We start from the raw sequence: 57022 nt of genomic DNA, 5'->3' as shown, positions 1-57022 counted from the left end.
GCGCGCGAGATGCGCAGCATCCGGGCGGCCTCCGTGATCTGGCCGTTGCTGGCGGCGAGCGCTTGTTCGAGCGTGTGCTTCTCGAACTCGGCCTCGGCTTCGGCATAGGGCACGACCGTTCCGGCCGCGCGCTCGGGTGCTGCCGGCCTGATCTCGGCCCCGACGGGAAGGATGCGAACGAAATCGTCGCCGGTCAGCCGCCCGGAATCGCTGAGGATCAGCGCCCGTTCCAGGATGTTGCGGAGCTCGCGGACGTTGCCGGGCCAGTCGTAGCGCGCAAGGGCGGCGAGCGCGCTCGGCGTGATCCTGGTGCTGGCATAGTCGCCGGAGGCACCGATGTCCTCGAGCAGCCGGGCGCAGATGTCGGGAAGGTCATCGAGGCACTGGCGCAGCGGCGGCAGGTCGATCGCGAGCACGTTGAGGCGATAGTACAGGTCAGGGCGAAACGTGCCCTCGCTGACGCGTTTGCGCAAATCCACATTGGTAGCGGCGACGACGCGCACGTCTACCTTGGAGATCTTGTCCGAGCCGAGCGGCTCGACCTCGCGTTCCTGGAGCACGCGCAGCAGCTTGGCCTGCAACTGCAGCGGCATCTCGCCGATCTCGTCGAGGAACAGCGTGCCGCCGTCGGCGATGCGGAACTTGCCCTCACGCCCTCTGCGGTCGGCCCCGGTATAGGCGCCCGGCGCGGTGCCGAAGAACTCCGACTCGATCAGGGTGTCTGGTATCGCGGCGACATTGACGCTGACGAAAGGCTTCTCGGCGCGGGACGAGGCGTTGTGGATCGCCTGCGCCAGCATCTCCTTGCCCGTTCCGGTTTCGCCGGTCAGCAGCACCGTCACGCTCTGCCGCGCGGCGCGGCTGGCCAGCTCCTTGGCTTGCGCGATTCCCCGCGTGGTGCCGACGAAATCGGCGAAGGTGAAGCGCGCGGCGCGGGCGTTGGACAATTGCCGCCGCGCCAGCCGTAAATCGCTCTCGAGCTGCGCGACGCGGGCGAGCAGCGGCTTCAGGCTTTCGAGATGGTGGTAGAGCACGAAGCCGATCGCGCCGATCACCTTGCCGTCCTCGTCCTCGATCGGCATGCGGGTGACGACCAACTGCTCGCCGCCGAGTTCCATGATGTCGAGCAGGATCGGCTCGCCGGTCTCCGCCACCTTCCGCATCAGGCTGTTGGGGATGACCTCCTCGATCGGGCGGCCGATCGCCTCATGGGTCTGCTTGAGGCCGAGCGCCGTGAGATATTTCTCGTTGACGTAGACGACCCGCCCGCCGCGATCGATCGCAATCGCGCCCTCGCAGAGCTTCTCCAGCCGCTCGAACAGCGTCTCCATCGCGCGCGCACGGAGATAAGCGGGATCGCTGATGGAGAAGGCGGGCATGACGTACCTCGCGGGAAGTCTGCCTGTGTATTAGCAAAAGAGCAGCGATTTCAAAGGGGGATTTGGCCCACCAGGCCAACGACAGCAATGTTTGTTGCGCCGCTTGTCCTACCGCCGATACGCGCTTGCGCGCGAATAGCCCTGGCGGTTCTGCTGCGTGGGGCGGCTCGCCACGCTCGAGCGCGCCTCGCTGGAAGCTGGCGTAGCGAGCTTCAGCTCCTCCAGGAAGATCGGCCGCGAGAAGTAATAGCCCTGCGCGTAGCGGATCTTGGTTGCGGCCTGGAGGTACGCGAGCTCCTCGTAGGACTCGAGGCCCTCGGCAATCACGGTCATGCCGAGCGCTTCGCTCAAGGATTCGATCGCGCGCAAAATGCCCTGGCTGCGCGGGCGCTTATGGATGTCGGTGATGAAGGAGCGGTCGATCTTGATCTCGTCCGCGGTGATGTCGGCGAGCGCCGAGAGCGAGGAATAGCCGGTGCCGAAATCGTCGATCGAGATGCCGACGCCGAGCTTGCGGAACATCGGCAGGATCTCGTCCTGGAAATGATTCTTGGCGACGAAGGCATCTTCGGTCACCTCGATCATGAACCGCTGCGGAAAGCCGGTCGCGTTCAGCGCCTGCGCAAAGCTGCGCATGAATTCGGGGTTGCCGGCCTGCTTGGCGGCAACGTTGATGCTGATGGTCGCTTCCGCGCTGAAGGTCTCGTTGATCAGGTCGATCGACTTGACGATCTCGGCGAGCACGAGATGAGTCAGCTCGTCGATCAAGCCGAGCTCGCTGGCGAGGTTGATGAACGAGCCGGGCGCCTGGATCACGCCTTCATCGTCGCGCAGGCGCACCAAGGCCTCGATGCCCGTGACGGCGTGCGTCCTGATGTCGACCTTGGACTGGAACGTGCAGCAGAAGCGCTTTTCCAGAATGGCAAGCCGCAGCGATTGCTCGACCTTCATGCGCGCCAACGCCTCGCGCTCCATGCTGGCGTCGAAGAAGGCGGCAGAGCCCTTACCGCCGTTCTTGATGCGGTACATCGCGATGTCGGCATTCTGGCGCAGGGTCTCGAAGCTGCGGCCGTGATCGGGATAGAGGCTGATGCCGACGGATGTGGAAGCGAAGATTTCCGAATGGTCGATGAAGAACGGGGCGGTCAGCCGCTCCAGCGTCGATTGCATGAATTCGGCGATTTCCTCCTGGCTCTGGATCGGCGCGAGCAGCAGCAGGAATTCGTCGCCGGAGATGCGCGAGAGCATGTCGGAATCGCGCAAGTCACGTCCGAGCCGCTTCGACAGCTCGACCAGCAGCGCATCGCCGACGGCATGGCCGTAATAGTCGTTGATGTGCTTGAAATTGTCGATGTCGAGAAAGGCCAGCGCGAAGCGCTCACCGTCGCGATCGCGGGCGAGCAGACCGTTGGCGCGATGCTCGATCACGCGGCGGGAGGGCAGCCCGGTCAGCTCGTCGAAATAGGCCGAGCGAAACAGCTGGTCCTCGAAGTTCTTTTGCTCGGTGATATCGGAGGACGCCGAGATCAGCAGCTCGCGGCCAGCGACGCGGACCGGGCGGTGGGTCGTGAGCAGCACCTGGCGAGACGCGCCGTCGTGAAGCGCTTCCTCGGTGATGACGGCCTGGCCGGCGCTCAGCGCCCGTCGGCAGGCTTCGCGGCGCGGCGTCAGATCGGGAGAGGGGCGGCTGCCGTCGATGCCGAGCTGGGCGGCCGCGGCATCGTTAACCAGCAGAAGCTCGCCATGCGCGTCCTGCACGGTCAGGCCGGCCGGAAGCATTCTAACGATTTCCTTGAGAAATCCGAGTTCGCCTTCGCTCGCGCCGGAATGGTCGTTGTCGTTCATAGAAGGCATGAATTTTCTTGTTTCAGCGCGCGTTTGCAATGCACGCGATCTTGCTCGGTTCCCTCTTAAGTTTGGTTAAGGGCCCCGAAGAAATACGGGGGTGTTTTGGCTGAAATTTGCGGCGATGCGACGCGGGTCGACGATCGTCATTAACAGGGCGTCAATGCGCCGAGTGAAACTACGCGCGGTTCTCTTTCGCTTGTGTCGACGTCATGGCGGGACAAGCCGGGGCATGACGACAACTTGCGAGGGTCCCCAAGTGGTCGCGCCGCTAACCGTTCGGGGGGATGCGGCATTGCATGATGCAATGCAGGCCGGTGGCCAGATAGGAGAGCTCGGTCTTGCCGTCGAAGGCCGAGAGCGCCGACTTCAGCAATTTGGTGCCGAAGCCCGGAGCCGACACCTCACCGATGCTCGGTCCCTCGGTTTCGTCCCAGGTGATGGTGAGGCGATCGCCGGTGATGGTCCAGGACACCTGCAGCAATCCGCGCGGCGCAGAGAACGCGCCATACTTGCCCGCGTTGGTGGCGAGCTCGTGAAACATCAGCGACAGCGTCACCGCGAGCTTCGGCGGCAGGAACAGCCGCTCGCCGTTGAGCGTGAAGCGGACATGGCCGTAAGGCCCGAGCTCCGAGATCAGGAGATCGCGGATGTCGCAGCCCCCCTTGTCGATGCGCGAGATCAGATCGTCGGTTGCGGCCAGCGAACGCAGCCTCGGATCGATCCGGGACCAGACCTGCGGTTGGTCGTGCAGCACCTGGTGCAGCACGGCGTGCACCGTCGACAGCTTGTTCTTCAGCCGGTGCTGGAGTTCGTCGACCAGCAGCTTGCGATAGTCTTCCTCCTCAATCAGGCGCTTTGAAATCCGGCGCTGCTCGATCAGCAGCGTGCGATAGTGCTCGACGCCCCAGATGGTGAGCGCGCAAACCACCCAATAGAGCGTCAGCAGGGCAAACCGGGCGCGATCGGCGAAGGCGTCGCCGAAATTGACGATCACGCCGAGCACGCCGCCGACCAGAGCCGTCGCAATGCCGATCCTGAAGCCGCCGAAGGCGGCGGCAAAGAACACGGCGGGAAAGTAGGGGGTGAAATAGACGTCGGGCCGCACATGGGCGAGACCCCAGCGTGTCAGTGTCGCGACCAGCAGGCACGCGACCGCGAAGGCGATGCTCAGGCCGAGTGATGGCGGCGCCACACCCTGCCAGCCTTTGCGGAACTCGTCGATCAGCTTCCCCATGCCCAGCCCGGTCGCGACGCCCGTCTGAAGGTCGAGCGTTGGTGGCGGATGTTACGCATGCCGGAAGCGCAAGCAAAGCTTGCCTTCCCGCGGGCCGGCGGGAATAGTGGCCGTCGCGGCGCCATCATCTGTCAGTGTCCGCCATCTGAAAATCAAATCATTCGAAACGGGAACATTCCATGGGCAGGCTGGACGGCAAGGTTGCGGTCATCACCGGCGCGACGAGCGGAATTGGGTTGCGTACCGCGGAAGTCTTCGTTGCCGAAGGTGCCAAAATTGTGATCGCGGGTCGCCGCGTCCCGGAAGGCGAGGCGCTGGCGAAGCAGCTCGGAGCCAATTGCGTCTTCCGCCAGACCGATGTCACGGTCGAAGCGCAGATGCAGGCGCTGATCGCGCTCGCCGTGGACAAGTTCGGCAGGATCGACTGCCTTTTTAACAATGCCGGCGGTCCGGCGCAGACCGGCGGGATCGAAGGCCTGGAGGTCGAGCGGTTCGACGCGGCGATGGCGACGCTGGTGCGCAGCGTCATGCTTGGCATGAAGCACGCCGCGCCTCACATGAAGAGCCAAGGTTCCGGCAGCATCATCAACAATGGCAGCATCGCCGGCCGTCTCGCCGGGTTCTCGTCCTCGATGGTTTACAGCGCGGCCAAGGCGGCGGTGATCCATCTCACCAAATGCGTGGCGATGGAGCTCGGCGAATCGAATGTGCGCGTCAACGCGATCTCGCCCGGCGCGATCGCGACCGGCATTTTCGGCAAGGCGCTGGGGCTCTCGACCGACGCTGCCGAGAAGACCCCGGCGGTGATGCGCGAAGTCTACAAGACCGCGCAGCCGATCCCGCGCGCCGGTCTTCCCGACGACATCGCGCAGGCCGCGGTCTTCCTGGCCAGCGACGAATCCAGCTTCATCAACGGCCACGACCTCGTCGTCGACGGCGCCATGACCGGCGGCCGCAATTGGAGCCAGCAGCAGCAGGGCTATGTGGCCCTGCGCAAGGCGTTCGATCAGGGGGCGTAGAAGCTTCGGCGACGGTGCCGTAGGGTGGGCAAAGGCGCGCTCTTCGCGCGCCGTGCCCACGATCGGTGTTCGAGTCCGGGGAGGCATGGTGGGCACGCTTCGCTTTGCCCACCCTACGAGACTGCGCAAGGCGTTCGATTGGGGCGCGCAGCGGACAGGTCTCGTGCCCCGGACGCGGCGCGGCGCGAAGTGCCGCTCCGCAGAGCCGGGGCCCATCTATTCGCGACTTGCCCTGGGCTTTTTGGGTCCCGGCTCGCGCTACGCGCGTCCGGGACACGAGAGTTGAACGCCTAAACCGCCTTCAGCCTCACCCGCAACCCGTCCTTCGGCTTCGGGATCGGCCACATCTGCCAGTCCGGCTTATAGCCCGGTTCTAGCGACACCTCGATGTTCTGCAGGAAGTGCCGCGCAAAGCATTTCGCCTGCATATAGGCGAAGTGCAGGCCGAGGCACATATGCGCGCCGCCGCCGAACGGCACGAAGGCGAAGCGGTGGCGGTTGCGCTGGGCGTCCTCGGTGAAGCGCAGCGGATCGAAACGGTCAGGCTCGGGCCAGATCTCCTTCATGTGATGGGTGTAGAGCGGATTGATGCCGACCGCGGTGCCGGCCGGAATCGCAAAACCCTTGAAGCTGAAATCGCGCATCGCGCGGCGCGGCATCGAGGGCACTGGCGGCTTGAGTCGCAGCGCTTCCTTGAACGCCATCTCGGTCAGCGGCATCTTTTCGAGATCGTCGAAGCTGCTCGGCGCATCCGGGGCGAGCCCGAGCGCGAGCACTTCCGCCCGCAGCCTGTCCTGCCAGTCCGGATTGGCGGCGAGCTCGCCGATGAAGGAGGTCAGTGACGAGGTCAGCGTGTCGTGCGCCGCCATCATCAGGAAGCTCATATGGTCGATGATGTCCTGCTCCGAAAGCAGCGCGCCGTCCTCGTGGGTGGCGCGGCAGAGCTGCGAGAACAGATCGTCGCCGCCGTGATTGCCGCGCCGGAGCGGAATCTGCTCGCGGAAATAGGCGACGATTCGCTTGCGGCCCTTCACGCCGCGCGCCATCTGGGTGCCCGGCAGGGGACGGCGGACCGGCGCGACGGCAGCGGCGACCATGTCGACGAAGGCGCGGTTGATCTCATCGACCTCAGGCCCGATATCGGCGCCGAGGAACGAGGCCGCAGCGAGATCGAGCGTGAGCTGCTTCATCGCCGGATAGAGCAGCATCTCGCCTTGCTTGGTCTTCCATTGCGCAACGCGCGCGGAAATGCCGCGATCGAGATCGGACAGGTAGGATTTCATCGGCCCGGATTTGAACGCGACCGACAGCGCCTTGCGATGCAGCCGGTGCTCGTCGAAATCGAGCAGCATCAGCCCGCGCGGAAACAACAGGCCGAGCACCTTGTTCCAGCCATGCGTCGAGGAGAACAGTTTCTGCTGGTCGAACAGCACGAGCTCATTGGCTTCGGGCCCGAGCAGCACGATGTTGGTCTCGCCGAAGATGTGGGTGCGGTAGACCAGACCGTATTTGGCGCCGTTCCTCTCGATATGGCCCTTAGGGTCGGCCAGCACCTGAAACGTCTTGCCGATGATCGGCCAACCCTCGTCGCCGGGGATGTGGGTCAGCTCGTTGCGTTTGGGCGCGGTGAACTGAAGCGCAGAGGCGGCCACATTCTGCATCGACATGACGATTGCTCCAGTTGGAGGTCCCGGCCAGCATAGCACATCCGACTACGCCGATGCGGTGAACGTATCGCGCACAATATTGTCACCTACGGTCGTCCCGGCCTAGCGAGCAATTGCGCACGAGGCCGGACGACGAGTAGCTTCGCATCCTATTGCTTCGCCGCTTCCTTCTGCAGATCCGGCGCGTTGACGGCGGGAATGGCGACGCGTCCGGGGCCCGTGACCTTTAGCGCCTCCGCGGCCTTTTCGTTCTCCATGATCTTGGCCATCACCGCCTGTCCCGCGCGCTCGAATATCGCACGATTCTCGATCACGAATTTTTGCGACTTGCGCAGGCCGTCGATATAGCCGTTGATCTCCGGCACGACGTAGCGCGCCACCATGTCCCAGCTGCGGCGGGTGTTCTCCGGGTTGGCCCAGTCGTGCACGAAGCCGATGATGGCGCCGACGCCGCCGGACACCTGCATCACGTTCTTGATGGTTTTGACGAGATCGTCGGGTGTGCCGATGGTGGACGCCGCACCTTCGACGAAGGCGGTCTTGTCCACGGCCTCATCGGGCGAGGAGAACGCGGTGAGGCCCGGCCGCTGCAGCGTGCCGACATTATATTCGTTGTGCCAGCGCATCAGCCCGGCGCCGGCCTCGCGGCGCGCCTGCTCGCGGGTCTCGGCAATGTGGAAGGTCAACAGCACGCGCCAGTCGGCGCGGCTCACCGTGGTGCCGTGCTTCTTCGCAGCATCTTCCGCGAACTGCCATTGCTGCTGCAGCGACATCAGTCCCTGCGTCGTCATCGATCCCAGCGAGATGATGCCGATGCCGTACTTGCCGGCGAGCGTCATGCCCGACGGCGAGATCTGCGAAGCCACCACGAACGGCATCTCCTCCTGCAAGGGCAGGATCTGCAATGCGGCGTCGTTCATGGTGAACCAGTCGCTCTTGGCGGTGACGCGTTCGCCGTTGAAAAGACGGCGGATCACGCCGATGGCTTCGTCCTGGCGGTCGCGTTGCGTCATGGGGTCGATGCCGAGCGTGTGCGCGTCCGACGCCAGCGCGCCGGGCCCGGAGCCGAAGATGGCGCGGCCGCCGGTCATGTGGTCGAGCTGCACCATGCGCTGGGCGACGTTGAAGGGATGGTGATAGGGCAGCGACACCACGCCGGTGCCAAGCTTGATCCGCTTGGTGCGCTCGCCCGCCGCGGCCAAGAACATCTCGGGCGATGCGATCATCTCCCAGCCGGAGGAGTGATGCTCGCCACACCAGAACTCGTCGTAGCCGAGCGCGTCGAGTTGCTCGACCAGGTCGAGATCGCGCCGGAACTGGAGCATCGGATGCTCCCCGATCGGGTGATGCGGGGCAAGAAAGGCTCCGAACTTCAGGCGCGCCATGGCGGTCTCTCCGGCTTGATTTTCTGTTTGTTGAGGCGATGAGGCTACGTGCCTGACGGCACGAACGCAATCGCGCGATGTCCCGTGTTGCGGAATGCAGGCATGCGGCGTGGCGAGGTGCTTCCGCCTTTTCCCTGCTTGCGGCGAGAGGGCCGGGGTGAGGAGGAGCCTCAGCGGAGGCGGATGTCGTTCAGTGTCCCGATGGTGCCACGCCGTCATTGCGAGGAGCGTAGCGACGAAGCAATCCAGAGTGTCTCGGCGGAGAAACTCTGGATTGCTTCGCTGCGCTCGCGATGACGTGGCGAGAGGGCGTGACTCGATTGATATCGGACGCGTGGAGAGCGACGAGATCCGCGACCGAACGAAGAGGCGCCCCGCGCTGGTGCTCGCGATGATCGTCGTCGCCTACGGCACGACCGCACCGACCGGAAATGCGGCCGGAGTGGCCGCAATCAGCACGCGCAGCCTTTTTCGTCTCGCTCGCGCTGTTTGTGACATTCATCGTGATGTGCCGCATTTCTGGCGTGGAAGCGTCGCGCCTCTGCAGGAATTTGAAGCATTTGCGGTTGATATCTGCGGATTTTCGCGGGAAATCCCGCGAATTTCACCAGATTGACAGCGCACGGTCTTTTTATTTCGCAATGCAGCAACTATCTGGTTTGGCTGGACGTTGAACGTCGCCCACCAGGAATTTGCCGTGTCGCTAGCCCGAAATGTCGATCTGTTGAGACGTCTGCCCAAGCTGGACGGTCTGCGCTTTGCCGAGCTCGGCCGCAGCGCGGATTCCTCCAGCCCGCTGCAGGAGGTCACGGATTTCGGTGACAATCCCGGCGCCTTGCACATGTTCGCCTTCGTGCCGGCGCAGCTCCAGACGCCGCGTGCGCTGGTCGTCGTGCTGCATGGCTGCGGCCAGACCGCGGCCGGTTACGATCTCGGCGCGGGATGGTCGACGCTGGCGCAGCACTACGGCTTCGCGCTGGTGATGCCCGAGCAGCAGCGCATCAATAACGGCAACACCTGCTTCAACTGGTTCAATCCCGAAGACATGGTGCGCGACTCCGGCGAGGCGCGTTCGATCCGCGAGATGATCGCGCATATGGTTGAGGCGCATCGCATCGATCCGAGGCGCATCTTCATCACCGGCCTGTCCGCCGGCGGCGGCATGACGTCGGTGATGCTCGCGACCTATCCGGAGGTCTTTGCGGCCGGCGCAGTGATTGCCGGGCTTCCTTACGGCATCGCCTCGAATTTGCGCGAAGCGCTGGACGGCATGTTCCATTCGCCAACGCGTCCCGCGCGCGAGCTCGGCGATCTCGTGCGCAACGCTTCCGATCATCGCGGCCCCTGGCCGAAGATCTCGGTGTGGCACGGCAGCGCCGACCGCACCGTCAATCCCGGCAATGCCAACGAGATCGTCAAGCAATGGCTCGATCTGCATGGCCTGCCGGACGCACCGATGGCCGAGATCAATGTCGACGGCTATCCGCGCCAGGCCTGGTGGAACAAGGACGGCGAGACGCTGGTCGAGTCCTACGCCATCACGGACATGGCGCATGGCACGCCGCTCGGCCTTGCCGACAACGACCAGCGTTACGGCATGGAAGGCGCATTCCTGATCGAGGCTGGCATCTCCTCGTCATACCACATCGCAAAATTCTTCGGCCTCACCGGCTGGATTCCGGACGCCACGAAGAAAGCGGAGGCAAAGCCCGCGGTGCCAAAGCCGGCGCTGACACCCGCGCCGCATCTCGCCCGCTCGATCCGCACCGCCGTCGCCGAACAGCCCACTGACACCAAGCGCGAGGCCACCCGCAGCTTCGATCTCGGCCAGATCATCACGCGCGCACTGACCGCCGCGGGGCTGATGAAGTAAGTCTCAGCCGTCGAGTCCCCGTAACCACATCTTCCTGTGGTTATGGGTTCCGCCGGGACGACGGCTGAGTTTGGTGCGGCGGAGTCGCGCAAGTCGGAACGCCGCAATAAACTCCCGCTACATTTCCCCCGTGATGAACGGATTGGTCATCCGCTCCTGGCCGATGCTCGAACCTGCGCCGTGGCCGCAGATGAAGCCGACGTCGTCGCCGAGCGGCAGCAGTTTTGTCTTGATCGAGTCGATCAGCGTGGCGTGATTGCCGCCGGGCAGATCGGTGCGGCCGACCGAGCCGGCGAACAGCACGTCGCCGACATGAGCGAAACGCAAATCCTTGTTGAAGAACACCACGCTGCCCGGCGAGTGGCCGGGGCAATGCAGGATGTCGAAATGCAGCTCGCCGATCGAGACGCGCGCGCCCTCGTCGAGCCAGCGGTCCGGCGCAAAATTGCGCACCCCGGTCATGCCGAAGCGCGCGCCGCTCTCGACCACGTTGTCGAGCAGGAACTTGTCCGCCTGATGCGGGCCCTCGATCGGCACCTTCAGCGCATCGCGCAAATCCGCGGCGCCGCCGACATGGTCGATATGGCCGTGGGTCAGCCAGATCTTCTCAACGGTGACGCCGGTCTGCTTGATCGCATCCAAAATCTTCGGCACGTCGCCGCCGGGGTCGATCACCACCGCCTTCTTGGTCGGCTCGTCCCAGATGATGGTGCAGTTCTGCTCGAACAGCGTCACCGGCACGATGATCGCGCCGGCCTTGGCTTGCCCAGAGTCTTGGGTGTCATTTTGCTCGGTCATGGCGTCACAATGCCGATTTTTGCGAGGCCGCCAAGCAAAAGATTCAGCTCCCGCGAGCCGGAACGGCCCCGGGAACAACCGTCACATAGCCGTCCCAATTGACCGGCCAATTTGAACCGGGGCGATGCTGTCGCGTTCTCCCGCGCGAGGGCGCAGATTGGGTGGTCTTTCGGCATGACTCAAAGCAACGAGACTTGGTGGCGCGACGGCATCTTCTACCAGATCTATCCGCGCTCGTTTCAGGACTCCAACGGCGACGGCATTGGCGATCTCGCCGGCATCCTCCAGCGGCTGCCTTACGTCAAATCGCTCGGCGTTGACGCGATCTGGCTGTCGCCGATCTTCCCGTCGCCCATGGCCGATTTCGGCTACGACATCTCCGATTACACCGGCATCGAGCCGCTGTTCGGGACCATGGCGGATTTCGACGCGCTGATCGCGGCGGTCCATGACAATGGCCTGAAGCTGATCCTCGACCTCGTGCCCAATCACACCTCCGACCAGCATCCCTGGTTCATCGAGAGCCGCGCCTCGCGCGACAATCCCAAGCGCGACTGGTACATCTGGCGCGATCCGGCGGCGGATGGCGGGGTGCCGAACAATTGGTTGTCCGAGTTCGGCGGCAGCGCGTGGCAGTTCGACGAGACCACGGGCCAATATTACTACCACGCCTTCCTCGCCCAGCAGCCCGACCTCAACTGGCGCAATCCGGATGTCCGCACGGCGATCCTCGATGTGATGCGGTTCTGGCTGGAGAGGGGCGTCGACGGCTTTCGCGTCGACGTGATCTGGCATCTGATCAAGGACGCCGAATTCCGCGACAACCCGCCGAACCCGCATTATGTCGAGGGCCGCCCGCCGAACGAGAAGATCCTCACGCAATATTCCACCGACCAGCCCGAGGTGCACGACGTGATTGCCGAGATGCGGCGCGTCACCGATGGCTTTGGCGCGCGCGTCCTGATCGGCGAGATCTATCTGCCGCTGCATCGCCTGATGGCCTATTACGGCAACGATCTCACCGGCGCCCAGATGCCGTTCAACTTCGCGCTGCTCTCGACCTTCTGGAGTGCGCGTTCGATCGAGAAGATCATCGAGGATTACGAGAAGGCGCTGCCGCGCGGCGCATGGCCGAACTGGGTGCTCGGCAATCACGATCGTCCGCGGGTCGCCAGCCGCGTCGGCCCCGAGCAAGCCCGCGTCGCCGCCATGTTGCTGCTGACCCTGCGCGGCACGCCGACACTGTATTACGGCGACGAGATCGGCATGCACCAGGTGACGATCGCGCCGGAGGACGTGCGCGACCCCTTCGAGAAGAACGTGCCCGGCATCGGTGTTGGTCGCGACGGTTGCCGCACGCCGATGCAGTGGGATGCGTCCGACTTCGCGGGCTTCTCGACAGTGCGACCCTGGTTGCCGCTCCCGGAGCATTATGTCAGGGACAATGTCGTCACTCTCGAAGCCGACAGCCGCTCAATCCTCTCGCTTTACAGGCGCCTGATCGACTTGCGGAAGGCTTCGCCGCCGTTGGTCGCCGGCGACTATCACCCGATCTCGGCGCAAGGCGATCTCCTGATCTATCGCCGTGACGCCGGCGGCAAGGCGCTCGTCGTGGCGCTCAATCTCGGCCCCGAGCCGATCGCGGTGACCACCAGCGCCATCCGCTTCGGCAGCGAGATCCTGCTGTCGACGTTCCTGGATCGCGAGGGGGAGAAGGTCGAAGGCGTGCTCGATCTGCGCGGGAACGAAGGGGTGGTGGTGGCGGCGCCGTAGCCGTCGACTTCACCAGGGCAGCGGCTAGCCGGAAGACGAGGCTCTATCCACGTCATTGCGAGGAGCCCTTGCGACGAAGCAATCCAGAGTCCCTCCGCGGAAAGATTCTGGATTGCTTCGCGGAGCCTGTCATCGGGCCGTGCTACGCGCGGACCCGGTGGCTCGCAATGACGATCTTTGAGGCAGCCCACTACACGACAGCATTTCGGCATCACCCCGGATGTTTGTTGCCCTCGGTGCTCTTGTCGATGTCGCTCCGCTTCAACAGATAATCCAGCCCGCCGACACGATACCAGCGATACCCATATGGTTCGAGCACGACGTGATGCTGGCCGCGCTTGTCGGCGTGGCTGTGGTCTTCCGCCAGCAGATTGATCAGGTGCGCGCCGGCGTCGCCGGGTAGCCCCGCCGAGAACGCGATCTCGCGTGGCTTGTCGTCGAGATTGTGCACGAACAGCACCGCATTGTTGCGCCAGTCATAGCGCATGATGAACACGGCGGGATCGCGCAGCGGGATGATGGCGAAATCGCCCCAGCCGACCTCGGGCACTTCCTTGCGCATGCGCACGATGCGCTCGGTCCAGTTCAGCATCGAATTGGGATCGCGCCGCTGCTTGGCGACGTTGACGTGGTCGAACCCGTAAGGCCCCTTGTCGATGACGGGGCAGTCCGGCTTGTCGCTCTTGGTGAAGCCGCCATGCGGCTCGGTCGACCATTGCATCGGCGTACGCGCACAGTTGCGCTCGGGCAGCGAGAGGTCATCGCCCATCGCGATCTCGTCGCCATAGCGGATCACGGGCGTCCCCGGCAGCGTGCACATCAGGCTGTAGGCGAGCTCGAGGCGCCGGCGGTCGCCGCCCAGCATCGGCGCGAGCCGCCGGCGGATGCCGCGGTCGTAGAGCTGCATGTCCTTGTCGGGGCCGAATTTCTTGAACACGGTCTGGCGCTGCGCCTTGGTCAGGCGCCCGAGATCGAGCTCGTCGTGATTGCGCAGGAACAGGCCCCATTGCGCCGTCGCCGGCCGTGGCTTGGTCGCCTTCAGCGCCTTCGCCAGCGGGCGTGAATCGCCCGAGGCCAGCGCATAGAACAGGTGCTGGTTGACGTGGAAGTTGAACATCATGTGCATGCGGTCGGCATCGCGGCCGAAGTACTCCATGTCCGTCTTCGGCAGCACGTTGGCTTCGGCGAGGATGATGGCATCGCCCTGTCGCCATTGCAGGAATTCGCGGAACGCACGCAGCATGTCGTATTGCTCGACCGGCTTCTTCACCTTCGCGCCCTTGGTCGCGATCACGAATGGCACCGCATCCATGCGGAAGCCGGAGACGCCGAGCTGAATCCAGAAGCCCATGATCTTCAGGATCTCGGCCTGCACGTGCGGGTTCGAGGTGTTGAGATCGGGCTGGAAATCGTAAAAACGGTGGAAGTAATACGCGCCGGCTTCCTTGTCGCGCGTCCAGGTCGTTTTCTGCACGCCGGGAAACACCATGCCCTTGTCGGCGCCTGCCGGCTTCTTGTCGGACCAGACATACCAGTCGCGATAGGGCGAGTTCTTGTCGCGCCGCGCCACCTTGAACCAGTGATGCTGGTCCGAGGTGTGGTTGACCACGAGGTCGATGATGACGCGGATGCCGCGCTGCTTGCAGCCATGGGTGAACTCGACGAAGTCACCGAGCGTGCCGTAGCGGGGATCAACGCTGTAATAATCGGCGATGTCGTAGCCGTCGTCGCGGCCCGGCGATGTCTGGAACGGCATCAGCCAGATCGTTGTGATGCCGAGCCCGTGCAGATAGTCGAGCCGCCGCAACAGCCCTTTGAAGTCGCCGACGCCGTCGCCATTGGCATCCATGTAGGTGCCGACCGACAGGCAATAGATCACGCCGTTCTTGTACCAGAGATCGTCGATCATCCCGCAGCCTCGGTGGTTCCGCCGAGGTGCGGCGGCTGCGTGATAAGTGCGAGGGAGGAGGGAGGTTCCGTGTTCCACCACACACGCTGTCGTCCCGGGGCGCGACGTAGTCGCGAGCCGGGACCCATAATCCCCGGCAGTTGGTTTGCGATGACTAGGAGTTGCCGTCTCGGCCCACAACTCCTCCTGTGGCTATAGATTCCGGGCTCGCGCCAAGTGGCGCGCCCCGGAATGACAGGCGAAGAGAGTGTCCGCCTCTCCAGGAATCGGTTATCCTTCCGCCATGGACAACACCGCCCGCAACATCGCGCTCGTGCCGCCGCCGGACCGCCGCCAATCTGAGACGGCGCTGGCGATCGCGCGCGGCACGGCGCGGCTGTTGCGCTCGCTCGGCTTCTCCTGCATCAGCGAATTGCCGCTGCCGTCCGGCCGGCGTGCCGATCTGGTCGCGCTGAACGAGCGCGGCGAGATCTGGATCGTCGAGATCAAGTCGTCGGTGGAGGATCTGCGCGCCGATCAGAAATGGCACGAATACCGCGCCCATTGCGACCGGCTGTTCTTCGCCTTCACGCAGGATCTGCCCTGCGAGATCTTCCCTCAAGACACCGGCCTGATCGTCGCCGATTCCTATGGCGCGCACATGCATTGCGAGGCGCCCGAGCACAAGCTCGCCGCCGCCACCCGCAAGCAGATGACAGTGCGCTTTGCGATGGCGGCGGGCTTGCGGATCAACCGCCTGGTCGATCCGCAAGGCCACGCGGATTTCTGGGAATAGGAACACACACTCGTGTCCCGGACGCGCTGCAGCGTGAAACGCTGCTGCGCAGAGCCGGGACCCAGAAGGCGGCAATCTAAGTTGAGGCGTGGACCCCGGCTCTGCAGCGTCCGGGGCACGAGTGCCGTAGGGTGGGCAAAGCGTAGCGTGCCCACGTCTTTCCCAAATGCGGAGAAGAACGGTGGGCACGGCGCTTTGCGCCTTTGCCCACCCTACGGCGCCGTTACCGCGGCGCGCGCTTCGCGAGAATGCGCTGCAGCGTGCGGCGGTGCATGTTCAGCCGGCGCGCGGTTTCCGAGACGTTGCGGTTGCACATCTCGTAGATGCGCTGGATGTGCTCCCAGCGGACGCGATCGGCCGACATCGGGTTCGCCGGCAGCTCGGATTTCTCCGCGCTGGTCGACAGCAGCGCCGCGACGACGTCATCGGCGTCGGCCGGCTTGGACAGATAATCGATCGCGCCCATCTTCACCGCGGTCACGGCGGTGGCGATGTTGCCATAGCCGGTCAGCACGATCGCGCGCGCATCCGGGCGCTTCTTCTTCAGCGCTGAGACCACGTCGAGACCGTTGCCGTCGCCGAGCCTGAGGTCCACCACCGCGAAGGCCGGTGCGGATCTGCCGATCTGCGCAAGACCGTCTGAGACGGTATCGCACGAGGTCACGGCAAAGCCGCGTGTCTCCATCGCGCGCGACAGCCGCTCCAGAAACGGCTTGTCGTCTTCCACGATGAGTAGCGAGCGGTCGGTCTGTTCGTTCAGTTCGGCGATGGCGTTCAAGGTGTTGTCCTCTCTCCAGCGCATTGACATATGGCGTCGCAATCGGCCGGTGCCAAGGCGGCAAATAGTCGATCGGCGCCGTTGTGCGACGCAAGGCCGCGCCTTATCCTATTGTTTCTTCGAGCGTCTCGATAGCCTCAAAACGCTGCCTGGGCCACGTGATCTGGACCACCGCGCCGTGTTCCGGAAAAGTCCGGTTGGTAAACGAGACCTTGGCGCCGGTGCGTTCCAGCAAGGTGCGCGCGATGAACACGCCGAGCCCGAGGCCGCGCCGTTCGCTGCCGCCGTCATCCTGGGGGCGCCGCCGCGACAGGTAGGGCTCACCGATCCGGTTGAGGATGTCGGGCGGGATGCCGGGTCCATCGTCGGAAATCACAAGCTCGATATGATCCTTGTTCCACCAGGCGTTAACCTCGACGGTGGTGCGGGCGAAATCGACCGCGTTCTCGACGATGTTGCCGATGCCGTAGAGGATGGCCGGATTGCGTGAGCCGACCGGCTCGGCCGCGACGGCCACCGCGATCCGCACCTTGATCTCGACGCCGAAATCGCGATGCGGTGCCACCACCTCCTCGATCAGCTCCGACAGCTTCATGCGATCGAAAGGCGCGCCGGTGGAGGATAGCTGGGTGATCTTGCTCAGGATGTCGCGGCAGCGCTGGGTCTGCTCGCGCAAGGTCTTCAAGTCGGCGGCGATGCTGGCATCCTTCACCGTCTTTTCGAGCTCGCGCGAGATCAGGAAGATAGTTGCGAGCGGCGTGCCGAGCTCATGCGCGGCCGCGGCAGCCAACCCATCGAGCTGCGTCAGATGTTGCTCGCGCGTCAGCACCAGCTCGGTGGCAGCAAGCGCGTCCGCAAGCTTGCGCGCCTCCTCGGTCACCTGGAAGGAGTAGAGGCTGGTGACGCCGATCGCGAGCACGATCGAAAGCCAGACGCCGACGAGATAGACCGGCGGCAGCACCAGCGGATCGTCGGCATCCCACGGCAGCGGCGAATGGTAGAAGAACAGGATCGAGGCGCAGGCGACGGCGAGCACGCCAAGGCCGAAGGTGAAGCGGGCCGGCAGTGCCGTGGCCGAGATCAGCACGGGCGCGAGGAACAGGAACGAGAACGGGTTCTGCAGGCCGCCGGTGAAGAACAACAGGCCGGCCAGCTCCACGATGTTGAGCGCAAGCAGGCCCGCCGCCTGCATCGGCTCCAGCCGCTGCATCGGATTGGCCGCGGTCTGGAGCCCCAGATTGAGTGCCGCCGACAGGGCGATGATGCTGACACAGGGGACGATCTCGACGTCGAACTCCAGCCCCTGCGCCACGATGAAGATCGCGGCGAGCTGGCCGAGCACGGCAAGCCAGCGCAGCCGCAGGATCGTGTCCAGCCGGATATGCCGCTGCGCGTGGTGAAAGTCGGAATCGGCAATTTCGGTCATATCGGCCAAGGGGGCGGCACCTTCTCATCCACAAACACTGGGCTTGCGGAACCACCCCGGGATTACAAGCCTTGCGCTATCGGCTGCAATAGCAGAAGAACGGCCAGCATGACCGAGAATGACAAGGATTCAAGTCGGCTGACTGTCGCGGATCGCAGTCCATCGGCGGCGATTGCGGTCGATCATCTCGTCAAGGTCTACAAGCAGACCCGCGCCGTCGACGATATCTCCTTCTCGCTTCCGCGCGGAAGCATCACCGGGCTGCTCGGCGGCAACGGCGCCGGCAAGACCACGACCATCGCGATGATCATGGGCCTGGTGCTGCCGACCTCCGGCCGCGTCGAGGTGCTCGGGCATCGGATGCCGGAGGAGAGCGCCTCCGTGCTGGGGCGGATGAATTTCGAGAGCCCCTATGTCGACATGCCGATGCGGCTGACGGTGCGGCAGAATCTCACCGTGTTCGGCAAGCTCTATGCGGTGAGGAATCTCGCTGACCGAATCAAGGAGCTCGCCGAGGATCTCGACCTCACCGATTTCATCGATCGCGCCAACGGCAAGCTCTCCGCCGGGCAGAAGACCCGCGTCGCGCTGGCGAAGGCGTTGATCAACCAGCCCGAGCTGCTCTTGCTCGACGAGCCGACCGCCTCGCTCGATCCCGATACCGCCGACTGGGTGCGAGCGCATCTGGAGCGTTACCGCAAGCAGCACGACGCCACCATCCTCCTTGCCTCGCACAACATGCTCGAGGTCGAGCGGCTCTGCGACCGCGTCATCATCATGAAGCGCGGCCGCATCGAGGACGACGACACCCCCGAAGCCATCATGGCCCGCTACAATCGCACCACGCTGGAGGAGGTGTTTCTCGACGTCGCCCGCGGGCGGGTGAACGGTGCGAAGGAGGCGGCGCGGTGACGGCTAGCAGGGCCACGGGCGCTTCTTTCGTCATTGCGAGCGCAGCGAAGCAATCCAGGATCTTTCCGCGAAGGCAGCCTGGATTGCTTCGTCGCAAGGGCTCCTCGCAATGACGGCCTCCCTCCACCGCGGCATCTCCGTCCATCGCATCGGCGCGATGATCTTGCGCTATTGGTACCTGCTGATGTCGTCCTGGCCGCGGCTGCTCGAGCTGCTGTACTGGCCGGCGCTGCAGGTCATCACCTGGGGCTTCCTGCAGCTCTACATCGCCGAGAACGCCAATTTCTTCGCGCGCGCCGGCGGCACGCTGATCGGCGCCGTTATCCTCTGGGACATCCTGTTCCGTGGGCAGCTCGGCTTCTCGATCTCGTTCCTGGAGGAGATGTGGGCGCGCAACATCGGCAATCTCATGATGAGCCCGCTCAAGCCGATCGAGTTTCTGCTGTCGCTGATGGTCATGAGCCTGATCCGGCTTGCGATCGGGATCATTCCGATGACCCTGCTCGCACTGTTCATGTTCCACTTCAATGTCTACGCCCTCGGCCTGCCGCTGATCGCGTTCTTCTGCAATCTGATCTTCACCAGCTGGTCCGTCGGTATCTTCGTGTCGGGCCTCGTGCTGCGAAACGGCTTAGGTGCCGAGAGCATCGTCTGGACGTTGATGTTCGCGATCCTGCCGCTCGCCTGTGTCTACTATCCCGTCAGCGTGTTGCCGGTCTGGCTGCAATACGTCGCGTGGGCGTTGCCGCCGACCTATGCGTTCGAGGGCATGCGCGCGCTGCTGATCGAGCAGACCTTCAGGACCGATCTGATGCTGGAGGCGTTGGTGATCAACGCGGTCCTCCTGGCTGCATCTTTTGCAGCATTCCTTGCCCTTTTACGCAGCGCCAAGCGCCACGGCTCGCTGCTCTCGGGCGGGGAATAACGTCACTTTCCCGTGGATTCAGGCGGTTTTTGCCGTTCTGCTTACGTAGATGTACGGAACCATGCATTGACGCAATATTACGCATTCGGCAGTATGTTGCGATGCGAAGAGGAATATAACGATGCCTATTGGTGAGTTTGGCGGCGCGCCGCCCCTGGCTGCAGAAGGCAGTCCGGTTCTGACGACGCCGATGTACTGGATGTACGAGATGGCCCACGCCTCTCTCAATCCGGCACGTGCGGTCACGGATGCGACCAGGCTCCTGTTTCAAAATCCCCTCAATCCATGGGCGCGCACCGAGGTCGGCAAGTCGGTCGCCGCGGCCTGCGAATTGTTCGAGCGCACCACGCGCCGCTACGGCAAGCCGGAATGGGGCCTCAACGACACCGAGGTCAACGGCATCCGCGTCCCCGTCGAGATCCGCTCGGTCTGGGAAAAGCCGTTCTGCCGGCTGCTCTATTTCGATCGCAAATTCGCTCGCCCCCTGCGCAGCCCGCAGCCGCGCGTGCTGATCGTGGCGCCGATGTCCGGCCATTACGCGACGTTGCTCCGCGGCACGGTGGAAGCCTTCCTGCCCGCGCATGAGGTCTACATCACCGATTGGGCCGACGCCCGCATGGTGCCGCTCAGCGACGGCCGCTTCGATCTCGACGATTACATCGACTACGTAATCGAGATGCTGCATGTTCTCGGCGGCAACACCCATGTCATGGCGGTGTGCCAGCCCTCGGTGCCCGTCGTTGCCGCCGTCTCGATCATGGAGGCGCGGCGCGATCCTTTCGTGCCGACCTCGATGACGCTGATGGGCGGCCCGATCGACACCCGCTGCAATCCGACTGCGGTGAACAATCTCGCCCAGGAGCGCGGCATCGACTGGTTCCGGAACCACGTCATCACCAAGGTGCCGTTCCCGCATCCGGGCATGATGCGCGACGTCTATCCGGGATTCCTGCAGCTCAACGGGTTCATCAGCATGAATCTCGACCGGCACATGGACGCCCACAAGCAGCTCTTTGCCAATCTGGTGAAAGGCGACGGCGATCTCGTCGACAAGCATCGTGAGTTCTACGACGAATATCTCGCGGTGATGGACCTCTCCGCCGAGTATTACCTCCAGACCGTCGACACCGTGTTCGTGAAGCACTCGCTGCCGAAGGGCGAGATGACTCATCGCGGAACACGCGTCGATCCCTCCAAGGTCACGCGCGTCGCGTTGATGACGGTCGAAGGCGAGAACGACGACATCTCCGGTCTCGGTCAGACCGAAGCAACGCACGCTTTGTGCAGCTCGATCCCCGATCATCGCCGTGTTCATTACGTCCAGAAGGGCGTCGGACATTACGGCGTGTTCAACGGCTCGCGTTTCAAGTCGGAAATCGTGCCGCGCATCCATGACTTCATGGTTTCGGCGGCAAATCCTGCTTCGTTGCAGGCGCTCGCGGCCGAATAGTCGCGTTTTCGGCTTTCCCGTCGAAAATCCGGGGCGCTTTCGAGGGTTCCGGAGGGTCAAGTTCCCGCCAGATTCGCGGTATTTAGGTAGCTTCATAGGAGTGAGTCAGGGCTCACCCCTTGGGGGTGCCGCATGCATCCAGCGGGGGCGAAAAAAGCCGGTTCCAACCCCAGTCTGTAGGGTCTCCCGGACGCCTGACCGCTGTATATTGGGCAAATGATTTGTTTTTGCGCCGAGCGCTTCCCTTGGCGGCGGTTATGGCAGAATCCGGGCGCTCTCCTGCCCCCCGGACTGACAGACATGGCCACCCGCGCACTCCTTTATCGTCGGCCCCACGAACCGAAGACCCTTGTCATCACCCATGGATCGCAGTTTTTTGCGATCCGCTTGCGCCGGCACAGACGCGCGCGCCGCTACACGCTCAGAATTCATCCGAGCGATCGCGAAGCCATCCTCACCATGCCGCCGCGCGGCACGCTCGCCGAAGCAAAAGACTTTGCGCAGCGTCACGGCGCGTGGATCGCCGCGCGTCTCGGCCGCTTGCCGAAGGCGGCGCCGTTCCAGCCGGGCACGGTGATACCGCTGCGCGGCACGCCGCATCGCATCGTTCATCGCGCAGGCACCCGCGGCACGGTGTGGACCGAGATCCGCGACAGCGGTGAACGCATTCTCTGCGTTGCCGGTGGCCTCGAGCATGTCGATCGCCGCGTCAGCGACTTCCTCAAACGCGAAGCGCGCCGCGACCTGCAGCGTTCGGCGGAGGCCTATGCCGCCGAGCTCGGCGTTCGCGTCAAGCGTCTGTCGATCCGCGACCAGTCCAGCCGCTGGGGCTCCTGCACCTCGGCCGGCTCGCTGTCGTTCTCCTGGCGCCTGATCCTCGCGCCGCCCTTCGTGCTCGACTACCTCGCCGCCCACGAGGTCGCCCATCTCGTCGAGATGAACCATTCGGCGCGATTCTGGCGCGTCTGCGGCAAGATCTGCCCCTCGATGGAACGCGCCAAAAAGTGGCTCGACACACACGGCAATGATCTCCACCGGTACGGGGTCGAGGATTAGGGGGGCCGAGGTCCAGCTTCGCTATAGCGATTTGGACAGTGTCATCGCCCGCGAAGGCGGGCGATCCAGTACGCCGCGGCACTTCTATGAATCTCGACGTCTCTGGAATACTGGATTCCCCGCCTTCGCGGGGAATGACAGCCGAATGAGACCGCGTCCTCGTGACTCAAAGGCTCACGCGCTGATATCCGCACTCACTCCCGCCTGCCCACGTGACGCCAGATACGACGACTGTTGCTGCGCGTTGGCCCTCTGCCCCTCGGCCAGCATGGCCTGGAAGGCCGCGTCGAGTTGCTCGCGGCTGTAGGTCGTGGACGTGCTTTCGCGCGGCGTCCATTGCGACTGCGTGATGGCGGTGGGCGCCTTCTCGACGGTGCCGCCTAGCAGTCTCGCATAATTGTCGGCGCGCCACTGCGCCAAATCCGGTCCAGCCAGGCCGGGCGGATCCTCCAGCTTGCCGATCTTCCCGAACGCCGCGTTGGTCATGGTCGAAGAGCCGCCATTGTAGACCGTGGCGACCACCTTTCCGTCGACTTTCACCTGAGCGTAAGTGTTCTGAGGCGCATCATCCGAAACGACCGATTGCGATGCACTGCTGTCGTGGGTTCTCAGCCAGTTCATGGCCATCAGGTCGCGCAGAACCGGATTATCCGCCACCGATGTGGCTTTGGCAGCTGACAACAGTGGCTTGACCTGAGAGACATCGACCCGAAAGCTGCTGGGCGCCGCCGACTCTGGCGGCTCGGGCATCATCGGCTGGAGACCCGAACTCGCATGCGAAGCGGACGTCGATGCGGGACGCAGATGAGGCAACGCCGCGTTGGACACACCTGAAATCATGGAAGCTCCCTGGCACTCGCTCAACCCATGAGAGCAAATCCCGGGCCGCTGACGAGCGCTTGAAGGAACTGATGTTTTTGCTTTCGGGACGTCGCCGGTCCAGGTCGATCTTGCCGCGATAGGCAGGACTTGCCGACGAATGACAGCACCTGGCAGTGCAGGTTCAAGTCCTGCGGGACTGTCTCCGCAAGCCATTGATTTTGCTAGCACGGGCTACTGTGCATGGGGTTGTTTTCGCAGCTTGTTGTGAGGCCCTAAGAATTCTCACCGAAATTCTCAGCGAGACCTTGGCCCGAAGCTATCGGTTTCCGCCGAACAACCGGTCCATCAGCCAGCCGTCGAGTCCTGCCGCAGCTTCCGGTCGGGCGTTGGCGCGCGTGGGCGGCGGCGGGCGATAGCCGCCGTTGTTGGCCGGCGCCGGTGCGATCGCCGTCGGCGGCGAGATCTGCGAGGCCGCCTGCGCGAGGTTCGACAGACCCCAGCCACCTGGTGTGCTCGGCAACGCCGCCACCGGCACGCCCTCATGCGCCGTCTTCATGAAGCGCGTCCAGACCTCGACGGGCAAGCCGCCGCCGGTCGCCTTCTTGGTCGGCGAGTTGTCGTCGTTGCCGAGCCAGACGCCTGTGACGAGGCTCGCGGTGTAGCCGATGAACCAGGCGTCGCGATAATCCTGGCTGGTGCCGGTCTTGCCGGCCGCCGGCCAGCCGGGAATGTCGGCCTTCTTGGCGGTGCCCGAAACAAGCGTCTCCCGCATCATCGCATTCATCATGCCGACATAGCGGGGATCGACGACCTGGTTGCGCTCCTCCGGCTGGCGCATGTAGAGCAGCTTGCCGCTCAACGTCCTGATCCGCGTCACCACATGCGGCGCCACCGCAAGGCCGCCATTGGCGAACGGCGCATAGGCGCCGACCAGCTCGACGACGGAGACTTCGGAGGTGCCCAGCGCAATCGAGGCGTTGGGCTCGAGCTTGGAGGAGATGCCGAGCCGGTGCGCCGTGCGCACCACGTTCTTCGGCCCGACCTCGAGGCCGAGACGGATCGCGACCGTGTTGAGCGACATCGCCAGCGCCTGCGTCAGCGTCACCGACCCGAAATATTCGTGGGTGTAGTTCTCGGGCCGCCAGCCCTTGACCTCGATCGGGGCGTCCTGGCGCATCGTGTCGGGCGTCAGGCCCTGCTCCAGCGCGGTGAGATACACGAACGGCTTGAACGAGGACCCCGGCTGGCGCCTGGCGGTGACCGCGCGGTTGTACTGGCTGTCGGAATAGTTCCGCCCGCCGACCATGGCCCGCACCGCGCCGTCCGGCGTCATCGCGACCAGCGCGCCCTGGCTGACGTTGAACTTGACGCTCTTGGCCGCGAGCTCGTCGATGATGGCGGCTTCCGCCACGCTCTGCAGCTTGGGATCGATCGTCGTTTCGACCTTGATGCTTTCGTCGATCTGACCAACCAGATCGTCCAGCACTTCGCCGATCCAGTCGGCGACATAGTTGATCGTGCCGGCGCCGACCGGTTTCACGTTGTAGGAGGGATGGCCGATCGAAGCCTTGGCCTGCTCGTCCGTGATGAACTTTGCATCCGCCATTGCCGCGAGCACGAGCTGCGCGCGCGCTTCGGCGCCTTCCGGATTGCGGTTCGGCGCAAGGCGCGAGGGCGACTTGACGAGGCCGGCCAGCATCGCGGCCTCGGCGATCGTCACGTTCTTCGCCGACTTGCCGAAATAACGCTGCGCCGCGGCTTCGACGCCATAGGCGCCGGAGCCGAAATAGACGCGATTGAGGTAGAGCTCCAGAATCTCGTTCTTGGAATGCTTGCGCTCCAGCCAGATCGCGAGCTCCACCTCCTGCAGCTTGCGCTGCATGGTGCGCTCCTGGGTCAGGAACAGGTTTTTGGCGAGCTGCTGCGTCAGGGTCGAGCCGCCCTGCGACACGCCGCGATGGAGCACGTTGGTGACGAGGGCGCGCAGGATGCCGACCGGATCGATGCCGTAATGCGAATAGAAGCGGCGGTCCTCGATGGCGATGAACGCCTTGGGCAGATAGGGCGGCAGGTCCTTCAGCGCGACATTCGCGCCGGCCATCTCGCCGCGCTGCGCCAGCATGCTGCCGTCGATGCCAACGATCTGGATCGTCGGCGGGCGCTTGGGAATTTCCAACGACTGGATCGGCGGCAGGTGGGCGCCGACATAGATCACGACGCCGATCACGGCGATCACGCCCCACAGGCTCAGCACCGCGCCCCAATAGACCAGGCGCCCGAGGCCGAACCCGCCGCGCGTCTTCGCGCGGCGTTTCGCACCGCTGCGGCTGGCCTGTGCCTTGCGCTCGCGCGGCGGCTCGTCGTCGGCCTCCTCGCTCTTGCGCTTGGCGGATGATTTCGTTGTTTTCTTGGGCTTGTCCTCGCCGCCGGGAATGCGGTCCGCCGGGTTAAGGCGCAGATCGGAAAGCGCCGCGGGCAAGCCGAACAGCGGCTCCTTGCGCCCACCCTTTTTCTTTCCCCACGCCATACGCAAAACGCCCGGTCAGCCCGCCCCGCCGCACGCTAGCGGTCGCTGTTTAAGGCCGGGTTACCCCGGCGTTAACGCGCGATTAGGAGGTGGGGCATTCGGCCGCCGCAGTTCCGCATCCGCGGCGGCAAAGCTAGGATCGCCGCCACAAAAAGAGGGAACGCTCATGGGCCACATCGATCCGACCAAGGAGATTTTCGCGCAATTCCGGGACAACGACCGCCCCGGTCCGATCCACATGCTCAATCTGGTGCGCCTGCGCAAGGAGGCGGCCTACCCCGATGGCCGCAAGGCGAGCGGCGCGGAAGCCTATGCGGCCTATGGCCGCGAGAGCGGCCCGGTATTCGAGCGCCTCGGCGGCCGCATCGTCTGGCAGGGCCGGTTCGAATTGATGCTGATCGGCCCGCAGGACGAGCGCTGGGACCATTGCTTCATCGCAGAATATCCGAGCGTTGCCGCCTTCGTCGAGATGATCCGCGATCCCGTCTATCGCGAGGCCGTGAAGCACCGCCAGGCCGCGGTGGAAGATTCGCGGCTGATCCGCCACGCGGTGTTGCCGGTGGGGAAGAATTTCGGCGAGATACCGGAGTAGTTGGTAGGGTGGGTTAGGTTCGTAGGGTGGGCAAAGCGCTGGGTGCGCGAATGCGCATCCAGCGTGTGCCCACGATGTCCATCGTGGAGAGACGGTGGGCACGCCGCTCGCGCGTCTTTGCCCACCCTACGAGATCAGTTCCTGCCTAACCCGACGGGCCCGAATCCTCGATGATCGGTCCGAACAGCTCCCAGCGTTCGCCGTTGAACTTCATCATCTGCATCTGCTTGTTGACGCGATAGTCGTTCGGCCCGGTGTTGATCTTGATGCCGGGCAGCGCCAGGCTCGGCGTATAGCCCTTGATGTTGGCGGCCTGCTTCATCACGTTCTCGCGCGTTAGGTCGTCGCCGCACTGCTTCAGCACCTGCACCAGCAGCTCAGCCACCGAATAGGCATAGGTGTTGATGGTGTTGAGCTTGTCGCCTTCGGGGAAATACTTGTCCATGAACGCGAAGAAGGCCTTCACGCCCGGATCGTCCTTCCACTGGGGATCGCCGGGGTCCTTGCCGTAGTTGGTCGAGATGATGCCCTTAGAGATGTCGAGGCCGGCCGGCTTCAGTGTCGCCGACACCGGGCTCGCATTGATGTCGAGGATATGCACCGGGGTCCAGCCGAGGTCGGCGAGCTTCTTGATGGCCTGCGCTGCGAACTTGGGTGTGGAGGCGTCATAGAACAGGTCGACGCCCATCGACTTCAGCTTGACCACCTGTGAATCCACAGTCGGATCGGTGACTTCGTAGGAGACTTCGCCGACGATCATGTTGGCCTTGTCGCCGAGGCCGCTCTTGAGACCCGCGAGATAGTCGCGGCCCATGTCGTCGTTCTGGTAGAGCACGCCGATCTTGGCATTGGGGTGGTTGGCCAGAATGTACTTGGCGTAGATCCGTCCCTCGGACACGTAGTTGGGATTGTAGGCCATGGTCCACGGGTAGTTCTGCGGATCGTTGAATCGCGCGGCGCCTGTGGAGGCGAGCAGCTGGGGGATCTTCTTGCCGTTGAGATATTTCTGCACGGCCGCGTTGGCCGCGGTTCCGATCAGCTGGAAGGTGAACAGCACCTCGTCGCCTTCGACCAGCTTGCGCACCTGCTCGACCGTCTTCGGCGGCGAATAGGCGTCGTCATACTGGATCAGATTGATCTTGCGGCCGTTGATGCCACCCTGATCGTTGATCATCTTGACATAGGCGGCCTGGGTCTTGCCGATATTTGCATAGACGGAATAGGCGCCGGAGAACGGCACGGTCTGGCCGATCTTGATCTCGGTGTCGGTCGCACCGGTGTCGTATTTCTTCTGGGCGAGGGCTTGGCTAGTCGAAAACGTGACGGCGAGCGCTGCCGTGGCAGCTAGGAAGGCTCTGCGATTATTCATCTTGGGATGTTCCTCCTGACGGAATTTCTGGCCGATGGTCTTTTCCCGTTGATTGCAACGGTCGCCATCGCTGCCAAAGATTGTGGAGGAAGGCACAGCTCCGCGCAAGGAGCGCGACGCTGCGCCGTAGCGTCAAAGCGTCTTAGGTCAGGAACAATGCCGCCAGCGCGATCGCTGCCGGCAGCGCCTGCACCATCAGGATGCGCGAGCTGACGGTCGCAGCGCCATAAGCGCCGGCCACGATCACGCAAAGCAGGAAGAATACCTTGATCTGGAATGCGAAGGCGGGATTGCCGTGAACCAGACCCCAGATCAGGCCGGCGGCGAGGAAGCCATTATAAAGGCCTTGATTGGCGGCCAGCACCTTCGTGATCTCGGCCTTCTCGGGCGTGTTGCGAAACACCTTCAGGCCTGGCGGCTTGTCCCAGAGAAACATCTCCAGGATCAGGAAAAAGCCATGCAATGCGGCGACCAGCGCCACCAGGATATTGGCGATCAGATTCAAGTTGAGCTCCCCCAAAGCCTCAGCTTTCGGGTGGACGTTAGCACGGCCGGCGTGGCAAGTGCGACAGGCGTGTTTCGATTGCCTGGTGCCGCAATGTCCGCTCGATCAACCAAGCCCTCCATAATGTACGGTCTCGACCGCCTGGCGACGCCGATCGGGATCGCGCTGCTCGTCACCGATGCCGATGGCGCGTTGCGCGCGCTCGATTGGGAAGACTATGAGCACCGCATGCGCGAGCTGCTGCGCCTGCATCATGGGACGGTGGAGCTGACGGATCGGCCTGCGCCGACGGGAATGCGGACTGCGCTGTCGCGCTATTTCGACGGCGATCTCGGCCAGCTCGCGAGCATCGCATGGCGTATCGCCGGCACGCCGTTCCAGCAGAAGGTCTGGAAGGCGCTCGCGCAGATCCCCGCCGGCACCACGATGAGCTATGGCGCGCTCGCCGCGAAGATCGACATGCCCAAAGCGGTTCGTGCCGTCGGCCACGCCAACGGCTCCAATCCGATCAGTGTGGTGCTGCCCTGCCATCGCCTGATCGGCGCGGATGGCTCACTGGTGAAATACGGCGGCGGCTTGGAGCGGAAGAGGTGGCTGCTGCGGCATGAGGGCGTGGAGATTTAGCCGCCCCCCGTCACGCCGCCGGCTGAACCGCCTTGTCGCCGGCCATCACATGGGTCAGCGCGCTCTTGATCGCGGCCTGGCGCGTCGGGGCGTTGATCTGTGCGCCCAGGAGATCGGTGACGTAGAACACGTCGCGGGCGCGCTCGCCGAAGGTCGCGACATGGGCCGAGGCGATGTTGAGATTGAGCTTCGAGATCGCGGTGGTCAGTTCGTAGAGCAAGCCGGGGCGATCAAGGCCGGAGACCTCGATCACGGTGTAGCGATCCGACCATTGGTTGTTGATGGTCACCTCCGGCTCGACCACGAAGGGCTTCGCCTTGCTGCGTACGGTGCGCCGCGCCACCACTTCCGGCAGGCGCAGCTTGCCTTCCAGCACGTCCTCGATCATCTCGCCGATGCGCGTGGCGCGCCGTCCTTCGTCCTCGTCGCGATCGTATTCCCGGGAGATCGAGATCGTGTCGAGCGCGCGGCCGTCGGTCGTGGTGTAGATCTGGGCGTCGACGATGTTGGCGCCGGCCGAGGCGCAGGCGCCCGCAATGATCGACAGCAGCCAGGGATGGTCGGCGGCGAAAATGGTCAGCTCGGTGACGCCGCGCACCTCGTCGAAGCCGACATTGATCGCGAGCTTGTGGCCGGCCTGCTCGCTGGAGCGGACGAAACGGGCGTGGCGGATCTTGCGCGGCAGCTCGACCTTGAGCCAATAGGCCGGATAGTGCCGGCCGATATAGGCGTCGAGCTCGTCTTCCGGCCATTCGGCAAACGCCATGCGGAATTCGGCGTAGGCGGCCGAGAGGCGCTTGCCGCGATCGACCTCCGAGAAGCCGCCGGTCAGCACCGGCTCGGTCTCATAATAAAGAGAGCGCAACAGCTGCGCCTTCCAGCCGTTCCACACGCCCGGGCCGACGCCGCGGATGTCGGCGGTGGTGAGAATCGTCAGCAGCTTCATCTGCTCGACCGATTGCACCACGGCGGCGAAATTCTCGATGGTCTTGCGATCGGAGAGGTCGCGCGACTGCGCGACCGTGGACATCGTCAGATGCTCCTCGATCAGCCAGGCCACGAGCTCGGTGTCGGCCGGGCTGAAGCCGAGCCGCGGACAAAGCCGGCGCGCGACCTTGGCGCCGGCGATCGAATGATCCTCGGGCCGGCCCTTGGCGACGTCGTGCAGCAGCGTCGCGATGTAGATCACCGCGCGGTGCTCGGGCCGCGTCTTGCGCATCAGGTCGCTGGCGAGCGCGAACTCCTCGATGCCGCCGCGCTCGATGTCCTGGAGGAAACCGATGCAGCGGATCAGGTGCTCGTCGACGGTGTAGTGATGATACATGTTGAACTGCATCATCGAGACGATCTTGCCGAAGGCGCGGATGAAATGGCCGAGCACGCCGGTCTCGTTCATCCGCCGCAGCACGGTCTCGGCGTCGTTGGAGGTCAGGATCTCCATGAACAGCCGGTTGGCCTCGGGATTCTCGCGCAGCTGCCCGTTGATCAGGTTGAGCGAGCGCGTCACGCCGCGCATCGCGTCCGGATGGAAGGCGAGGTTGTTCTTCTGCGCCAGGCGGAAGATGCGGATCAGATTGACCGGATCGTGCTTGAACACGTCGGGCGCGGCGACGTTGATGCGGTTGTTGTCGACGATGAAGTCGTCGCTGTCGGGGACGCGCCGCTTCACGGTGCTGGGCCGCAGCCGCGCCATCATCCGGCTCAGCACCGGTGCGGGCTTGGCCTGCTGGTCCTCGAGCTTGGCGCAGAGGATGGCGGTGAGGTTGCCGACTTCCTTGGCGACCAGGAAGTAGTGCTTCATGAAGCGCTCGACGTCCTGCATGCCGGGATGCGAGGTGTAGCCGAGCCGGATCGCGATCTCGCGCTGAAGGTCGAAGGAGAGGCGCTCCTCGGCGCGGCCGGAATAGAAATGCAGATTGCAGCGCACCGACCAGAGGAAATCGGCGCAGCGGCGGAAGCTGCGATATTCCTGGGCGTCGAACACGCCGCGCTCGACCAGCTCGTCGGTGTCGCGGACTCGGTAGACGTACTTCGCGATCCAGAACAGCGTGTGCAGGTCGCGCAGGGCGCCCTTGCCGTCCTTGACGTTGGGCTCGACCAGATAGCGCGACTGGCCGCCGCGGCGGTGCCGCTCCTCACGCTCGGCGAGCTTTGCGGTGACGAATTCGGACGCGGTGCCCTGCACCACCTCCTTGTCGAAGCGCGCGACCAGCTCGTCATAGAGCGGCTTGTCGCCGGTGAGGAAGCGCGTCTCCAGGATCGCGGTGCGGATCGTCATGTCGCCACGGGCCTGACGGATCGATTCGTCGACGGAGCGCGTGGCGTGGCCGACCTTCAGACCCATGTCCCAGAGGCAATAGAGGATGGCCTCTGCGACCTGCTCGCCCCAGGCGGTCTGCTTGTAGGGCAGGATGAACAAGAGATCGATGTCGGATTCCGGGGCCATCAGGCCGCGGCCATAGCCGCCGGTCGCCACCACGGCCATCCGCTCGGCGCCGCTCGGGATCGGCGAGCGGTAGAGATGACGTGTCGCGGCCGAATACAGGATGCGGATGATCTCGTCCTGCACGTGGCACAGCCGCTCGGCGCAGCGGCGGCCGTGACGGTCCTTCAACAGGATCGCCTGCGCCGCGGCGCGCGCCGCGATCAGCTCGGCCTTGAGCAGTTGCGCGACGGCGGTGCGGAACGCGTCCTCGCGGCCCTCGTGCCTTTCGGCGAGCGCATCGACCGCGGCGGTGATCCGCGCAGTGTCGAAGCGGTCATCCGTCTGTGGCTTTGGCTCGGTCGCGACGCTGTCCATGTCTCACCGGATATAAGAGGCGACAGGCGCTGTCACCCGCCATTCTCTGCAATAGTCGTTCCATGCTGGAAAAGCCCGGCTTCGGGCAAATCTGTTCTCAGCCATCCCGCTTTCGAGGGTCGGATTTTCTCGTTGATTTCCAGATATAACTCATTGAAAAACAATAAAGTTTTGAGGAGGCTGGGCATGACCAGGATTACACGACGCATTCTGCTGGCGGGAGCTGTGGCTCTTGCCGTGACCCCTGCGGCGCGGGCCGCCGATCCACCCAAGGAAATCCGCATCGACTGGGCGACCTACAATCCGGTCTCGATGGTGCTGAAGCAGAAGGGTCTGCTGGAGAAGGAGTTCGCCAAGGACGGCATCACCGTCACTTGGGTGCAGTCGGCGGGCTCCAACAAGGCGCTCGAATTCCTCAACGCCGGCTCGATTGATTTCGGCTCGACCGCCGGTTCGGCGGCGCTGGTCGCCCGCATCAACGGCAACCCGATCAAGTCGATCTACGTCTATTCGCGCCCCGAATGGACTGCGCTGGTCACGGGCAAAGACTCCAAGATCACTGGTGTTGCCGACCTCAAGGGCAAGCGCGTCGCGGTCACGCGCGGCACCGATCCGCACATCTTCCTGGTGCGTGCGCTGCTCAGCGCCGGCCTCACCGAAAAGGACATCACGCCGGTGCTGCTCCAGCACGCTGACGGCAAGACCGCGCTAATCCGTGGCGACGTCGACGCCTGGGCCGGCCTCGATCCCATGATGGCGCAGGCCGAGGTCGAGGAGGGCGCCAAGCTGTTCTACCGCAAGGCCGACGCCAACACCTGGGGCATCCTCAATGTGCGCGAGCAGTTCCTGAAAGACCATCCGGAGGCCGCCCGCCGCGTCCTCGCGGTCTATGAGGAAGCGCGGAAATATTCGCTGGCGAATTACGACGAGCTCAAGAAGACCTTCATCGCGGTGACGAAACTGCCCGAAGCGGTCGTCGACAAGCAGCTCAAGGAACGCACCGAGCTGACCCACAGCCGCATCGGCGCGCCCCAGCGCGAATCCATCCTCGCGGCCGGCCTCGCGCTCCAGCAGGCGGGTGTCGTCGACGCCAAGGTCGACGTCAAGGCAACGCTCGACGCCCTGATCGACGACCAGGTTCCACTGCCGACGAATTGAAGAAGATCTCGTAGCCCGGATGGAGCGTAGCGAAATCCGGGACTACTCTCCCGCGGGCACGATCCCCGGATTGCGCTTCGCTCCATCCGGGCTACGCAGATGGATGGCGCGGCAAGAGTAGTGTTGCATTCCGGCGCCAGACGCGCTTCGTACCGGCCATGATCTCCGACGCGCCAGTCCTGCAACAAACCTCTGATAAGGCCGAGAGCGCCGCTGCGCCCCGGCGGCTTGCGCGCTACGGGCGGCCGATGCTGGGCGTGCTGCTGCCGCTGACGCTGGCGCTCGGCTGGGAGCTCGTGGTGTGGCTGGGCTGGTCCAACGGCCGGCTGGTGCCGCCGCCCTCGCGCGTATTTGCCACCATCAGCGAGCTGGCCCGCTCCGGCGAGCTTGTCCGCCATATCACCGCGACGCTGTGGCGCGTCGGGCTCGGCTTCGCGTTCGGCGTCGTCGCGGGCACGCTGCTGGGCGCCATCTCCGGTTATTGGTCGCTGGCGCGGCGGCTGCTCGATCCAACCGTGCAGGCGCTGCGCGCGATCCCATCGCTAGCCTGGGTGCCGCTGTTCATCCTGTGGCTCGGAATCTTTGAGACCTCGAAGATCGCGCTGATCGCGGTTGGCGTGTTCTTCCCGGTCTATCTCGGCGTGATGGGTGCGATCCTCTCGGTCGATCGCAAGATCGTCGAGGTCGGTCGCACCTTTCGCCTGTCCGGTCCGGCGATGATCCGCCGCATCCTATTGCCGGCGGTGCTGCCGGCCTATGTCGTGTCCTTGCGCGTCGGTCTTGGTCTCGGCTGGATGTTCGTGGTGGCGGCCGAGCTGATCGGCGCCTCCGAAGGCCTCGGCTATCTCCTGCTCGACGGCCAGCAGCTCGGCAAGCCCGCGCAGATCCTGGCCGCCATCGTGATCTTCGCCGTCCTCGGCAAGCTCACGGACTGGCTGATCGAGGTTGCTGCCGCGCCCTTCCTGCGCTGGCAGGATGCCTTCGTGCGTGCGAAGGGGAGTTGAGCGATGCTGGCACTCGACCGGGTCAGCAAGACCTATCCCAATGGCGTGCAGGCGCTGGCGCGTTTCTCCGCCGAGATCCGCCAGGGCGAGATCATCGCCATCATCGGCGGGTCCGGATGCGGCAAGTCAACCTTGCTTCGCGCCATCGCCGGTCTCGATCGCGCCTCCTCCGGCACGGTGACGCTCGACAGCGAAGCGATCAATTCGCCGCACGCCAAGATCGGCATCATCTTCCAGGAACCGCGGCTGTTGCCCTGGCTCAGTGTCGCCGACAATATCGGTTTCGGCCTCGCAGATATCTCCGCGGCGGAGCGGCGCGAGAAAGTGGCGCGTGCGCTCGCGCGCGTCGGGCTCGCTGACAAGGCGCAGGCCTGGCCGCGCGAGCTCTCCGGCGGACAGGCCCAGCGCGTCGCGATTGCCCGCGCGCTGGTGCCGCAGCCCGAGGTGCTGCTGCTCGACGAGCCGTTCTCGGCACTCGACGCCTTCACCCGCAGAGATCTCCAGGATCATCTGCTCGACCTCTGGGCCGACACGCGGCCGACGCTCATCCTCGTCACCCACGACGTCGACGAGGCGGTGGTGCTGGCCGATCGCGTGCTGGTGATGCGGCCGCGGCCGGGCCGGCTGTTCGACCAGATCGAGATCAATCTCGGCCGGCCACGCGACCGCAACTCGCCGCTTTTCGAGAACTTCAAGCGGAGTGTGCTGACGGCTCTCGACCGTTCGCTCGACCGCAGCGTGCCCGACCGGGACGCAACCCAGGGTCCCGGGCAGGCCATGTGGTGGTGACATTTTCTCGGTAAGCCGGTACATCGAAAGGCGATTTTCCCGGGAGAGAACGACAATGGATGCCGCAGAACTGCGTCAGATGCAGGCCCCGATCAAGGAACGCTACAAGACCGACCCGAAGGCCGCGCTGATCACGCTGAAGGCCAAGGGTTCGACCGAGGGCGAAGGCATCGCCTGCAAGGTCGAGACGGGCCGTGCTATCGCGCTTGCCGGCCTCCATCCCGCCACCGGCGGCTCCGGCCTCGAGCTCTGCTCCGGTGACATGCTGCTGGAAGCGCTGGTCGCCTGTGCCGGCGTCACGCTGAAGTCGGTGGCGACCGCGATCGAGGTGCCGCTGAAGACCGGCAACGTTTATGCCGAGGGTGATCTCGACTTCCGCGGCACGCTCGGCGTCGACAAGGAGACCCCGGTCGGCTTCGCCGAGATCCGCCTCCGCTTCGAGGTCGACACCGATGCGCCGCAGGACAAGCTCGATCTGTTGCTGAAACTCACCGAGCGCTATTGCGTGGTCTATCAGACCATCAAGAACGGCCCCAAGGTCTCGGTGTCGATGCAGCGGATGTGACTCTCTGTACCCTCCCCTGGAGGGGGAGGGTCGATCGCGCAGCGCGAGCGGGGTGGGGTGATCTCTCCACTCGGGCACTGTGTCCGTCGAGAGACTGTCACCCCACCCCGGTTCATATTTCGCTGCGCTCAATATGAGCCGACCCTCCCCCTCCAGGGGAGGGTAAGAAGCCAACAATGTCCGCCGAACTCCACTTCATCATTCTCCTCCTGCTGCGTATGGCGATCGCTGCGGCGTTCGTCGTGTCGGCGTCGGTCATCACCGAGCGCTCCGGACCGGTGATCGGTGCGCTGGTCGCGACTTTGCCCGTGTCGGCCGGTCCCTCCTATGTCTTCCTCGCGATCGACCATGACGCCGCCTTCATTGCGCAAGGCGCGCTGGCCAGTCTTCCGATCAACGCGGCGACGATCTTCATGGGCCTCATCTATGTCGTGCTGGCGCAGCGGCAGAGCTTTGTCGTGAGTGTCGCAAGCGCGGTCGGGGTCTGGATCGTGCTGGCCTCGATCATCCGCCTGTTCGAGTGGACGCTTGCCGCGGGGCTGGCCGTCAACGTCGTCGCCTTCGGCATCTGCATTCCGCTGCTCGCAAAATATCGCCATGTGAAGATGCCGCTGGTGACGCGCCGCTGGTACGACATTCCGTTCCGCGCGGCGTTAGTGGCAACGCTGGTTGCGATCGTGGTGTCGACCTCGGGCTGGGTCGGTCCACGTGTCTCCGGCGTGATCGCGCTCTACCCGATCGTGTTCACCAGCATGATGGTGATCCTGCACCCGCGCATCGGCGGCCCGCCGACGGCAGCCGTGCTCGCCAACTCCGCCTGGGGCCTGCTCGGCTTCGGGATGGCGATCGCGGTGCTGCACGTCGCAGTTACGCAGTTCGGCTCGTCGATCGGTTTGAGTTGCGCACTCGCCACCTGCATCGGCTGGAACCTGACGCTGTGGTGGACGGGACGACGGAAGCGGGCGGTGCATTAGCCTCGCCGCGCTTCGTAAGGTGCGGTACGCTACGCTTGAGACCTCGGCCCTGCGTCAGGATAGATAGTTACCGGGGCTGGCAGACCCGCTAAGCTGGCAACAGAGCAAGTTCGGGGCGTGTGGTGGAGGGATTGTACAAGGTCGAGTACGAGATCAACGACGGCTCCGGCCGCAGCGTGCTGTATGCCCATGCCGGAAAAATGCTTGGCGGCAACACGGCCTTCGCCCACTTCGGCACCTACGAGATTGTGGACGGCGAAATCGTCGCCAGGCTCCGGACGAAGCGTCACAGCCGGTCGCTGCAGCACAGAAGGCTGGTCAGTTCCGACGCCGTCACAATCAGCATTCGCGGTCGACAGCAGGGCAAGCTCTACCGCTTCGCGGGAGAAGTGGTCGAGGACGCCTCGGTGTTTCGCGCCGTGATGACGCCGCTCGGCGACGATGACGTTCCGCCGCCCGGTGCGATCGGCGAGGCCGGCATCGTCAGCGGGCTCTATTCGATCGACATCCGTATGCTGGATGGAATTGGCGGCGGCCATACCGGCGTGATGTTGCTGCGCGACGGCCGCATCCTCGGCGGCGATGCCTTCTTCTATTATCTCGGTGCCTATTCTTCTGCAAACGGTCGCTGGAAAGGCGAATTCGTCAATCAGGAACACACGCCGGCGAAGAGCGAGCATCCCTTGTTCGGTGGCTATGAGGTGGGCATCGGCTTCTCCGGCCACTGCGATGACAAGGGCGCCGAAATGGAAGCGACCGCGCTCGCCGGCAAGCGCAGCATCCGTCTCGCCGCCAGCTTGAAGCTGGTCGAGCCGTTTGCCAGGGCGGGCCGCTGACAGCGAGTACCCGGCGAACACGGCCAAGCCGACGCCGAGAGCACAGGCAGTGCAGGCGATGGCATGCCTCAGCTTGGGATCATGATCTGGTCGTTAGAAGGTTCGTTGGCACTAATTCGGCAGCTTGGCCTTCAGCTTATACAGCGCATCTAGCGCTTCGCGCGGCGACATCTCGTCGGGATGCAGCGCCTTCACGGCTTCCATTAAGAGCTCGGCTTCGCTCGGCGGCGCGGCTTCCGCGGCGGCGCGCGAAGGCACGGCGAACAGCGGCAGGTCGTCGACCAGCGCCCGCGCGGTCTGGCCGCGGTCCTGTGCTTCCAGCTTGGAGAGCACCGATTTGGCGCGCGTGATCACGGCCGGCGGCAGGCCGGCGAGCTTCGCCACCTGGATGCCGTAGGAGCGGTCGGCCGAGCCCGGCAGCACCTCGTGCAGGAAGACGACATTGCCCTGCCACTCCTTCACGCGCACGGTCGCGTTGAACATGCGCGGCAGTTTTGCCGCGAGCGCGGTGAGCTCGTGATAATGCGTCGCGAACAACGTCCGGCAGCGATTGCTTTCGTGCAGATGCTCGATCGCGGCCCAGGCGATCGAGAGGCCGTCGAAGGTTGCGGTACCGCGGCCGATCTCGTCCAGGATCACGAGGGCGCGCTCGCCGGCCTGGTTGAGGATCGCGGCGGTCTCGACCATCTCCACCATGAAGGTGGAGCGGCCGCGGGCGAGATCGTCGGCGGCGCCGACGCGCGAGAACAGCCGGTCGACGATGCCGATGCGCGCGCGCGTGGCCGGCACGAAGCTGCCGATCTGCGCCAGCAGCGCGATCAGCGCGTTCTGGCGCAGGAAAGTCGATTTGCCGGCCATGTTGGGTCCGGTGAGGAGCCAGAGCTGGCCCGACTTCTGCGCGGGCGCCGGCGAGAGATCGCAGGCATTGGCGATGAACGGCTCACCATTGCGCTTGAGGGCCTGCTCCACGACCGGATGGCGGCCGGCATCGATAGCAAAGCCGAGCGAGCCATCGACCTCGGGGCGCACATAGTTTTCGTCGACCGCAAGCTTGGCGAGCGAGGTCGCGACGTCGAGCAGCGCAAAGCCGTGTGCGGCGGCGCGCAAGTCTTCGCTGATCTCGAGCGCCTTGGCGCAGAGCCGCTCGAAGATCTCGAGCTCGAGGCCGAGTGCGCGGTCGCCGGCATTGGCGATCTTGGCCTCGATCTCGCCGAGCTCCGACGTCGTGAAGCGCACCTGTCCCGCCAGCGTTTGGCGGTGGATGAAGGTCGCGTTCAGCGGCGCCGACATCAGCTTGTCGCCGTGCTGGGCGGTGACCTCGACGAAATAGCCGAGCACGTTGTTGTGCCGGATCTTCAGCGCCTTCACGCCGGTCTGGTCGGCGTAGCGAGCCTGCATCGAGGCTACCACGAGGCGCGAGGCATCGCGCAAATTGCGCGCTTCGTCGAGCGCGGGCTCATAGCCCTGACGCACGAAGCCGCCGTCGCGCTTGATCAGCGGCAATTGCTCGTCGAGCGCACGGGCAAATTCCGCAGCGAGCTCGCGCGATGGCCGTTGCAGCGCCGCCATCACCGCCGCGATCTCCTGCGGCGGCTGGTCCAGTTCGCCAAGCCGTGCCAGCGCCTGGTCGGCGGCGATGATGCCGTCGCGCAAACCTGCGAGATCTCGCGGTCCGCCGCGGCCGACCGAGAGCCGGGCCAAGGCGCGCGACATATCGGGCGCGCCGCGCAGGATGCTGCGGATGTCCTCGCGCGCCGCGGAATCGGCAACGAAGGCACCGACGGCATCGAGCCGCCGTGCGATCGCCGGCGCATCGGTCAGCGGCGCAGCCAGCCGCTGCGCCAGCAGGCGCGAGCCCGCTGAGGTCACGGTACAGTCGATGGCGTCGAGCAGCGAGCCGCGGCGTTCGCCGGCGAGCGTCCGCGTCAGCTCGAGATTGGCGCGGGTGGCGGGGTCGATCGCCATGGTGGCACCCGAAGCTTCGCGCGCGGGCGGCGACAGCGGCGGGTGCTTGCCGACCTGGGTGCGGTCGACATAGGTGACGGCGGCGGCCGCGGCAGTGGCCTCAAGCCGCGTCAGCTGCGCCAGCCCGTCCATGGTCGCGACTGCGAAATAATCGCACAGCCGTTTCTCGGCAGTGGCGCCGTCGAACACGTCGCGGGTCAGCGGCGTCACCGCCGGCAGCTCGCGCAGGGTCTGTCCGAGTTCGCTGTCGTTATAGAGCGCGTCGGTGACAACAGCCTCGTTCGGATTGATGCGTGCCAGCGTCGCGGCGAGCTCGCCGCCGGACGCTTCCGTCACCATGAATTCGGCGGTCGAGATGTCGATCCAGGCGAGACCGAAGCGGTCGCCACCCGCGGAGGAGCGCGCCCGCGCGATCGCCAGCAGATAGTTGTTGGCACGCGCATCCAGCAGCGTGTCCTCGGTCAGCGTGCCCGGTGTGACCAGCCGCACCACGCCGCGGCGCACCACGCTCTTGTTGCCGCGCGCTTTCGCTGCCGCGGGATCCTCGGTCTGCTCGCACACGGCGACCCGGTGGCCGGCCGAGATCAGGCGATGCAGATAGTCCTCGGAGCGCTCGACCGGCACGCCGCACATCGGAATGTCGGCGCCCTGATGCTTACCGCGCTTGGTCAGGACGATGCCGAGCGTCCGCGAGGCGATCTCGGCGTCCTCGAAGAACAATTCGTAGAAGTCGCCCATCCGGTAGAACAGCAGGAGGCCCTGATGCGCCGCCTTGATTTCGAGATACTGTTCCATCATCGGCGTGACGCGCGCGGCAGTCTCGGGCTGCTGCATAGGCGTGTCATCCGGGGGCGGGGCGGGTATCGGCTGTTGCATCGTCATGGGCGGCGCAACCTACAAAATTTCGGCACCTGCTCCTATCGGTTTGGCCGGGGAGGGGAGGTTTTCCACGTTGTCCGCACCCGCGGCATGCGCCAGCAGCCAGCTACCCCTTCGGAACGCGCAAGAAACCGTCAATTGACCTGCCGCGGGCGCGCTCCTAAAACTCCGCCGACATTGAAGAAATTGGGCCGGATCGCGGCATTCAGGGAGAACAACGATGCGTGACGTCTTTATCTGCGATGCCGTGCGGACCCCGATCGGCCGTTTCGGCGGTTCGCTCGCCAAGGTGCGCGCCGACGATCTCGCCGCTGCCCCGATCAAGGCCCTGATGGCCAAGCACCCCAATCTCGATTGGGCGCAGGTGGACGAAGTATTCTTCGGCTGCGCCAACCAGGCCGGCGAGGACAACCGCAATGTCGCGCGCATGGCGCTGCTGCTGGCGGGCTTGCCGGATTCGGTTCCCGGCCAGACCTTGAACCGGCTCTGCGCCTCCGGCCTCGATGCGGTCGGTGCGGCCGGGCGTGCCATCCGCTCCGGCGAGATCGAGCTCGCAATTGCGGGCGGCGTCGAATCGATGACCCGCGCGCCCTTCGTGATGGGCAAGGCACAGGAAGCGTTCTCGCGCTCGGCCGAGATCTTCGACACCACGATCGGCTGGCGTTTCATCAATCCGCTGCTCAAGGCGCAGTATGGCGTCGACGCCATGCCCGAGACCGGCGAGAACGTCGCCGAGGAATTCCAGGTCTCGCGCGCCGACCAGGACGCCTTCGCGATCCGCTCGCAGCAGCGCGCGGGCAAGGCGATCGCAGCCGGCTATTTCGCCGAGGAGATCACGCCGATCACCATCCCCGGCGGCAAGGCCGGCCCCATCACGATCGACAAGGATGAGCATCCGCGCCCCGAGACCACGCTGGAGGGCCTCGCCAAGCTGAAGCCGATCGTGCGCAATCCCGGCACGGTCACCGCCGGCAACGCCTCCGGCGTCAATGACGGCGCCGCGGCGATGATCCTGGCCTCGGAAGCTGCTGTGAAGAAGCACGGCCTGACGCCGCGCGCGCGCATCCTCGGTCTTGCCTCGGCCGGCGTGCCGCCGCGCATCATGGGCATCGGCCCGGTGCCGGCGACCCGCAAGCTGATGGAGCGGCTCGGCAAGAAGATCAGCGATTTCGACCTGATCGAGCTGAACGAGGCCTTCGCCTCGCAGGGCATCGCCTGCATGCGCCAGCTCGGCGTCGCCGATGACGCCGACTTCGTCAATCCGCATGGCGGCGCCATCGCGCTCGGCCATCCCCTCGGCATGAGCGGTGCCCGTCTCGCGCTCACCGCCGTGCACGGCATGGAAAAGCGCGGCGGCAAGCTTGCGCTCGCCACCATGTGCGTCGGCGTCGGCCAGGGCGTCGCGGTGGCGATCGAGAAGGTGAATTGACGGTCCACGAAGTGGACCGTCATCCCGGAGCCGCTCGTTAGAGCGGAATCCGGCATCTCGAGATTCCGGGTTCAGCCCTGTCGGGCTGCCCCGGAATGACGAGCGATCGGGAGGTGACCATGATCATCGCGCGCGAGCAGGACGTCACGACGGCGGCCCTGGCCGTGATGGAACGGACCACCGATCCGCGGATGCGCCAGATCATGATCTCGCTGGTCAAGCATCTCCACGGCTTCGTTCGCGACGTTCGCTTGACCGAGAAGGAATTCCGCGACGCCACGGCCGTGATCGCCGAGCTCGGCAAGCTGACGACCGACACGCACAACGAAGTCGTGCTGATGGCGGGCTCGCTCGGCGTCTCGCCGCTGGTTTGCCTGCTGAACAACGGCGATCAGGGTAATACCGAAACTGACCAATCGCTGCTCGGACCGTTCTGGCGCTTCAACTCGCCGCGTGTCGAGAACGGCGGATCGATTGTACGGTCCGAGACCCCGGGTGCGCCGCTGTTCGTCAACGGCCGTGTGGTCGACAAGAGCGGCAATCCGGTCGCCGGCGCAGAGGTCGACGTCTGGCATGCTTCGCCCGTCGGACTCTATGAAAACCAGGACCCCGATCAGGCCGACATGAACCTGCGCGGCAAGCTGACGACCGGCGCGGATGGACGCTTCTCCTTCCGTTCGGTGATGATGGTCGGCTATCCCATTCCGACCGATGGCGTGGTCGGCCGCCTGTTGAAGGCGCAAAGCCGGCACCCGTATCGGCCTGCGCATCTGCATGCCCTGATCTTCAAGCCCGGATTCAAGGTGCTGATCTCGCAGGTCTATGATCCCAACGATCCCCACATCGACAGCGACGTGCAGTTCGGGGTAACGCAGGCGCTGATCGGCAATTTCGTACGCCATGAGACGCCGCATCCGAGCGCGGGCGAGGTCACCGGGCCCTGGTATTCGCTCGATCACACCTACCGGCTCGAAGCCGGCGAAGCGGTGTTGCCGCGGCCGCCGATCAAATAATGCGTTCCCGTGCCGGATGCGGCCTTGAAGGGAGCGCCAAACCCGCTTCCCCAAATTAGTTATATCCTATAATAATTAGTGGAAGTGTTGACCGGCCGGATCGACAATGGCCGGGGAGGAGTTCGCCCATGACATTCATCTATCCCGTCGACAGCAACAAGGCGCATCCGCTGCCGCTGTCGCCCGAGTACAAGAGCTCGATCAAGCGTGCGCCGAACAAGCCCTTGATCCCGATGCGCCACACGCTGTCGGAGCTGACCGGCCCGGTCTACGGCCACGAGACCGTGCGCGAGGGCGATAGCGACCTCACCACCCAGCATGCGGGCGAGCCGATCGGCGAGCGCATCATCGTGCACGGCCATGTCCGCGACGAGGACGGCCGCGGGGTCGCCAATACGCTGGTCGAGATCTGGCAGGCCAATGCCTGCGGCCGCTACGTGCACGTTCGTGACCAGCACCCTGCGCCGCTCGATCCGAACTTCACCGGTGCAGGCCGCACCGTCAGCGATGCCGCCGGCTACTACCGCTTCGTCAGCATCAAGCCCGGCGCCTATCCCTGGGGCAATCACCACAATGCCTGGCGTCCGGCGCACATCCACCTGTCGGTGTTCGGCCATTCCTTCGTGACGCGTCTCGTGACGCAGATGTATTTTCCGAACGATCCGCTGTTCCCGTTCGATCCGATCTTCAATTCGGTGCCGGACGAGAAGGCGCGGGCGCGGATGGTCTCCTCGTTCGATCTCGAGAACACCCAACCCGAATGGGCGCTGTGCTACCGCTTCGACATCGTGCTGCGCGGCAAGAACGCCACCCCCATGGAGACCAAGTAACGTGCAGGAAAGCGTGAAGGACAACGGCATCACCCCATCGCAGACGGTCGGCCCGTTCTTCAAATACGGCCTGACACCGAACGGCGAATATGCCTGGAACGACGCGTTCACCAACTCGACGCTGACGCCCGACGTCTCCGGCAACCGTATCCGCATCGAGGGCCGCGTGTTCGACGGCGACGGCGTCGCCGTGCCCGATTGCATGTTGGAGATCTGGCAGGCGGATGCGCAGGGGCGCTTTGCCGATCCGCAGGACAAGCGCGCGCTGCCGAATGCGAGCTTCCGCGGCTTCGCCCGCTGCGGCACCGACAAGGACGGCAATTACGCGTTCGAGACCATCAAGCCCGGGACGGTGCCGGATCCCGACGGCAAGCCGCAGGCGCCGCACATCCTGGTCGCGGTTTTTGCCCGCGGCATGCTGCGGCATCTCTACACTCGCATCTATTTCAGCGACGAGGCCGGGAACGCCGCCGATCCTGTGCTGGCGCTGGTGCCGGCCGACCGCCGCGCCACGCTGACCGCGGTGTGCGAGGCCGGCAAGTCGGTTTACCGTCTCGATCTCAGGCTCCAGGGCGACAACGAAACGGTGTTCTTCGACGTGTGAGGCAATGCGCGCCCGGCGGCCTGGTCACCGGGCGCGCGTTTCTCATTTCGTGCACTGACGGCAGGCGCTGCGTTGCGTTAGGCATTCTTGCCACGCTTGTGCGTCAGCCTGGCTGACCCAAATCGATGGCTTGACGCTCAATTCCCGTAGTTGTGCGGAGTTCGCGCGATACAATTCCGGCGCGAAGCAATTCCGTATTTACCGTATTCGTTTAGGGTCACTCCGGTTTCGACACGCACACCGGATTATTTTCATGAAATTTCGTCTGTCGTTGTCTTCAGCGATCATTGCGTTCGGGATCGTTCTCGCCATCGGCTTCACCGCCGTCGTCTCCACCAGCCTCTACACCCTGCGCGAGCTCAAGGTCGGAGGCCCGCTCTATTCCGACATCAAGCTCGGCAACGACCTCATCGCCGATATCCTGCCGCCGCCGGAATACATCATCGAGGCCTATCTCGAGGCCACCCTCGCCATGCGCGAGCCGGACCAGCTTGCCGCCCATGGCGAGCGCCTGGTCCAGCTCCGCAAGGATTACGACGAGCGCAAGGCATTCTGGGTCTCCTCCAGCCTCGCAGCCGATCTGAAGACCGCGCTGGTGTCGAAATCCGATGCCGAGGTGCAGAAATTCTGGAAGGCGTCCGACCAGCTCCTTCCGGCCCTCAAGGCCAAGGATGCGGCCGCTGCCGAGCGCGCCTATGCGCAGCTGAAGGAGGCCTACACCGCGCATCGCGCCGTCATCGACAGCATCGTCGAGAACGCCAACAAGCAGAATGCCGCGATGGAGAAGCTGGCCGCCGACCGCGACAGCTCGATGCTCTACATCCTCCTCGGCGTCGCCGCTGCCGTGCTCGCCTTCATTGCCGCGGGGCTGCTCGGCGTCGCGCTCGGCGTGGTGCGCCCGATCGTGCGCATGACGGACACGATGCAGAAGCTCGCGACCGGCGACCTCGCCGCCGACATTCCTTTCGCGCACCGCCGGGACGAGGTCGGTTCGATGGCCGGTGCGCTCGTGGTGTTCAAGCAGGCGGCGATGGAGAATTCCCGCCTGCGCGAGGAGCAGTTGCGACAGGAGCAGGAGGCTGCGCTGGCCAAGCGCGGCGCCCTGCAGCAGATGGCCGAGACCGTCGAGCGCGAGACCGGCCGCTCGGTCGACACCGCGAGCGCGGCGAGCCATGGCGTGGAGCGGGCCGCCACCAGCCTGTCCGAGATCGCAAGCTCGCTCTCGGCACAGTCGCAGGCTGTTGCTGCAGCCTCCACCCAGGCCCTCGGCAGCTCGCAGACCGTCTCGGCTGCGGCGGAAGAACTGAGCGCCTCGATCCGCGAGATCGCGAGCCAGGTCGCGCGGACCAGCACGGTTACCAAATCTGCGGTTGCCGGCCGCGAGCAGGCGCGGTCGACCATCCAGGCATTGGCCGGTTCGGTCAGGAAGATCGCCGAGGTCTCCGACCTCATCGGCGGCATCGCCGGCCAGACCAACCTCCTGGCGCTCAACGCCACGATCGAAGCGGCGCGCGCCGGCGAGGCCGGCCGCGGCTTCGCGGTGGTTGCCGCTGAGGTGAAATCCCTGTCCGACCAGACCGCAAAGTCCACCGAGGAGATCGCGCGGCTAATCGCCGAGATCCAGACCTCGACGCAGGCCGCGGTCGATGCCGTCGAGACCATGGGCGGACACATCGTCGAGATCGATGGCGTCGCGACCTCGGTCGCTACTGCGATGGAGCAACAGGATGCCGCAACACGGGAGATCACGCGGTCGATCTCCGAATCGGCGTCCGCGGCGCAGGAGGTTTCGATCAAGATAGGTAATGTCAGCCGCGACGCCGCCTCCGTGAATGAGCGCGCGGCGGAGGTCAGGCAGGCGATCGCCGGCATGTCGGCCAATCTCGAGCAGCTGCGGTCGGTCGTGGTGAGGACGGTGCGGGACTCGACCGCGGCGGCTTGAGCGGGTCCAGGGGCCGCGGTCGTGCCTGGGAACGTGATCGTGCAGTATGACGCGGGACAGGGGCATCGTGGTTATGACGACTCCACAATTGCCTGATGTCGTTGAGCCCGCCCGATTGACGGCTGCCTTGCGCAAAGGCGGCGTGCTGGACGCTGGCGCGGTGCGCGAGGTGAAGGTGCTGCATCAGCATCCGGCCCTCGTATCGCACGTCGTTCGCCTTGGGCTGCGGTATGTCGGGGAATCCGCTGGCGCCCCGCACTCCGTCATCCTCAAGATGCCACATTCATCCTATGCCAAGTCGCTGGCCAATTCCGGTCGGCAGGAAGTGGCCTTCTATACTCGGCTTGCGCCGAACATGCCGTCGCAAATCGTGCCGCGCTGCTACGATGGCCATTTTGACGAGGAGAGCCAAGCCTGGCATCTCCTGCTCGAGGACCTCACCGACAGCCACGAGGTCGCCGCCGACTGGCCATTGCCGCCCTCGCGCGATCAGGCGATGGCGATCGTCACGGCGCTCGCCCGGTGGCATGCATCTTGGTGGGACCACTCCGGTCTCGGAGACACCGTCGGTACCTGGGCGAGTCCCAACGACAGCGCGAAGCTCATTAATACTTTCGCGGGTCACTATGATCGCTTCGCCGATCTGCTCGGTGACCGCCTCAGCGAGGAGCGGCGTATCCTATACCGGCGCTTTATCGAGAAGGCGGAGCTGCTACTGCAACGCTACCATTCGCATCGCCACGTAACCATCGCGCACGGCGATGCCCATACCTGGAATTTCCTGCTGCCGCGCTCGGGCGTCACGGATACCGTTCGCATCTTCGACTTCGACCAGTGGCGCATCAACGTGCCGACGAATGACCTCGCCTACATGATGGCCACACAGTGGTATCCGGAGCGCAGGCAGGCGCTCGAGCGGCCTTTGCTCAACCATTATCACCAGACGCTGATGCAGCACGGCGTTGCCGGCTACACCCGAGGCACACTCGACCAGGACTATCGTCGATCGGTGCTCTGGCACATCACCAAACCGGTCTGGCAGTGGAGCATCAACATCCCGCCGGTGATCTGGTGGAACAATCTGGAGCGGGTGTTCGCGGCCGTGGACGATCTCGGTTGCGAGGAGTTGTTGTAGACACTGCAAACTCGCTGTCGTCGCCCGGCTTGACCGGGCGACCCAGTATTCCAGAGATAGTCGTGGGATGCGGAGAAGCCACGGCGTACCGGATGCCCCGGTCAAGCCGGGGCATGACATCTGCGACTACTCCATCACCGCGTGCTCCGGCCCGGCCGCCTGCTTGCGCAGCGTGGCCTTGGTGGAGCCGATCAGCAAGGCGAGCGGGATGGTGCAGAGGATGAAGACCATCACCAACTGGTAATCATGCGCGAAGGCGATGATCTGCGCCTGCACGCTGACCATTCTGTCGGCCATGGCGCGGCCGGTGTCGGTGGACAGATTGATCATGCCGCTGACGTCGGGCATCTGCAGCGCGTGGTTGAACGGGTTGATGTGCTCGGACAGGATCGCATAGGTCCGACGCGTTCCCTGCGTCAGCTCGGCGATGACGACGGAAATGCCGACCGAACTCGCGACGTTGCGCATCAAGGTCAGCATCGCAGCGCCGTCGGTGCGCAGCTCGTTCGACAGCGTCAGGAACGCGACGGTCGAGAGCGGGACGAAGACGAGCCCGAAGCCAAAGCCCTGGATGACGCTGACGGTGACGATCTCCGGCACCTGCGTCAGGTCGGTCCAGCCGGTCATCTGGAATAGCGAGCCAGCGGTCAATGTCAGGCCGGCGATGATCAGCGTGCGTGCCTCGAAGTAACGCATCATCCTGCCGACCAGCATCATGGCGAAGAAGGTGCCGATGCCGCGGGTCGCCAGCAGCAGGCCGGCGGTGATGATGGGATAGCCGATCACGTTCTGCATGTAGGGCGAGGCCAGCGCCATGGTCGAGAACAGCACGAGCCCCATCACGATCATGAACAGGCAGCCGCCGACGAAGTTGCGGTCCCGGAACAGCGCGAAGCGGATGAACGGCGTCGAGGTCGTGAAGGAGTGCGCGAGGAAGAAGTAGAACGCGACGGCGGAGACGATGAACTCCGCGACAATCTCGTTGGATTCGAGCCAGCCCAATTGCTCGCCGCGGTCGAGCGCGAGCTGAAGCGCGCCGATGGCGACCGCCAGCGCGGCGAAGCCGAACCAGTCGAATTTGAGGCTGAGATTCTTGTTGGTCTCGTCCATGAAGACGATGAGGCCAAGCACCGTAATGGCCCCGAACGGCAGGTTGACGAAGAACACCCAGTGCCAGGAATAGGTCTCGGTCAGCCAGGCGCCGAGCGAGGGCCCCATGATCGGGCCCATCATCACGCCCATGCCCCAGATCGACATCGCCTTGGCGCGTTCCTGGAGCGTGTAATAGTCCAGCATCACCGATTGCGACAGCGGCACCAGGGCCGCGCCGAACACGCCCTGGAGCAGCCGGAACAGCACCATCTGGTTGATGTCCTGCGCGAGTCCGCACAGCACGGAAGCGAAGGTGAAGCCGGCCGAGCAGATGATGAAGATGCGCTTGCGGCCGAAGCGATTGGAGATCCAACCCACCGGCGCGGTCATGATGGCGGCGGCGACGATGTAGGAGGTCAGCACCCAGTTGATCTGATCCTGCGAGGCCGACAGCGTGCCTTGCATGTAGGGCAGGGCAACGTTGGCGATGGTGGTGTCCAGCGCCTGCATGATGGTCGCGGTCATGGCGCAGATCGTCACCATGTTTCGGCGCAGGCCGGGGACCATCAGGCTGGCATCGGCGCCGGACATCGGATCAGTCCTTGTCCTGGTTCGCCGCCGCCGACAGGCCGAAGAGACCGGCGAGCGAGCGCTGGTGGCCGGTGTCGATGGTGGCATAGACGCTCATGCCGGCTTTCAGCTTCCGCACATATTCGTCGGTCTCGTCGAAATAGATCCTGATGGGCACGCGCTGCACCACCTTGACGAAATTGCCCATGGCGTTCTGCGGCGGCAGGATCGCGAACTGGGCCCCGGTACCAGGCGAGAGCGAGCCGATCTTGCCTTTGAAGACGTGGTTCGGGAACGCATCGACCTCGAGCGTGACCGGCTGTCCTTCGGTCACGTAGGTGAGGTCGCTCTCCTTCGGGTTGGCGTCGACCCAGGGATGGGCGATGTCGATGATGGAGAACACCGGCGTACCTGCGACGACATAGCGGCCGAGCTGGATCTGCTCGACCTGCGTGGCCACGCCATCCATCGGCGCGCGCAGCACGGTATGATCAAGGTTGCGCTGAGCATCGTCCAGCTTGGCTTTCGCCTGAGCGTAGGGCGGGAATTGCTCGAGCGGCAGGTCGGGGTTGCCGAGCAACTGCGTCTTGGCATTGGAGAGCTGCTGCTTGATGTATTGGGCTTGCGCGCCGGCAGTGACCAGCGCATTCGACGCGTTGTCGAGATCGAGCTGGGAGCCGTAATTGTTCTTCACCAGCGCCTGCTTGCGCTCGACGTCGCGCTGCTTCAGATCGATGCCCTGCTGCGCGAGGTTGAGCATGTCGCCGTAGATCTTGATGTTGGAAACGAGATTATCGTAGGTCGTCTGGGCCTGCGCGAGTTGCGCCTTGGCTTCTTCGACGGCATGACGGAACGGAACGGGGTCGATCTCGAACAGCTCGTCTCCCCGCTTGACCGTCTGGCCTTCTTTCACGATCACCTTCTGGATTTTGCCGGAGATGTCGGGCGTCACCAGTACCTTCTGTGCACCGACATAGGCATTGTCGGTGCCGACATAGCGGCCGCCATGCAGATAAAAAGTGAGGCCGCCGATGACGACGACAACAGGCAGGACGACGAGAAGCAGGAAGCGGCGATAGCGCCGCAGGCCCGCCACCAGGCGGCGGCGCGGATCGGTACCGGCTTTCTTCGTCGGCTTGCCGCTCTCGGTCTTCTGCTCGGGCTGGAACTTGAGGACTTGATCAGCCATAGCGCTGCTCCTTGCGTGCCTGTTCCGCGCCGCTGGTTTGGGTGGCGTTCCGCACGTTCTCCTTGATCGTTTCCAACTGGGTGAGGAGACGGTGGGCATCGGCCGGGCTGATGCCGTCGAGCGCGTTGGCGGTGATCTCGGACCTGAGCCCGCTCATCCGTCCCAGCAGTTGCCGGCCGGCCTTCTTGAGGTAGAGCCGCTTGACCCGGCGATCCGAGGCGTCGTTGCGGCGCTCGATCCAGTCGTTGTCGCAGAGCTTGTCGATCAGGCGCGTCAGCGTGATCGGCTGCACCTCCAGAAGCTCGGCGAGCTCCGATTGCTTCATGCCCTCGCTGCGCTCGACCTTGGCCAGTACCGCCCATTGTGCCCGCGTGATGCCGAAGCGCGACGCCTCCTTGTCAGCGTAGACGCGCAGCAGCCGATAGAGTTCGGCGAGCGTGAACAGGAAGTTCTGGTCGACAGACCCACGGGTCATGAGCTTGGTCTCCAATGAGCCAGGGATATAATAAGCAAGCTTATGATTATTGCCCGGCGGAATATCGGGACGCTGTCCCGCAGCGAGAGCATGGCTGGCAGCTATCCGCAGGGTCGCGCTTTGGGTTCCCTTGCCGAAATGCTAGAAGCGAGGCCGCATGACCCTGGCAAAGCCTGCTTTTCCCGCGCCTGACCACGATCACGGCCGCTGCACCGCTGATGCGTTGGCGCATGCCGAAGCGGTCTGTCGGCAGCGCGCGCAGAAATTCACGCCGATCCGCCGTCAGGTGCTGGAGGCGCTGCTCTCCAGCCACCGTCCGCTCGGCGCCTACGAGGTGATCGACGAACTCGCCAAGTCGATGGCGCGGCCGGCGCCGATCACGGTCTATCGCGCGCTCGATTTCCTGATGGCGAACGGCCTCGTGCACCGCATCGAGAGCCGCAACGCTTATCTCGCCTGCGCCGCCCACGACCACGACGCGACCTCGGCGGTGGCGTTCCTGATCTGCGAACGTTGTGGCCTCGTCGGCGAGATTCCCTCGGCGTCCTTCGCCAAGGACCTCAATGCCGCCGCTCGCAGTTCCGGTTTCGCGCCGAAACTGTCTGTGGTGGAGATCACGGGCGTCTGCACCCATTGTCAGAAAGCTGCCTGAAGCAACAACGGCACCAAGCCGGTCATCGGGAAGAAATGTCCTCACCACAAGCCATACCGTCCGCCGGCCGTCCCCTCAGTGCCGGCGCCATCGCCCTGATGCTGATGCTGTGCCTGACCTGGGGCTTCAACCAGATCGCGGTGAAGCTGGTGCTGCCGGACATCCCGCCGATGCTCCAGGCCACGATCCGCTCGATGGGCGCGCTGCCGGTGCTGTTCATCATCGGCACCCTGCGCGGCGTCAAATTCTTCGAACGTGACGGCACCTGGAAGGCAGGGCTCATTGCCGGTCTGATGTTCGGCATCGAGTTCGTTCTGATCTTCCAGGGTCTGCGCTTCACCTCGGCCTCTCGTGCAGTCGTGTTTCTCTACACCGCGCCGTTCTTCGTCGCGCTGGGTTCGTACCAAGTGCTCGGCGAGCGGCTTGGCGGGACGCAATGGCTGGGCCTCGCGGTGAGCTTTGCCGGCGTCGCACTCGCCATCGGCGTGCCGCAACCCGATGTCGATGCCAGGGTGCTGCTGGGCGACCTCATGATCGTCGGCGGCGCCGCGCTGTGGGCGGCGACGACCTTGGTTGCCAAGGGCACGCGGCTGCGCTTCGCCGCGCCGGAGAAGGCGCTGGGCTATCAGGTCGCGACCTCGATCCCGATTTTGGGACTCGCAGCCTGGCTGTTCGGCGAATCGATCACCCACACGCCCGCGCCCTTGTCCGTAGGCCTCATGGCCTTCCAGGCGATCTGGGTGGTCGGAACCACGTTCACGCTTTGGTTCGCGCTGGTGAAGGCCTATTCGGCCAGCAAATTGTCGGCTTTTACCTTCATCACCCCTTTGTTTGGCGTGGTCGGTAGCTATTTCATCATGCACGATACCCTGAGCCTGACATTTGGGGCCGCCGCGGTCCTTGTAATTGCTGGGCTTTTTCTCGTTAACCGTCCCAGCTCGACGGCTGCGGCGCCGCGCGATGCATTGCTGAACGTCACCAAAACCTGATATTTGGACCCCATGAACAAGCTCGAAACCCCCCTCGATTCCGAGATCGCAGGCCCCGCGCCCCGGCACCGGACCACCCAGGTCAAGGTCGGCAACGTCGCCGTCGGTGGCGGAGCACCGATCGTCGTGCAGTCGATGACCAACACCGACACCGCCGACATCGACGGCACCATCGCCCAGGTGGCAGCGCTCGCGCGCGCCGGCTCCGAAATGGTCCGCATCACCGTGGACCGCGAGGAGGCCGCAGCCGCCGTTCCGCACATCCGCGACGGCCTCGCCAAGCGCGGCATCACCACGCCCCTGATCGGCGACTTCCATTATATCGGCCACAAGCTGCTCGCGGCCTATCCCGCCTGCGCCGAGGCGCTCGCCAAGTACCGCATCAATCCCGGCAATGTCGGCTTCAAGGACAAGCGCGACAGCCAGTTCGCCGACATCATCGAGATCGCCAACAAGAACAACAAGCCGGTGCGCATCGGCGCCAATTGGGGCTCGCTCGACCAGGAGCTGCTCACCAAGCTGATGGACGAGAACGCTGCCTCGCCGAATCCGCGCGACGTGCGCGCGGTGACGCGCGAGGCCATGGTGCAGTCGGCGCTGCTGTCGGCCGCGCGTGCCGAAGAGCTCGGCATGCCCAAGGATCGCATCATCCTGTCGGCCAAGGTGTCGGCGGTGCAGGATCTGATCGCGGTCTACCAGGATCTGGCGTCCCGTTCCGACTACGCCATCCATCTCGGCCTCACCGAAGCCGGCATGGGCTCGAAGGGCATCGTGGCGTCCTCGGCCGCGCTCGGCATCCTGCTGCAGCAGGGCATCGGCGACACCATCCGCATCTCGCTGACGCCGGAGCCCGGCGGCGACCGCACCCGTGAGGTGCAGGTCGGCCAGGAGCTGCTCCAGACCATGGGCTTCCGCACCTTCGTGCCGCTGGTTGCGGCGTGCCCCGGCTGCGGCCGCACCACCTCGACCACGTTCCAGGAACTGGCCCGCTCGATCCAGGATTTCATCCGCGACGAGATGCCGAACTGGAAGACGAAATATCCCGGCGTGGAAGAGCTCAACGTCGCGGTGATGGGCTGCATCGTCAACGGCCCCGGCGAATCCAAGCACGCCAATATCGGCATCTCGCTGCCCGGCACCGGCGAAGCGCCGGCCGCCCCGGTGTTCGTCGACGGCAAGAAGTTCCGCACGCTGCGCGGACCGACGATCTCCGCCGACTTCAAGGCGTTGGTGATCGACTATATCGAGCAGCGTTACGGCCAGGGCGCCAAGGTGCCGGTGACGGCGGCGGAGTAGGCGTCTCCTCGAAATCGGAATCGTAGGGCGGGTTAGCGCAGCGTAACCCGCCTTACTTTTGCGGGGGCGAAGTGGCGGGTTACGCTTCGCTAACCCGCCCTACATTGCTACGATGTCCCCAATCAACAACGATCGGGAGACACGCCATGAGCTCACTCGCCGGCAAGCAGGGCCCGCGCTATCGCCATACGGCTGATGACGGTGCGCCTTATGAGACACTTCAGGTCGAAAAACTCACACCCATCATCGGCGCGGAAATCTCCGGCGTCGACATCGGCAGGCTGGTCGAGGGCGACAGCCGCTCCAACCGGCAGATGGACGAGATCCATCGCGCGCTCGCCGAGAACCTCGTCATCTTCTTCCGCGACCAGCACATCACGCCGCAGCAGCATCTCGCCTTCGGCCGCAAGTTCGGCGAACTGCATTTCCATCCCGCGGCACCGCATGAGGATGAAGACCCCGCGCTGATGAAGATCTATGCCGACAAGAACTCGCCGCGCGCCAATGGCGAGGGCTGGCATTCCGACGTGTCCTGCGATCTCGAGCCGCCGATGGGCTCGATCCTCTACATCAAGCAGTGCCCGCCGCGCGGCGGCGACACGCTGTTCGCCAACATGTACGCGGCCTATGAGGCGCTGTCCGACCGCATGAAGGCCTATCTCGACGGATTGACCGCGCTGCATGACGGCGAGCCGATCTATCGCGGGCTGTACGCCAATTATGGCGTCGCCGACCGGCCAAGCTATCCGCATGCCGAGCATCCCGTGGTGCGCACGCATCCCGTGACCGGCAGGAAGGCGCTCTACGTCAACCGCGGCTTCACGCGCCACATCAACGGCGTCCCCCGCGACGAGAGCGATGCGATGCTTGCTTATCTCTACCAGCACGCCGAGAACCCGCTGTTCCAGTGCCGCTTCCGCTGGACCGAAAACGCCATCGCCTTCTGGGACAACCGCTGCACCCAGCATCGCGCGATGTGGGACTACTGGCCGCACACGCGCTCGGGCACGCGGGTGACGGTGAAGGGGGAGAGGCCGGTTTAGGAGGCGGTGCCGTAGCGCCGTAGGGTGGGCAAAGCGAAGCGTGTCCGCCATCTCGCCCCGCACGCAACACCATGGTGGGCACAGCGCGCGAAGAGCGCGCCTTTGCCCACCCTACGAAACCGTTCCTTGCGTTGACGTCTTCCGATTCCCGCGTCAATCTTCTCGAAAGCAAATCGCGGATCGCGGCATCGGGGTAGCGGTTGGGGCAATCGCGCAGCATCATCGCAATTTGGATCATACCGCTTGTTGCGTCGATCCTGCTGTCGCCGCTCGCCTTCGACGTCGCCGAAGCTGCCGCCGCGCGAAAGTTCGCAAGACCTAGGCCAAAGCCACCGCCTCCGGCCAAATGCGAGATGCCGAAATTCAAGATCGTCGTTGATGTCGGGCACACACCGGACTCTTACGGTGCGCTGAGCGCACGCAACGATCCGGAGTTCGGCTTCAACCTCCGTCTCGCAAGTCTGATCACGGCCAAGCTCAAATCCGAAGGGTTTGCCGCAGCCCGCCTGCTGGTCACGGACGGCAAGGCGAAGGCGAGCCTGTTCAAGCGCGTCAGTGCCGCGAATGACGGCCGGACCGATCTGTTCCTGTCGGTGCATCACGATTCGGTGCCGGACAAGCTGCTCGACAGGTGGGAATTCGACGGCGCATACAGCTATTTCAGCGACCGCTTTTCGGGTCACTCGCTGTTCGTATCGCGACGAAATCCGCACTTCACCACCAGCCTGAGGCTGGCGCGGATGATCGGCAGGCAGTTGAAGGAGCAGGGCCTGAACTACGCGAACCAATACACGCTGCCGGTGATGGGCCGCTACCGTCGCCAACTGCTCGACAGGGATGTCGGCGTCTATCGTTATGACGGGCTCGTCGTGCTCTCGCGGACGCGGAGCGCCGCCGTTCTGCTCGAGGCCGGCTCGATCATCAACCGCGACGAGGAGATGGAGATGAACTCGCCGGAGCGGCAGGAGGCGGTCGCGGCAGCCGTTGCGGCGGCGATGCGGGAGTTTTGCGAGAAGCGGTAGTGGTTTGGCTCTCGTCAATGACAAGGAGGTCACAGTGGCGCGCCGCGATACTCTCGATTCGCCAGGCTCGCCTCCTCCAGATCCAGATCGCGTTCGATCCGCCGCCGCGTCTCGTCGGTGATCTGGCCGTCGCGCAGGAGATCGTGGATGAATTTGCGCTCGGCGACGATCAGCGCGCGGGTCAGCGTGGTGCCGGCGGCCGAGACGTCGTGATGGGTGGGATCAAGCGCGTCGGGCAGCTGGTTGAGTCGGATCTCGTGGCGGGCACGAAGCAGCCGCATTACCTCGTCCGAGACTTCCTTTTCCGCGCTCAGCGCGTCCAGCGATCTCAGCGCGGCATCGAGGGCTTGTCGGCGCGCCGCGATCTCGGCCTCGTGCTCGGCGGCATGCTCGTTGCGGCCCGCCTCGGCGACGCCGAGCCAGCGCACCACCGGTGGCAGTGTCAGCCCGACGCCGACCAGCGTGACGAAGATGACGCCGAAGGCGACGAACAGGATCAGGTCGCGATACGGGAAGGCCTCACCACCGCGCAGCGTGAACGGCAGCGCCAGCGCTGCGGCCAGCGAGACCGCGCCGCGTACCCCGGTGAAGGCGAGCACGAACGGCCATTGCCATGGCGGCGACGGATCGCGCTCGCGCAGCGATTTGCTGAGCATCCGCGGCAGATAGGTCGCGGGATAGAGCCAGGCGAAGCGCGCGACGACGACGATCACCAGGACCACGGCGGTCGCGATCAGGATGTCATCGAGCGGAAACGACTTCGACTTCTCGTAGAGCGCGCGCATCTGGAAGCCGGTGAGCAGGAACAAGAGGCCCTCGATCAAATAGATGATGAGATCCCAGAAGAAGATGCCTTGCAGGCGCGTCGCCGAGGAGATCAGCAGCGGCCCGTTCCAGCTCACATAGAGACCGCAAGCGACCGTCGCGATCACGCCGGAGCCGCCGACATGCTCGGGCAGCCAAAAGGAGACGTAAGGTGTGAGCAGCGACAGCGTGAGCTCGACCTGCGGATCCCCGGACCATTTGCGGAAACGCAGGGACAGCCAGCCGACGCCGATGCCGAAGGCGATCTCGCCGGCGATGATGAGCAGGAATTCGCCGGCCGCCAGCGGCAGCGAGAAATGCCCAACCATGATCGCGGCGAGCGCAAAACGGTAGAGGATCAGCGCGGTGGCGTCGTTGGCGAGCCCTTCGCCCTCGAGCACGACCAGGATCCGGCGCGGCATGTGCAGCCGGCGCGCGATCGCGAGCGGCGCCACCACGTCGGGTGGGGCGACGATGGCCCCGAGCAGGAAGGCGAAGGTCCAGGGCAGGCCGATCAGATAGTGCGTCGCGGCCGCCACCATCGCCGCCGTGAAGATCACCGCGCCGACCGCGAGCAGCACGATCGGCCGCAAATTCTTCCTGAACTCGCGCCAGCTCATTGCGACGCTTGCCGAGTAGATCAGCGGCGGCAGCACCACCAGCAGCACCAGCTCCGGCGGCAGTTCCACCGACGGCATGCCCGGCACGAAGGCGAGGCCGATGCCGGCCAGCATCAGCAGGATGGCAGGAGCGACATTGAAGCGGCGCGCGGCCAGCGCCACACCCGCCAGCACGGCCAGCAGGATGAGAAAGGTCTGAAATTTGGCTTCCATGATTGTCTGTCTTGACCCGGAAGCGCCTGCAACGTCAATGCGCGCGGCTTACGCCAGCCGATCGGCCACCATCCGTCCGATTCGCGCGAACACGGCCGCGATCTGCGCCGCGCTCGGCGTGCCGCCCTGAACATAGGCCGTGATCAGGATCGGCGTGTCCGGCTTCGGCCATACCACCGCGATGTCGCCCGCGGCGTCCTTGCCGTTGTAGCCGGTCTTGTCGCCGATCTTCCAGCTCGCGGGCAGGCCGCCGCGCAGCCGGTTCGCACCGGTCTTGCAATTCACCATCCAGTCGGTGAGCTGCGCGCGTGAGGCCGGCGACAATGCTTCAGCCAGCACCAGGCGCCGCAGATTTCCGGCCATGGCCGCCGGCGTCGAGGTGTCCCGGGGATCTCCGGGCCGTGAGCGATTGAGCTCGGGCTCGTTGTGGTCGAGCCGCGAGGTGGTGTCGCCGATCGATCGCCAGAACGCGGTAAGCGCGGCCGGCC

At 64.6% G+C, this 57022-nt stretch carries 48 protein-coding genes (2 of these 48 running past the window's edge); 28 read left to right on the top strand and 20 right to left on the bottom strand.

Annotated elements, in window-relative coordinates:
* The 3 genes from BCCGELA001_RS35390 to BCCGELA001_RS35380 all read right to left on the bottom strand — a co-directional run.
* On the bottom strand, positions 1-1379 hold the 5' portion of the coding sequence (locus tag BCCGELA001_RS35390; RefSeq protein WP_008540394.1) for a sigma-54 interaction domain-containing protein. It extends 58 nt beyond the left edge of the window; 1379 of the gene's 1437 nt are visible here — the first part of the coding sequence; its start codon is at positions 1377-1379; its stop codon lies off the left edge, out of view.
* A 108-nt stretch (positions 1380-1487) separates the two neighbouring features.
* Positions 1488-3224 (bottom strand): putative bifunctional diguanylate cyclase/phosphodiesterase, encoded by a 1737-nt coding sequence (locus BCCGELA001_RS35385; RefSeq protein ID WP_008540395.1) that lies wholly within the window; start codon positions 3222-3224, stop codon positions 1488-1490.
* Between the two features lie 271 nt (positions 3225-3495).
* The gene (locus tag BCCGELA001_RS35380) at positions 3496-4461 is read right to left on the bottom strand and encodes a sensor histidine kinase (protein ID WP_060737407.1); all 966 of its coding nucleotides are present in this window, start codon (positions 4459-4461) and stop codon (positions 3496-3498) included.
* Between the two features lie 179 nt (positions 4462-4640).
* Here BCCGELA001_RS35380 and BCCGELA001_RS35375 point away from each other — a divergent pair, with 179 nt between their 5' ends.
* Positions 4641-5480: an SDR family NAD(P)-dependent oxidoreductase gene (locus BCCGELA001_RS35375; protein ID WP_060737406.1), complete on the top strand. Its 840-nt coding sequence runs from the start codon at positions 4641-4643 to the stop codon at positions 5478-5480.
* Between the two features lie 290 nt (positions 5481-5770).
* Here the strand turns inward: BCCGELA001_RS35375 and BCCGELA001_RS35370 are convergent, their stop codons facing one another.
* A complete protein-coding gene (locus tag BCCGELA001_RS35370) occupies positions 5771-7147 on the bottom strand; it encodes a cytochrome P450 (protein WP_060737405.1) in 1377 nt (458 codons plus the stop codon).
* Between the two features lie 149 nt (positions 7148-7296).
* A complete protein-coding gene (locus BCCGELA001_RS35365; RefSeq protein ID WP_060737404.1) occupies positions 7297-8532 on the bottom strand; it encodes an LLM class flavin-dependent oxidoreductase in 1236 nt (411 codons plus the stop codon).
* Positions 8533-8866: 334 nt separating this feature from the next.
* Between BCCGELA001_RS35365 and BCCGELA001_RS35360 the strand changes: the two genes are divergently transcribed.
* Positions 8867-9148: a hypothetical protein gene (locus BCCGELA001_RS35360; RefSeq protein WP_008540402.1), complete on the top strand. Its 282-nt coding sequence runs from the start codon at positions 8867-8869 to the stop codon at positions 9146-9148.
* A gap of 81 nt (positions 9149-9229) precedes the next feature.
* Positions 9230-10405, top strand: coding sequence for an extracellular catalytic domain type 1 short-chain-length polyhydroxyalkanoate depolymerase (locus BCCGELA001_RS35355; protein WP_060738028.1), 1176 nt, complete (start codon positions 9230-9232; stop codon positions 10403-10405).
* Positions 10406-10522: 117 nt separating this feature from the next.
* Here BCCGELA001_RS35355 and BCCGELA001_RS35350 read toward each other — a convergent pair whose 3' ends face one another.
* Entirely contained in the window at positions 10523-11203 is a 681-nt protein-coding gene (locus BCCGELA001_RS35350; RefSeq protein ID WP_008540404.1) for an MBL fold metallo-hydrolase, read from the bottom strand.
* A gap of 174 nt (positions 11204-11377) precedes the next feature.
* Between BCCGELA001_RS35350 and BCCGELA001_RS35345 the strand changes: the two genes are divergently transcribed.
* A complete protein-coding gene (locus tag BCCGELA001_RS35345) occupies positions 11378-12976 on the top strand; it encodes an alpha-amylase family glycosyl hydrolase (protein ID WP_060737403.1) in 1599 nt (532 codons plus the stop codon).
* Positions 12977-13187: 211 nt separating this feature from the next.
* On the opposite strand, the gene BCCGELA001_RS35340 is transcribed toward BCCGELA001_RS35345, so the two are convergent.
* Positions 13188-14885, bottom strand: coding sequence for an alpha-amylase family protein (locus BCCGELA001_RS35340; RefSeq protein WP_060737402.1), 1698 nt, complete (start codon positions 14883-14885; stop codon positions 13188-13190).
* A 283-nt stretch (positions 14886-15168) separates the two neighbouring features.
* On the opposite strand from BCCGELA001_RS35340, the gene BCCGELA001_RS35335 reads away from it, so the two are divergent.
* Positions 15169-15660 (top strand): MmcB family DNA repair protein, encoded by a 492-nt coding sequence (locus BCCGELA001_RS35335; RefSeq protein WP_060737401.1) that lies wholly within the window; start codon positions 15169-15171, stop codon positions 15658-15660.
* A 223-nt stretch (positions 15661-15883) separates the two neighbouring features.
* On the opposite strand, the gene BCCGELA001_RS35330 is transcribed toward BCCGELA001_RS35335, so the two are convergent.
* Both BCCGELA001_RS35330 and BCCGELA001_RS35325 read right to left on the bottom strand, forming a co-directional pair.
* Positions 15884-16438 carry an ActR/PrrA/RegA family redox response regulator transcription factor gene (locus tag BCCGELA001_RS35330; RefSeq protein ID WP_060738027.1) on the bottom strand — a complete coding sequence of 185 codons (555 nt, stop codon included), beginning with the start codon at positions 16436-16438 and terminating at the stop codon, positions 15884-15886.
* Positions 16439-16541: 103 nt separating this feature from the next.
* Positions 16542-17864: an ActS/PrrB/RegB family redox-sensitive histidine kinase gene (locus tag BCCGELA001_RS35325; RefSeq protein ID WP_060737400.1), complete on the bottom strand. Its 1323-nt coding sequence runs from the start codon at positions 17862-17864 to the stop codon at positions 16542-16544.
* A 108-nt stretch (positions 17865-17972) separates the two neighbouring features.
* Between BCCGELA001_RS35325 and BCCGELA001_RS35320 the strand changes: the two genes are divergently transcribed.
* From BCCGELA001_RS35320 to BCCGELA001_RS35305, 4 genes are all read left to right on the top strand, one after another.
* Positions 17973-18776, top strand: coding sequence for an ABC transporter ATP-binding protein (locus BCCGELA001_RS35320; protein WP_008540414.1), 804 nt, complete (start codon positions 17973-17975; stop codon positions 18774-18776).
* A 109-nt stretch (positions 18777-18885) separates the two neighbouring features.
* Positions 18886-19701, top strand: a complete 816-nt coding sequence (locus BCCGELA001_RS35315; RefSeq protein ID WP_008540415.1) for an ABC transporter permease — start codon at positions 18886-18888, stop codon at positions 19699-19701.
* A gap of 121 nt (positions 19702-19822) precedes the next feature.
* Complete coding sequence (locus BCCGELA001_RS35310) at positions 19823-21151, top strand: polyhydroxyalkanoate depolymerase (protein ID WP_060737399.1); 1329 nt, start codon at positions 19823-19825, stop codon at positions 21149-21151.
* A gap of 216 nt (positions 21152-21367) precedes the next feature.
* Positions 21368-22207 (top strand): M48 family metallopeptidase, encoded by an 840-nt coding sequence (locus BCCGELA001_RS35305; protein ID WP_060737398.1) that lies wholly within the window; start codon positions 21368-21370, stop codon positions 22205-22207.
* Between the two features lie 174 nt (positions 22208-22381).
* On the opposite strand, the gene BCCGELA001_RS35300 is transcribed toward BCCGELA001_RS35305, so the two are convergent.
* Positions 22382-23047, bottom strand: coding sequence for a hypothetical protein (locus tag BCCGELA001_RS35300; protein WP_144441655.1), 666 nt, complete (start codon positions 23045-23047; stop codon positions 22382-22384).
* A 298-nt stretch (positions 23048-23345) separates the two neighbouring features.
* Positions 23346-25556, bottom strand: coding sequence for a transglycosylase domain-containing protein (locus BCCGELA001_RS35295; RefSeq protein ID WP_060737396.1), 2211 nt, complete (start codon positions 25554-25556; stop codon positions 23346-23348).
* 166 nt (positions 25557-25722) lie between these two features.
* Between BCCGELA001_RS35295 and BCCGELA001_RS35290 the strand changes: the two genes are divergently transcribed.
* Complete coding sequence (locus BCCGELA001_RS35290; RefSeq protein WP_060737395.1) at positions 25723-26148, top strand: DUF1330 domain-containing protein; 426 nt, start codon at positions 25723-25725, stop codon at positions 26146-26148.
* 145 nt (positions 26149-26293) lie between these two features.
* Here the strand turns inward: BCCGELA001_RS35290 and BCCGELA001_RS35285 are convergent, their stop codons facing one another.
* Positions 26294-27517: an ABC transporter substrate-binding protein gene (locus BCCGELA001_RS35285; protein WP_060737394.1), complete on the bottom strand. Its 1224-nt coding sequence runs from the start codon at positions 27515-27517 to the stop codon at positions 26294-26296.
* Positions 27518-27659: 142 nt separating this feature from the next.
* Positions 27660-28016, bottom strand: coding sequence for a DUF1304 domain-containing protein (locus BCCGELA001_RS35280; protein ID WP_083543548.1), 357 nt, complete (start codon positions 28014-28016; stop codon positions 27660-27662).
* Positions 28017-28115: 99 nt separating this feature from the next.
* Between BCCGELA001_RS35280 and BCCGELA001_RS35275 the strand changes: the two genes are divergently transcribed.
* A complete protein-coding gene (locus BCCGELA001_RS35275) occupies positions 28116-28646 on the top strand; it encodes a methylated-DNA--[protein]-cysteine S-methyltransferase (RefSeq protein ID WP_060737392.1) in 531 nt (176 codons plus the stop codon).
* A gap of 10 nt (positions 28647-28656) precedes the next feature.
* Here the strand turns inward: BCCGELA001_RS35275 and BCCGELA001_RS35270 are convergent, their stop codons facing one another.
* Complete coding sequence (locus tag BCCGELA001_RS35270) at positions 28657-31446, bottom strand: [protein-PII] uridylyltransferase (protein WP_060737391.1); 2790 nt, start codon at positions 31444-31446, stop codon at positions 28657-28659.
* 186 nt (positions 31447-31632) lie between these two features.
* On the opposite strand from BCCGELA001_RS35270, the gene BCCGELA001_RS35265 reads away from it, so the two are divergent.
* The 6 genes from BCCGELA001_RS35265 to BCCGELA001_RS35240 all read left to right on the top strand — a co-directional run bounded on the left by BCCGELA001_RS35265 (position 31633) and on the right by BCCGELA001_RS35240 (position 36772).
* The gene (locus BCCGELA001_RS35265; protein WP_060737390.1) at positions 31633-32604 is read left to right on the top strand and encodes an aliphatic sulfonate ABC transporter substrate-binding protein; all 972 of its coding nucleotides are present in this window, start codon (positions 31633-31635) and stop codon (positions 32602-32604) included.
* A gap of 158 nt (positions 32605-32762) precedes the next feature.
* Complete coding sequence (locus BCCGELA001_RS35260) at positions 32763-33608, top strand: ABC transporter permease (RefSeq protein ID WP_008540447.1); 846 nt, start codon at positions 32763-32765, stop codon at positions 33606-33608.
* A gap of 3 nt (positions 33609-33611) precedes the next feature.
* Positions 33612-34397, top strand: a complete 786-nt coding sequence (locus BCCGELA001_RS35255; protein WP_008540449.1) for an ABC transporter ATP-binding protein — start codon at positions 33612-33614, stop codon at positions 34395-34397.
* Positions 34398-34452: 55 nt separating this feature from the next.
* Complete coding sequence (locus BCCGELA001_RS35250; protein ID WP_060737389.1) at positions 34453-34962, top strand: OsmC family protein; 510 nt, start codon at positions 34453-34455, stop codon at positions 34960-34962.
* 176 nt (positions 34963-35138) lie between these two features.
* Entirely contained in the window at positions 35139-35936 is a 798-nt protein-coding gene (locus BCCGELA001_RS35245) for a hypothetical protein (RefSeq protein ID WP_008540461.1), read from the top strand.
* 119 nt (positions 35937-36055) lie between these two features.
* On the top strand, positions 36056-36772 hold the full coding sequence (locus tag BCCGELA001_RS35240) for a hypothetical protein (protein WP_060737388.1): 717 nt from the start codon (positions 36056-36058) through the stop codon (positions 36770-36772).
* A 111-nt stretch (positions 36773-36883) separates the two neighbouring features.
* Here BCCGELA001_RS35240 and mutS read toward each other — a convergent pair whose 3' ends face one another.
* Positions 36884-39619, bottom strand: coding sequence for a DNA mismatch repair protein MutS (mutS, locus tag BCCGELA001_RS35235; RefSeq protein ID WP_060737387.1), 2736 nt, complete (start codon positions 39617-39619; stop codon positions 36884-36886).
* A 217-nt stretch (positions 39620-39836) separates the two neighbouring features.
* Between mutS and pcaF the strand changes: the two genes are divergently transcribed.
* From pcaF to BCCGELA001_RS35205, 6 genes are all read left to right on the top strand, one after another.
* Complete coding sequence (gene pcaF / locus BCCGELA001_RS35230; RefSeq protein ID WP_060737386.1) at positions 39837-41045, top strand: 3-oxoadipyl-CoA thiolase; 1209 nt, start codon at positions 39837-39839, stop codon at positions 41043-41045.
* Between the two features lie 119 nt (positions 41046-41164).
* Positions 41165-42058 carry a dioxygenase family protein gene (locus BCCGELA001_RS35225; RefSeq protein WP_008540481.1) on the top strand — a complete coding sequence of 298 codons (894 nt, stop codon included), beginning with the start codon at positions 41165-41167 and terminating at the stop codon, positions 42056-42058.
* Between the two features lie 128 nt (positions 42059-42186).
* Complete coding sequence (gene pcaH / locus BCCGELA001_RS35220; protein WP_060737385.1) at positions 42187-42888, top strand: protocatechuate 3,4-dioxygenase subunit beta; 702 nt, start codon at positions 42187-42189, stop codon at positions 42886-42888.
* 1 nt (position 42889) lies between these two features.
* A complete protein-coding gene (gene pcaG / locus BCCGELA001_RS35215) occupies positions 42890-43492 on the top strand; it encodes a protocatechuate 3,4-dioxygenase subunit alpha (protein ID WP_008540512.1) in 603 nt (200 codons plus the stop codon).
* Between the two features lie 253 nt (positions 43493-43745).
* Positions 43746-45434: a methyl-accepting chemotaxis protein gene (locus BCCGELA001_RS35210; protein WP_008540514.1), complete on the top strand. Its 1689-nt coding sequence runs from the start codon at positions 43746-43748 to the stop codon at positions 45432-45434.
* A gap of 46 nt (positions 45435-45480) precedes the next feature.
* Positions 45481-46569 (top strand): phosphotransferase, encoded by a 1089-nt coding sequence (locus tag BCCGELA001_RS35205; RefSeq protein WP_060737384.1) that lies wholly within the window; start codon positions 45481-45483, stop codon positions 46567-46569.
* A 126-nt stretch (positions 46570-46695) separates the two neighbouring features.
* Here the strand turns inward: BCCGELA001_RS35205 and BCCGELA001_RS35200 are convergent, their stop codons facing one another.
* From BCCGELA001_RS35200 to BCCGELA001_RS35190, 3 genes are read right to left on the bottom strand one after another with little or no spacing between them, the layout of a single operon-like run.
* Positions 46696-48252: an MDR family MFS transporter gene (locus BCCGELA001_RS35200; RefSeq protein ID WP_008540517.1), complete on the bottom strand. Its 1557-nt coding sequence runs from the start codon at positions 48250-48252 to the stop codon at positions 46696-46698.
* Positions 48253-48256: 4 nt separating this feature from the next.
* On the bottom strand, positions 48257-49420 hold the full coding sequence (locus BCCGELA001_RS35195) for an HlyD family secretion protein (protein WP_008540519.1): 1164 nt from the start codon (positions 49418-49420) through the stop codon (positions 48257-48259).
* On the bottom strand, positions 49413-49895 hold the full coding sequence (locus BCCGELA001_RS35190; RefSeq protein ID WP_008540521.1) for a MarR family winged helix-turn-helix transcriptional regulator: 483 nt from the start codon (positions 49893-49895) through the stop codon (positions 49413-49415). The genes BCCGELA001_RS35195 and BCCGELA001_RS35190 overlap by 8 nt, the downstream gene beginning before the upstream one ends.
* A gap of 157 nt (positions 49896-50052) precedes the next feature.
* Between BCCGELA001_RS35190 and BCCGELA001_RS35185 the strand changes: the two genes are divergently transcribed.
* The 5 genes from BCCGELA001_RS35185 (at position 50053) to BCCGELA001_RS35165 (ending at position 54897) form a co-directional block, all read left to right on the top strand.
* Positions 50053-50547, top strand: coding sequence for a Fur family transcriptional regulator (locus tag BCCGELA001_RS35185; RefSeq protein ID WP_008540524.1), 495 nt, complete (start codon positions 50053-50055; stop codon positions 50545-50547).
* Positions 50548-50582: 35 nt separating this feature from the next.
* Positions 50583-51536 (top strand): DMT family transporter, encoded by a 954-nt coding sequence (locus BCCGELA001_RS35180; protein ID WP_060737383.1) that lies wholly within the window; start codon positions 50583-50585, stop codon positions 51534-51536.
* Between the two features lie 12 nt (positions 51537-51548).
* Positions 51549-52832: a flavodoxin-dependent (E)-4-hydroxy-3-methylbut-2-enyl-diphosphate synthase gene (ispG, locus tag BCCGELA001_RS35175; protein ID WP_008540530.1), complete on the top strand. Its 1284-nt coding sequence runs from the start codon at positions 51549-51551 to the stop codon at positions 52830-52832.
* Between the two features lie 146 nt (positions 52833-52978).
* Positions 52979-53875 (top strand): TauD/TfdA dioxygenase family protein, encoded by an 897-nt coding sequence (locus tag BCCGELA001_RS35170; protein ID WP_008540532.1) that lies wholly within the window; start codon positions 52979-52981, stop codon positions 53873-53875.
* Between the two features lie 200 nt (positions 53876-54075).
* The gene (locus tag BCCGELA001_RS35165) at positions 54076-54897 is read left to right on the top strand and encodes an N-acetylmuramoyl-L-alanine amidase (RefSeq protein WP_060737382.1); all 822 of its coding nucleotides are present in this window, start codon (positions 54076-54078) and stop codon (positions 54895-54897) included.
* Positions 54898-54926: 29 nt separating this feature from the next.
* On the opposite strand, the gene BCCGELA001_RS35160 is transcribed toward BCCGELA001_RS35165, so the two are convergent.
* Both BCCGELA001_RS35160 and bla read right to left on the bottom strand, forming a co-directional pair.
* On the bottom strand, positions 54927-56534 hold the full coding sequence (locus tag BCCGELA001_RS35160) for a Na+/H+ antiporter (protein ID WP_008540537.1): 1608 nt from the start codon (positions 56532-56534) through the stop codon (positions 54927-54929).
* Positions 56535-56582: 48 nt separating this feature from the next.
* Positions 56583-57022: the 3' portion of a class A beta-lactamase gene (gene bla / locus BCCGELA001_RS35155; protein WP_008540538.1), read on the bottom strand. The gene runs 418 nt beyond the window's last position; only the last 440 of its 858 coding nucleotides appear in the window; the start codon falls outside the window, past its right edge — the gene reads right to left on this strand; its stop codon occupies positions 56583-56585.

Origin of the sequence: Bradyrhizobium sp. CCGE-LA001 (assembly GCF_000296215.2) — a bacterium.
Lineage (GTDB): Bacteria > Pseudomonadota > Alphaproteobacteria > Rhizobiales > Xanthobacteraceae > Bradyrhizobium.
Note: the sequence above shows the minus strand (reverse complement) of the source record. Positions and strands in the feature narration are given on the sequence as shown.

What these genes read in the sequence shown, in the direction of transcription:
- BCCGELA001_RS35320 (WP_008540414.1), top strand. Translation starts at nt 17,973, where the DNA reads ATGACCGAGAATGACAAGGATTCAAGTCGGCTGACTGTCGCGGATCGC.
- BCCGELA001_RS35370 (WP_060737405.1), bottom strand. Translation starts at nt 7,147, where the DNA reads ATGTCGATGCAGAATGTGGCCGCCTCTGCGCTTCAGTTCACCGCGCCC.
- BCCGELA001_RS35270 (WP_060737391.1), bottom strand. Translation starts at nt 31,446, where the DNA reads ATGGACAGCGTCGCGACCGAGCCAAAGCCACAGACGGATGACCGCTTC.
- mutS (WP_060737387.1), bottom strand. Translation starts at nt 39,619, where the DNA reads ATGACGATGCAACAGCCGATACCCGCCCCGCCCCCGGATGACACGCCT.
- BCCGELA001_RS35295 (WP_060737396.1), bottom strand. Translation starts at nt 25,556, where the DNA reads ATGGCGTGGGGAAAGAAAAAGGGTGGGCGCAAGGAGCCGCTGTTCGGC.
- BCCGELA001_RS35195 (WP_008540519.1), bottom strand. Translation starts at nt 49,420, where the DNA reads ATGGCTGATCAAGTCCTCAAGTTCCAGCCCGAGCAGAAGACCGAGAGC.
- BCCGELA001_RS35335 (WP_060737401.1), top strand. Translation starts at nt 15,169, where the DNA reads ATGGACAACACCGCCCGCAACATCGCGCTCGTGCCGCCGCCGGACCGC.
- ispG (WP_008540530.1), top strand. Translation starts at nt 51,549, where the DNA reads ATGAACAAGCTCGAAACCCCCCTCGATTCCGAGATCGCAGGCCCCGCG.
- BCCGELA001_RS35250 (WP_060737389.1), top strand. Translation starts at nt 34,453, where the DNA reads ATGGATGCCGCAGAACTGCGTCAGATGCAGGCCCCGATCAAGGAACGC.
- BCCGELA001_RS35190 (WP_008540521.1), bottom strand. Translation starts at nt 49,895, where the DNA reads ATGACCCGTGGGTCTGTCGACCAGAACTTCCTGTTCACGCTCGCCGAA.
- BCCGELA001_RS35340 (WP_060737402.1), bottom strand. Translation starts at nt 14,885, where the DNA reads ATGATCGACGATCTCTGGTACAAGAACGGCGTGATCTATTGCCTGTCG.
- BCCGELA001_RS35185 (WP_008540524.1), top strand. Translation starts at nt 50,053, where the DNA reads ATGACCCTGGCAAAGCCTGCTTTTCCCGCGCCTGACCACGATCACGGC.
- BCCGELA001_RS35255 (WP_008540449.1), top strand. Translation starts at nt 33,612, where the DNA reads ATGCTGGCACTCGACCGGGTCAGCAAGACCTATCCCAATGGCGTGCAG.
- BCCGELA001_RS35365 (WP_060737404.1), bottom strand. Translation starts at nt 8,532, where the DNA reads ATGGCGCGCCTGAAGTTCGGAGCCTTTCTTGCCCCGCATCACCCGATC.
- BCCGELA001_RS35265 (WP_060737390.1), top strand. Translation starts at nt 31,633, where the DNA reads ATGACCAGGATTACACGACGCATTCTGCTGGCGGGAGCTGTGGCTCTT.
- BCCGELA001_RS35210 (WP_008540514.1), top strand. Translation starts at nt 43,746, where the DNA reads ATGAAATTTCGTCTGTCGTTGTCTTCAGCGATCATTGCGTTCGGGATC.
- BCCGELA001_RS35245 (WP_008540461.1), top strand. Translation starts at nt 35,139, where the DNA reads ATGTCCGCCGAACTCCACTTCATCATTCTCCTCCTGCTGCGTATGGCG.
- BCCGELA001_RS35385 (WP_008540395.1), bottom strand. Translation starts at nt 3,224, where the DNA reads ATGAACGACAACGACCATTCCGGCGCGAGCGAAGGCGAACTCGGATTT.
- BCCGELA001_RS35380 (WP_060737407.1), bottom strand. Translation starts at nt 4,461, where the DNA reads ATGGGGAAGCTGATCGACGAGTTCCGCAAAGGCTGGCAGGGTGTGGCG.
- BCCGELA001_RS35345 (WP_060737403.1), top strand. Translation starts at nt 11,378, where the DNA reads ATGACTCAAAGCAACGAGACTTGGTGGCGCGACGGCATCTTCTACCAG.
- BCCGELA001_RS35260 (WP_008540447.1), top strand. Translation starts at nt 32,763, where the DNA reads ATGATCTCCGACGCGCCAGTCCTGCAACAAACCTCTGATAAGGCCGAG.
- BCCGELA001_RS35160 (WP_008540537.1), bottom strand. Translation starts at nt 56,534, where the DNA reads ATGGAAGCCAAATTTCAGACCTTTCTCATCCTGCTGGCCGTGCTGGCG.
- BCCGELA001_RS35375 (WP_060737406.1), top strand. Translation starts at nt 4,641, where the DNA reads ATGGGCAGGCTGGACGGCAAGGTTGCGGTCATCACCGGCGCGACGAGC.
- BCCGELA001_RS35225 (WP_008540481.1), top strand. Translation starts at nt 41,165, where the DNA reads ATGATCATCGCGCGCGAGCAGGACGTCACGACGGCGGCCCTGGCCGTG.
- BCCGELA001_RS35200 (WP_008540517.1), bottom strand. Translation starts at nt 48,252, where the DNA reads ATGTCCGGCGCCGATGCCAGCCTGATGGTCCCCGGCCTGCGCCGAAAC.
- BCCGELA001_RS35285 (WP_060737394.1), bottom strand. Translation starts at nt 27,517, where the DNA reads ATGAATAATCGCAGAGCCTTCCTAGCTGCCACGGCAGCGCTCGCCGTC.
- pcaH (WP_060737385.1), top strand. Translation starts at nt 42,187, where the DNA reads ATGACATTCATCTATCCCGTCGACAGCAACAAGGCGCATCCGCTGCCG.
- BCCGELA001_RS35205 (WP_060737384.1), top strand. Translation starts at nt 45,481, where the DNA reads ATGACGCGGGACAGGGGCATCGTGGTTATGACGACTCCACAATTGCCT.
- BCCGELA001_RS35170 (WP_008540532.1), top strand. Translation starts at nt 52,979, where the DNA reads ATGAGCTCACTCGCCGGCAAGCAGGGCCCGCGCTATCGCCATACGGCT.
- BCCGELA001_RS35180 (WP_060737383.1), top strand. Translation starts at nt 50,583, where the DNA reads ATGTCCTCACCACAAGCCATACCGTCCGCCGGCCGTCCCCTCAGTGCC.
- BCCGELA001_RS35275 (WP_060737392.1), top strand. Translation starts at nt 28,116, where the DNA reads ATGTCCGCTCGATCAACCAAGCCCTCCATAATGTACGGTCTCGACCGC.
- BCCGELA001_RS35315 (WP_008540415.1), top strand. Translation starts at nt 18,886, where the DNA reads ATGACGGCCTCCCTCCACCGCGGCATCTCCGTCCATCGCATCGGCGCG.
- BCCGELA001_RS35310 (WP_060737399.1), top strand. Translation starts at nt 19,823, where the DNA reads ATGCCTATTGGTGAGTTTGGCGGCGCGCCGCCCCTGGCTGCAGAAGGC.
- pcaF (WP_060737386.1), top strand. Translation starts at nt 39,837, where the DNA reads ATGCGTGACGTCTTTATCTGCGATGCCGTGCGGACCCCGATCGGCCGT.
- BCCGELA001_RS35305 (WP_060737398.1), top strand. Translation starts at nt 21,368, where the DNA reads ATGATTTGTTTTTGCGCCGAGCGCTTCCCTTGGCGGCGGTTATGGCAG.
- BCCGELA001_RS35350 (WP_008540404.1), bottom strand. Translation starts at nt 11,203, where the DNA reads ATGACCGAGCAAAATGACACCCAAGACTCTGGGCAAGCCAAGGCCGGC.
- BCCGELA001_RS35300 (WP_144441655.1), bottom strand. Translation starts at nt 23,047, where the DNA reads ATGATTTCAGGTGTGTCCAACGCGGCGTTGCCTCATCTGCGTCCCGCA.
- BCCGELA001_RS35325 (WP_060737400.1), bottom strand. Translation starts at nt 17,864, where the DNA reads ATGACCGAAATTGCCGATTCCGACTTTCACCACGCGCAGCGGCATATC.
- BCCGELA001_RS35290 (WP_060737395.1), top strand. Translation starts at nt 25,723, where the DNA reads ATGGGCCACATCGATCCGACCAAGGAGATTTTCGCGCAATTCCGGGAC.